Below are 57,671 nucleotides of genomic sequence, written 5' to 3' on the forward strand. Positions count from 1 at the left end.
CACTTTACAAATTTATAACTTTGTCCCCCTGCATCTTTGAACCTTTGCCACTTTGAACCTTTGAAGGATTAAAAAAGTCGGGAGTCGGAAGACAGAATGCAGTGTTCAGTATGCGTACATTTTCAATCAAGAGTCAAGAATGTAAAAAAAAAATGTATTCTTATTCTTTTGAAAATCTTGTAAACTACAAACCATAAACAATAAACCAAAAACCTACTGCTTATTGAAAGATTGAAGAATTTCATTACTTTGCCTCTTTGCCTCTTTGTCACTTTGAACCTTTGTCCCTTTGAGTTAAAAGTTATGCTGTTATGTTGTTACGATGTTACAAAGGAAAAAGTTAAGAAGTTATCGAGTTATGTTGTTAGGATGCTTTAGGAAAGTTTTTTACCTTCTGCATCCTGTCTCCCGACTTCGGACTTCCGTCTTCATTTCATTTCCACTTTACAAATTTATAACTTTGTCCCTCTGCATCTTTGAACCTTTGCCACTTTGAACCTTTGAACCTTTGAAGGATTGAAGAATTCGGGAGTCGGAAGACAGAATGCAGTGTTCAGTATGCGTGCATTTTCAATCAAGAGTCAAGAATGTAAAAAAAATGTATTCTTATTCTTTTGAAAATCTTGTAAACTACAAACCATAAACAATAAACCAAAAACCTACTGCTTATTGAAAGATTGAAGAATTTCATTACTTTGCCTCTTTGCCTCTTTGCCTCTTTGCCTCTTTGTCTCTTTGTCTCTTTGTCTCTTTGTCTCTTTGTCCCTTTGAGTTAAAAAGTTAAGAAGTTATCGAGTTACGATGTTTCAGGAAAGTTTTTTTATCTTCTGCATCCTGTCTTCTGAACACTGCCTACTGCAAATTCAGCTTTCAAAACGGGCTTTAAGAAAAGTTTGTAAGGAATTACAGAAAATCATAACAAATCTCTATGATTGGATATAATATAATAATGCGAATAAGTATGGTAAATCGTGCCGAATATCTTATTTTTGTAAACTATTTTGAAAGAACAGTTTTATTATGATAAAAGTTTCTGAAACAGCGAAAAAGAAAATATCAGAGTTAATGTCGGACGATGGTTTCGATGTGGCTCAGGATTATGTGCGCGTAGGAGTGAAGAGTGGTGGTTGTAGCGGATTATCATACGACTTAAAATTTGATAAAAGTAAAGCCGAAGAAGATAAAATGTTTGAAGACAATGATGTAAAAATCATTGTAGACAAAAAAAGCTTTTTATACTTAATCGGAACCGTTTTGGAATATTCTGGCGGTTTAAACGGAAAAGGTTTTGTTTTTAACAATCCAAATGCACAAAGAACCTGCGGTTGTGGGGAGAGTTTTTCGTTGTAGAATAAGTTAATGAGTTAATGAGTGAAAGTAAAAAAATAGGAAATATAACTTTTGAAGATTTAGAAGTTTATAAACTAACTCTTGCATTTACCATTAAAATCTTTGACTTGCTAAACGAAAAACAATTTGAGAGGGAGTTTTCTTTCAAAGATCAATTAAAAAGAGCTACACTTTCAATTTCCAATAATATTGCAGAAGGATTTGAAAGAGAAACAGACAAAGAATATATACGTTTTCTATATTTCTCCAAAGGATCTGCGGGCGAAGTGAGAAATATTTTAAACATATTAAAAGAAACGAATTATATAAATGAAGATAAATGGTTACTATAAAGGGTGAAGTTACCATAATATCAAAACAGCTTTCAAATTACATTAGGTATATTAAAAAGCGAAGTGATATTGTTTAACTCTTTAACTTTTATCTTATTTACTTACTATAGAATATGGCATATACCGAAGAAGAATTAAAAAAAGAGCTCGAAACGAAGGAATATGAGTACGGGTTTTATACCGATATAGAATCGGATACATTGCCTGTTGGGTTAAACGAAGATATCGTTAGAGCAATTTCGTTAAAAAAGAATGAGCCAGCATGGATGACAGAGTGGCGTTTAGAAGCTTATAGAGCTTGGACACAAATGGAAGAACCTGCATGGGCAAATGTGACTTATGAAAAACCAGATTTTCAAGCTATTTCCTATTATTCGGCACCTATGAAAAAGCCGAAATATGAAAGCTTGGATGAAGTGGATCCAGAGTTACTAGATACTTTTAAAAAATTAGGAATTTCTGTAGACGAGCAGAAAAAACTAGCTGGAGTTGCAGTAGATATTGTAATGGATTCTGTTTCTGTAGCTACAACGTTTAAAAAGACGCTAGCTGAAAAAGGAATTATATTTTGTTCCATTTCTGAAGCAATTCAAGAGCATCCAGAATTAGTTAAGAAATATATCGGAACAGTAGTTCCAGAGAAAGATAATTTCTATGCTGCATTAAACTCAGCAGTATTTTCTGATGGTTCATTTTGTTACATTCCAAAAGGTGTTCGTTGCCCAATGGAATTGTCAACTTACTTCCGTATCAATCAAGCGGGAACTGGTCAGTTTGAAAGAACCTTAGTAATTGCAGATGAAGGAAGTTATGTAAGTTACTTAGAAGGATGTACAGCACCAACAAGAGATGAAAACCAATTGCATGCTGCGGTTGTAGAATTAATAGCATTGGATGATGCTGAAATAAAATATTCTACAGTACAAAACTGGTATCCAGGAAATAAAGAAGGTAAAGGAGGAGTTTTCAACTTTGTTACCAAAAGAGGCTTGTGTGAGAAAAATGCAAAAATTAGCTGGACACAAGTAGAAACTGGATCTGCAGTAACATGGAAATACCCTTCTTGTATTTTAAAAGGAGATAATTCTGTTGGAGAGTTTTATTCTATTGCTGTAACTAATAATTATCAGCAGGCAGATACAGGTACGAAAATGATTCATCTTGGAAAAAACACAAAAAGTACCATTATTTCAAAAGGTATTTCTGCTGGGAAATCTCAAAATAGCTACCGTGGTTTAGTACAGGTAAATAGTAGAGCGGATAATGCTCGTAATTTCTCTCAGTGTGATTCCCTATTAATGGGGAACGAGTGTGGCGCACACACATTTCCGTACATAGAAACTAAAAATAAAACAGCTCAGATAGAGCACGAAGCCACTACAAGTAAAATTGGAGAAGACCAAATATTTTACTGTAACCAACGTGGTATAGATACCGAAAAGGCAATTGCACTTATTGTAAATGGTTTCAGTAAAGAGGTATTAAATAAGCTTCCTATGGAGTTTGCCGTAGAAGCACAAAAATTATTGGAAATTTCATTAGAAGGTTCCGTAGGATAAACAGTAGTTAAAGGTTGGTAGTTTATAGTTGTTCGTAGTTCTTTTTGAGACGCTATAACAACACAACATCATAACAATATAACAAAAGACAAATGTTAAAGATTGAAAATTTACACGCTAGTATAGACGATAAAGAAATTTTGAGAGGGATTAACCTTGAAGTTAAACCAGGAGAAGTACATGCTATAATGGGGCCAAATGGTTCTGGTAAAAGTACATTATCGTCGGTGATTGCAGGGAATGAAGATTTTGAAGTAACCGATGGGAAAATTAGTTTTTTAGAAGAAGATATTGCTGAATTAGCACCAGAAGAAAGAGCCCATAAAGGCATTTTCTTATCATTTCAATATCCTGTTGAAATTCCAGGAGTTTCCGTTACTAACTTTATGAAAACGGCTATCAATGAAAGTCGCAGAGCACAAGGACTAGAAGATATGCCAGCAAATGAGATGCTGAAGAAAATTCGTGAGAAATCGGAATTATTAGAAATCGACCGTAAGTTTCTTTCTCGTTCTTTAAATCAAGGGTTTTCTGGAGGAGAGAAAAAGCGTAACGAAATTTTCCAAATGGCAATGCTAGAGCCTAAATTGGCTATTTTAGATGAAACCGATTCTGGATTAGATATCGATGCGTTGCGTATTGTTTCTGATGGGGTAAACAGATTAAAATCTAAAGACAATGCGGTAGTGGTAATTACACATTACCAACGTTTGTTAGAGTATATTGTTCCAGATTATGTGCACGTATTATTAAACGGAAGAATTGTAAAATCTGGTGGGAAAGAATTGGCCTTAGAATTAGAAGAAAAAGGTTACGATTGGATTAAGCAGGAAGTGGCTGTTTAAAGCCATTTGTGCTTTTTATTCTCAAAAGAGCTGTCACCCTGAGCCTGTCGAAGGGTATTTTAGATGACTCTTGTATTAATGAAAGTGCTTCGACAAGCTCAGCATGACAAGAAAAATTAAATTATAGAACTGAGGTTTTTTAGAGAATTTAGTGTTAATCTAACTCTCAAAACCCAGAAACCAGAATATAGAATGGAATTAAAAGATAAATTAATATCATCGTTTATGGCTTTTGAAAATCGTGTGGATGTAGAACATCCAGTACACAATATTCGTACCGAAGCTATAAAGTTTTTCGAAGAAAAAGGATTTCCAACAAAGAAGGATGAAGCGTGGAAGTATACTTCGCTTAAAACATTATTGAAAAACGATTATAGTGTTTTCCCAAAGGAAGAATCTGCCTTAGAATTTAAAGATGTAAAAAAATATTTTATACACGATATTGATAGCTATAAAATAGTTTTTATTGATGGTATCTACAGTTCTCACTTGTCACAAACATCACACGAAGGATTAGATGTATGTTTAATGAGTTCTGCACTTTCGAAACCTAAATATCAATTGATTATTGAAAACTATTTCAATAAAATTGCTAAAACCGATGATAGTCTTACCTCTTTAAACACTGCTTTCTCTCGTGAAGGAGCTTTTATTAATATTCCGAAGGGAAAAGTGGTAGATAAGCCTATTCAAATCATTCATTTAGCAACAGGGAAAGAGTCTTCTATAATGTTGCAGCCAAGAAGTCTGGTGGTAGTAGGAGAAAATGCGCACGTTCAAATTATTGAGCGTCATCAAAGCCTTACCGATAACCCAGTACTTACAAATGCGGTTACAGAAATATTTACTCACAAACGAGGAATCGTAGATTACTATAAAATTCAGAATGACAATCCGAATGCATCGTTGATAGATAATACATACATTTCTCAGCAACAAAATAGTCATGCATCCGTTCATACATTCTCTTTTGGAGGGAAAATTACACGTAATAATCTTCAATTTGTTCATAAAGGAGAGCATATCAATTCTACTTTAAAGGGGATTACAATTACGGAAGATAAGCAACATGTAGACCATAGTACTTTGGTGCATCATGCTACTCCAAATTGTGAGAGTCACCAAGACTATAAAGGAATTTATTCCGATAGTAGTACAGGAGTTTTTAACGGGCGTATTATTGTTGAAAAGGAGGCGCAAAAAACTAATGGTTTTCAGCAAAGTAATAATATTTTAATTGACGATAAAGCAACAATCAATGCTAAACCTCAGTTAGAAATTTTTGCTGATGATGTAAAATGTTCACATGGTTGTACTATCGGACAATTAGATGAAGAAGCGTTGTTTTACCTTCAATCAAGAGGGATTCCAAAAAAGGAAGCGCGTGCATTATTAATGTATGCTTTTGCTAATAATGTTTTAGAAAGCGTTAAAATACCAGAAGTTAAAACACGTATTAATAAATTAATAGCAATGAAATTGGGTGTTAAAGTCGGCTTTGATTTATAACAAGCAATTAACTATATACAGGCCCGAATATTCTTTATGAGTATTCGGGTTCTTTGTTTTATGGAGTCTATTTGTTGGCTATTTATTCTTCAAAAATCTTCTTAAACCTTTCTGGTAAAGCATCTTTTAAATGAAGTTTTTCTTTTGTAAAAGGATGAATAAATTTCAAAGAATATGCATGGAGGTACAAGCCTTTTCCGTTAAGAATTAAACCTTCTTTACCATATTCTCTATCTCCTAAAATTGGATTTCCAATACTTGCCAAATGGATCCTTAATTGATGCCTTCTTCCTGTTTTAGGACTTAATTTTACTAAATTGAGACTTCCAAATCGCTCCGACGGCACAGAATTGAGAACGTTATATTTCGATTTAGATTTTTTGCTATCTACACTAGAAATAACCTTCCCTTTAGTTTCCATTTTTCCTATGGTAATTGCATAATAGGTTTTATGGATTTCTTTGTCTTCAAAAAGTTTATTTAATATTCTAATGCTGCTATTTGTTTTTCCAACAAGTAAGATTCCTGTTGTAGGATAATCTAATCGGTGAACTGGCTGAGGAATAGAGGCGTCTGTAAGCGTACTCTTTTTTAGGTTTTGAGGTAAAGCATTTGCAATGGTTTTAAAGCTATTTCCGCTTACTAATATCCCTGCAGGTTTATGAATTACGGCAAGATATTCGTCCTCAAATAATACTTCTAAAGGAAATATAAGCTGTTTTTTAGGAGTTTTTGTTTCCTGATAAGCGAGTTCAATGGTCTCTCCTCCCTTTATAAAAGTAGCTGTAGTTGCTACTGTTTTATCAACGGTAATAAGTTGTTTCTTTAGTGCCTTTTTTAAAGCAGATTTGGTTGGGATAATATTAAAAATACCAACACCATACTCTTGGAGTCGGATAGGAGCCAATAGTTTAGGGACAATATGAGTTTCTATATTTTTTATTTAAGTAGCTATTATTTGTTTTTTCAAAGTTAATGATTACTTCCTCAGCTTCTATTAACTTATTTATGGCATTCTAATAATACATCCTTGTGGAAAGTAACTTTTTTAGTCCTTAAGTTTATTATTTATCTTTTAAAAAGTATATTTAACCTTTTATTTTTAATAACCTAAGTAAATGAAAAAATTAATCGCCACCCTCATCCTAGTTATTATTTCTTATTGGACAGCTATTAGTCAAGAAAATGTTAGACAAGTAATAACATTAAAAAACGATTGGAAATTTATTAATGAAGATCTTCCAAATGCGCAAGATCCATCATTGTCTGTTAAAAATTGGGAGAGTGTAAGTGTACCTCACGACTGGGCAATTAAAGGACCTTTTGATAAAGAAGTAGATAAACAGGTGGTTGCCATTAAGCAAGACGGAGAGAAAATTCCAACAGAAAAGACAGGAAGAACAGGAGCTTTACCACATATAGGCGTGGGTTGGTATAGAAAGAGTCTTGATGTTTCTGAGGTTAAATCTGATAGTAAAGTAATTTTACTTTTTGAAGGAGCCATGAGCGATGCTCAAGTTTTTATTAATGGTAAAAAAGTTGGAGGTTGGCCTTATGGATATAATTACTTCTATTTTGATATATCGTCATTTTTATCTTCTGATCAAGAAAATATCTTGGCAGTTCGAATGGAAAACTTACCGCAATCATCTCGTTGGTATCCAGGAGCAGGTTTATACCGAAAGGTACAGCTTATTGTAAAAGATAAAATAAGTTTTAATCAATGGGGGCAATACATAACTACTCCTTATGTGACTCCTGAATTAGCAAAAGTTAAAATTAGTTCTAAAGTTTCTTCAGAAAATACAAAGGTAGAAGCTGTAATTAAAGACGAAAATGGAGTTGTTGTAGCTAAGAAAACTACAGCCCAAGCCTATGGAAATGAGTTTGAATTAGAAATCCCTATTGAGAATCCTAAAATATGGGATATAGATACACCGCATCTGTATACTGCTAAAATGAATTTATACCAAGATGATGAACTAAAAGATAGTGAAGAAGTAAAATTTGGAATCCGAAGTATTGAATATAATGCTGATAAAGGCGGATTTTTATTGAACGGAGAAGTGACCAAATTTAAAGGGGTGTGTTTACACCATGATCTTGGGCCTTTGGGAGCAGCTGTAAATAAAGCCGCTTTAAGAAGACAACTTACTGTTTTAAAGGATATGGGGTGTAATGCTATTAGATCGGCTCATAATATGCCATCCATTGAACAATTGGAACTTTGTGATGAAATGGGTTTTTTGTTTTTAGCTGAAAGTTTTGATGAATGGGAAAAACCAAAGGTTAAAAATGGCTACAATCGACTTTTTAAAGAATGGGCAGAAAAAGATATCGTTAATTTAGTGCATGCCACAAGAAATCATCCGAGTATTGTAATGTGGAGTTCTGGCAATGAGGTTCCAGACCAATTTGGCTCTGATGGAGTAAAATTAGCTAAATGGCTTCAAGATATTTTTCATAGAGAAGACCCAACGCGACCAGTTACGGTAGGAATGGATAGAGTAAAGGAAGTTATGGAAAGTGGTTTTGGCGCAATTATAGATATTCCAGGACTAAATTATAGAACTCATCTTTATAAAGAGGCTTATGAAAAGTTTCCGCAGCGACTTTTATTAGGTTCGGAAACAGCTTCTACAATAAGTTCTAGAGGGATATATAAATTTCCAGTTGTTAAAACCATAGGAAAAGAATATGAAGACGGACAGACGTCTTCTTATGATCTCGGAATTACAAGTTGGTCTAATGTGCCAGAAGACGATTTTATTTTACAAGATGATAATCCGTGGGTTATTGGGCAGTTTGTTTGGACAGGTTTTGATTATTTAGGAGAACCAACGCCTTATAATACGTATTGGCCATCTAGAAGTTCTTACTTCGGAATGATAGATTTAGCAGGAATTCCGAAGGATAGATATTATTTATATAGAAGTATCTGGAATACGGAAGAAGAGACTTTACATATATTACCGCATTGGAATTGGGAAGGTAGAGAAGGGCAAGAAACACCAGTTTTTGTTTATACCAATTATGCTAGTGCCGAATTGTTTGTAAATGGAAAAAGTCAAGGGGTGCAAAAGAAAACAAAGAATGGTACAAAATTAGAGCGTTATAGATTGATGTGGATGGATGTAAAATATGAGCCTGGGGAACTAAAAGTAGTAGCCTTTGATGATAATGGAAATCCAGTTGCTGAAAATAAAATAGTTACGGCTGGAGCGCCACATCATTTAAAACTTGAAGCAGATAGAACTACTCTTAAAGCAAATGGTGAAGATTTAAGTTATATAACTGTTTCTGTAGTTGATAAAGATGGAAATATTTGTCCTACCGCTACCAACGAACTTTCTTGTAAGGTTAAAGGAGCTGGTGAGTTTAAAGTTATTTGTAATGGAGATGCTACTTCGCTTGATGTTTTTCATGAACCTGTAATGAAAACATTTTCAGGAAAGTTAGTTGTTACAGTACAGGCATCAAATAAGCCAGGAGATATAGTATTAGAGGTAAAAGGAAGGAAATTGCAAACTGCAAAAATGATTCTTACTACCGAATAAAAAGCTTCTTTACTTCTTTTAGATCCCTCATTAGGGGCTTTATTCCCCAGAACCTGTTGTTCTGAGTATATCGAAGTGTTCTATGTCTAAATGGATTAAATTATTTTCCTTTGAATACCTCGTAGGCTTGCCTCGAGGTAGTTAATTTAAGGTTTTCATTTATCTGATAGAAATAAGCAAGTTGCCATTTTTGAGATCGTTCTGCTTGCTTGTTTTGTGGATTATCCCAAGGAGGGTATACTCGAAAAGCTCTTTTTCCTTCTTTATTTTCAGTAGAAATAATTCCTTTCTGAATTAAAACAGACTTTGGAAAAACAAATTGGCCTAGTTTGTTTGCTGTTTTTACAGTTACCACATAAAAATTAAAAGGATCATTTATACAATATGGAGCTATTGGTCCTTTTTCTGTGCGTTTCCAAAAAGTAACAAATTGTCCTGCTTTTTTAGGAGTAACTTTTGCCTCTCTGTAAATAATAGCAAATTCGTTTAGCCTAAAAGTACATGCAAAATATTCTTTACTTTCTATTTCTGTTTTGAAATTAGAAATCTCGAGTTTACATTCAGCATAAACGTTCGTAATGATATTACTTAAAGTAGGATTCATTTTATGAGCTAATGTTATTGTGTTACTCGCTTTTTTGCTCATTTGCCTTTTGAATAATAGCTTTTAACCGTTCTTTATTCTGAACTTTCTGTTTCTTTTGTTTGTTGATTTTCTGATTCATCAACTTGGTATGTTTGGCTTTATTGACGGTGTTTTTTGCTTTTCCTTTTTTTGCCATTTTTCTCTAATTTATTACCTCAGATGGGTAAAAAAATATAAATTACTCAATAATCAAAATTTAAATGCTTTAAAACTTGTGCTGAAATATTTCTAGAATTTCCTTTTGACGCCTCGTGAGCTTGCTTCATTCTGTTGATAGGGTTACATTTTTGCAACCACAGCTTCAGCACAGCGTTCTCCGTCCATAGCGGCAGAAATTATACCTCCAGCATAACCTCCACCTTCACCACAAGGAAATAAACCTTCAATTTGCGGATGTTCTAAATCTTCATTTCTTGGAATATTTACTGGAGATGAGGTTCTAGATTCAACCCCTACAATATTAGCTTCATTAGTATAATATCCGTGCATTTTTTCTCCGAATGCTGCAAACCCTTTTCGTAATCTACTGCCTATCAATTTAGGTAAAAGAGAATGTAAAGGAGCCGATTTTAACCCGGGCTGATAGGAAGTTTCATTTAAAGAAGGAGAAATTTTACCTTCAACAAAATCAGCTAAACGTTGAGCAGGAGCAACTTGACTCCTTCCACCTGCATTAAAAGCTAATTTTTCTAAGTCTTTTTGAAATTCTAATCCTTTTAAAGGACCAAATGGATCATATTTAGGGAGGTCTTTATCAATGTTTATTTCGACTACAATTCCAGAGTTAGCAAATTTATTATTTCGTTTGCTAGGAGACATCCCATTTACTACAACTTCCCCATTGCTAGTTGCTGCAGGAACAATAAATCCGCCAGGGCACATACAGAAAGAATAAACCCCACGCTCGTTTACTTGTTGTACCAAACTATAAGCTGCAGCAGGTAATAATTCGTCTCTACTGTTTGAGCAATGATATTGAATAGAATCAATTATTTCCTGTGGGTGCTCCACACGAACCCCCATTGCAAAAGATTTTGCTTTTAAAGCAATATTTTTTTGATGCAATAAATTATAGATATCTCTAGATGAATGTCCTGTTGCTAAAATTACTGCATTTATAGAAAGTTCTTTTCCATTTTGCAATTGTACCGCTGTTAGCTTATTGCTTTTAATGATAAAATCTACTACGCGATTTTCAAAATGAACTTCTCCGCCATACTTTATAATATTCTCCCTGATGTTCTGAATAATTTTAGGGAGCTTATTTGTTCCAATATGAGGATGCGCATCTATTAATATTTGTTCCGTAGCACCATGGAAAACTAAATTTTCAAAAATTCGTCTAACATCACCACGTTTTAAACTTCTGGTATATAACTTTCCATCGGAATAGGTGCCAGCACCGCCTTCTCCAAAACAATAGTTAGAATCTTCATTTACAAAGTGGTCTTGATTAATAGCTTTTAAATCGCGTCTTCTCTCTTGCACATTTTTGCCACGTTCTAGAACAATAGGTTTATATCCTAGTTCTATACAGCGTAATGCGGCATACATTCCTGCAGGACCGAAACCAATAATGTGTACTTCTTTGGCTTTGGAAACATCTTTATAGTCAAAAAAATAAGCTGGTTTTTCAGAGACTTTTTCATTGATGTAAATAGCTACTTTGTAATTAAAAATAATTTCCTTTTTACGAGCATCAATAGATTTACGTAAAATTTTTATAGCTGAAATTTCATCTTTAGCAACTCCTAATTGCTCGGATGCTTTTTGAAGTAAAGTAATACCTTGCTTTTCTTCGGTTAAACTTACACGGAGTTGAATCTCTTTTATCATTCGGTAAAATTACGCAAATGAAATTAGTTATTTTTATTTGATTTAATACTTTAGTATAAGCAAATTGGAAATGCTGTTCCTTGTAATTTAGGAAAAGAAATAGGGTATTCAATTATAAATTTTTTAAATGAATATTATTTAAAGTCAAAATAAATCTGAAGCTTCAATTTCTTTAGCCAAAGCTTTATAGCCTTGTTCAAAGAAATATTCTGTAATGACTTCCAAAAGCTTGATTTCTTCCATTTTTAAATTTAACAATTAATTTATGCTGATTCTTATTACTTTATAAATCAGCACTTTGTGGGTTAGGTAATTTACTCAATCCCTTTAGAAATTCCACCTAGAAACCAATCAAAGTCGAACGCATCTCCAGAGGCTAATCCCATCCTAACAACTACTAAATCTTTAGAAGGAACTATGTAAACTCGTTGCCCTTGAAAACCATCTGCGTAATAAGTATCCATTGGAGCGGAGGGCATTTTTTCTGGAGTATTTAGCCAAAAATGTCCTCCATACAAATCGTCAGAATTTGGAGCAGGAGTGGATACGTATTCAGCCCAATTCTTATCAAAGAGTTGATCTCCAGCCCAATTTCCATTATGTAAATAAAGTAAGCCAAACTTTCCCCAATCGCGGGTTGTTGCCCATGCGTAGGAAGACCCTACAAAAGTACCACTAGCATCTGTTTCTATAACCATACTTTTCATACCGATTCTATCGATAAGTTTTTGATAGGGAAAATTGAGATATTCGGGATACGATTTAAATTCTTTCCGAAGTAAACCAGATAATAAGTTAGTTGTTCCAGAAGAATAATTCCATTGTTTATTTGGGGTAGCCTCAGCCTCTTTTTCTGCTTGTACTTTTGCCATATCATCGGTTAAAAAAAGCATTTTAGTTACATCAGAAATGGTGGCGTAGTCTTCCTCCCAAGCTAGGCCACTATTCATATGTAGTAAATTGTTATACGTAATATTTTTACGTTTGTCATGTTGCCATGCTTCAACTTTTGCGGGCTCATTTATATTCAGTTTTCCTTCATATTGAAGTATTCCATAAAGAGTAGCCATTACACTTTTAGTCATAGACCAACCTAGCAGTTTAGAATCTTTATTTAGAGAATCGGCATATTTTTCAGCAATAATTTGGTCTTTATATATAACCAAAACTGAGCGAGTTTTCTGAATTTCATTGTTATTAAAAGAAGCATTTACAATTTGATTGATTTGCTCATAATCTACATTTGGAAAAAAACTATCTTTTTGTTGTAAATCGCCATAAGGATACGGGCTATTATTAGCTTTAATATTTCGAACAGGAGATTCTGCATTTTTAATTTTATCTATATCTGCATCCACAGGTAGAAGCACACATCCTAATCCTTTTCTGTAAAGAGCTGTACGAGATTTTAATCCGTAAACACTTGCAATAGCAGTATTGTTTTCTGTATTAATTTTATTTTTAGCTAGGTTAACAGGCGCAAAATTATTGTCGTTATTTCTTGTGAATTGTGGATTTCTTCCATCGTTAAAAACACAAGAACACATGTTTTTTGCTGAAAACCCGCTAATGATGTTTAGTTTGGGGTAGTTATAATAAACAGTCGTAATAAATATTAGGCAAATAAGAACAATGGTAAAGAGCGCAAAGCGTTTAAAATTTTTCACAGGTATATTATTGTGGTTATTGAGAATAAAGATACAGAGAAAATTAGTGACAATAATGCCAAAAAGTTAAAACTGATAATGAGTTAAGAGGTAGATTCTAACTATTAATTTTCAGTCTACAACTTTAATAGGCTTTACCTTTATACTTTACAAACTGTTGCCTACTTTTGTAGCAAAGAATAGTTATGATTGAGATACATAAAATCCGAGAAGATTTCCCGATTCTAAAAAGAAAGGTAAACGGATATCCTTTGGTTTATTTAGACAATGCGGCTACCTCGCAAACACCACAACCGGTAATAGATTGTATTGTAGATTACTATTCTAATTACAATGCCAATATACATCGTGGGGTACATACATTATCTCAAGAGGCAACAGATTTGTATGAGCAGGCTAGAATGAAAATTCAAGAACATTTTAATGCCAAAAAAGCCCATGAAATTATCTTTACCTCTGGAACTACCCATAGTATAAATTTAGTAGCCAACGGCTTTTCAACGTTGTTAAATGAAGGAGACGAATTGATAGTTTCTGCTTTAGAGCATCATTCAAACATTGTGCCTTGGCAAATGCTTTGTGAGCGTACGGGAGCAATTCTTAAGGTAATTCCAATGAATGAAGAAGGAGAATTGAACTTGGAAGCGTATGCTAAATTACTTTCAGAAAAAACAAAACTCGTTTTTTGTAATCATATATCAAACGCGCTTGGAGTTATAAATCCTATTGAAGAGATTATTGCCAAAGCGCATGAGGTTGGAGCAGCAGTATTGATAGATGGAGCACAAGCTTGCCCACATATGAAACCAGATGTACAGGCATTGGATGTAGATTTTTATGTGGCTTCTGCTCATAAAATGTGTGGGCCAACAGGAGTTGGAATGCTTTATGGAAAAGAAGAGTGGTTAACCAAATTACCGCCATACCAAGGTGGAGGAGAAATGATTGCGGAGGTTACTTTTGAAAAAACTACCTATGCCGATTTACCTCATAAGTTTGAAGCTGGAACTCCTAACATTTGTGGGGGAATTGCTTTTGGTGCTGCTATTGATTATATGAATAGTATTGGGTTTGACAATATCCTGGCTTATGAAAATGAATTATTGGCTTATGGAACCGATAAGTTGAGTCAGATTTTAGGCTTAAAAATATATGGTAATTCTGATAAAAAAGCTTCGGTTATTTCTTTTAATATTGAAGGAATTCATCCGTATGATATTGGAACCATTGTGGATAAGTTGGGGATTGCAGTTAGAACCGGACATCATTGTGCGCAACCAATTATGGATTTCTTTAAAATTCCAGGAACTGTACGTGCTAGTTTTGCATTTTATAATACCAAAGAAGAAGTTGATGCTTTGGTAGAAGCAGTGAAAAAGGCTAAAATGATGTTGTCTTAGAATTACTAATAATAGAAGAAGGGATAAATACTTTTATATTTCGTTTTTGTGTCAAGACAAAATGAAAGAAGTTTTAAGTATTAGAAAAGCATGTAGTTAAGTCTATTTTGTGTTTAGATTTATATCGAACTCACGTTAGTATATATCTTTTCGCCCCTATCCTAATAACAGAGCCCTCTATCAACATTCATTATACAACCATATAGAAAAACAGTTGAATAGCCGATTTTCTTGTTGTATTTTTGTTGAAAATTAAGTTTATGACAATTCAAGAAATTCAAAATGATATTGTTGATGAATTTTCTATGTTCGACGATTGGATGCAACGTTACGAATACATGATAGAACTTGGAAAATCGTTACCACTTATTGACGATACTTATAAAACCGACGATAATATTATTAAAGGTTGCCAAAGTAAAGTGTGGGTTCATGCCGAGCTTGTAGACGATAAATTAGTGTTTACGGCAGACAGCGATGCTATTATTACTAAAGGAATTATTGCTATTTTAGTAAGAGCTTTCTCTAATCAACGACCAAAAGATATTATGGAAGCTAATACCGATTTTATAGATGAAATTGGTCTGAAAGAACATTTATCGCCAACAAGAGCTAATGGCTTAGTAAGTATGATAAAGCAGTTAAAAATGTATGCAATTGCATACCAAACACAATTAAATTAAAAGATTATGAGCGATACTATAGATACAACTGCATTAGGGGAAAAAATAGTTACTGTTTTAAAAACTATTTACGACCCTGAAATTCCTGTTGATATATATGAACTTGGATTAATTTACGATGTTTTTGTAAATGAAGATTCTGAAGTTAAAATTTTAATGACTTTAACAACGCCTAATTGTCCTGTAGCAGAAACGCTTCCGGTTGAAGTAGAAGAAAAAATTAAAACAATTGACGATGTGAAGGATGCTGAGGTAGAAATAACCTTTGATCCACCTTGGAGTCAAGATTTGATGAGCGAAGAAGCCAAATTAGAATTAGGATTGCTTTAAGGAAACTTCAAAAGAGCTAAGAAGGTAGCTTTTAAAGCTAAAATTTTGAGTAATGCAGGAAGAAATAATAAATAGAGTAGCACAAAGTAAACTGGAAACTTTTAATCTTGAAGATTATTATCCAGCTGGACAGCGTGTACTTTTTGATATAAAAGATTGGCTATTAGAAGGTTTTATCCTGAAGGAAAAAGACTTTAGAGAATTAGCTAAAAATCATAATTGGGAACAATATCAAGGCAGTTATGTGGCATTAACATGTTCTACAGATGCTATTGTTCCAGGATGGGCTTATATGTTGCTTACAACATATTTATCGCCTTACGCCAATAAAATCCTTGTGGGTTCGTTAGAACAATTAGAAACTGTTATTTATCAAGATATTATTCAGAATTTAGAACTTTCAGAATACAAAGATAAACCAGTTATTATAAAAGGATGCTCAAAAAAACCAGTACCACAAAATGCTTATATAATGATTACGGAGAAGCTTTTGCCAATTGCAAAAAGTATAATGTATGGCGAGGCTTGCTCTTCTGTTCCATTATTTAAGAGAAAATAAATCATATTTCACCCTAAACTATCTACAATAAGTATTAATTTTGCACGAATTTTAAAAACTAGTTAACTTAAAATTAAAATCAATGAGAAAACTATTAGTAATAGGGGCGCTAATATTTGGAATGTCTTTTACGTATGCTCAGGATGCTGATGCAGAAGAAACTCCAAAACAAGGGTGGACTAAAGGAGGAACTTTCACTTTTTTAATCAATCAATCTGCTTTTAGTAATTGGGTTGCTGGAGGACAGAATAATATTTCTGGAACAGCGGGTATTAATTACGACTTTAATTATTTAAGAGGGGAATGGTCTTGGGATAATAAAGTAATAGCTTCTTATGGTCTTACAAATAACGATGACCAAGGAACACGTAAAACAGACGACCGTTTTGAGTACAACTCATTAGTGGGGAAAGAAGCTTTTGGAAATTGGAATTATTCTTTTTTCTTAAACTTTAGAACTCAATTTACAGACGGTTATGATTACGATAATGACGCTGATGGAGATTTTCGAACTTCAGGATTATTTAAACCAGCTTATTTAACTTTTGGTCCTGGTTTAGAATGGAAGAAAAACGAAAACCTTAAGTTTAATTTAGCACCAGCTACTTCTAAAATGACCTTTATTAGTGATGATCTTTATATTTATGATGATGATATTGATGATTTCGTTGCACATTCTGGTCCATCAAATATTAATGCTTTACAAGCATACGGAATTGATCCAGGAGATACTTTTCGTTACGAGTTAGGTTTTTATGCTTCAGGGTATTACAAGTTTACAGCTATGGAAAATGTAACTATTGAAAATACACTTAATATGTATTCTAATTATTTAGAAGATCCACAAAATGTAGATTTTGATTATACATTAAACGCCATATTAAAGATCAATGAATATCTTTCTACAAATTTTACACTTCAATTAGTGTATGATGATAATGCTGTTACAGCATTACAGTTAAGAGAAGTATTTGGTTTAGGAGTAAACTTCGGATTCTAAGAAATATTTAAACAAGTTTATAAAAAAATACCTCGACTATTTTGTCGAGGTATTTTTTTGCCTAAAGCCTAAAGCCTAAAGCCTAAAGCCTAAAGCCTAAAGCCTAAAGCCTAAAGCCTAAAGCCTAAAGCCTAAAGCCTAAAGCCTAAAGCCTAAAGCCCTTCCTCATATTCAGGATACAAAAAGCTGTTATACGGAAAACGTGTTACGTGTATTTCCCTAACAGAGTCGTATACCTTCTTTCTAAATTCTTCTAGATTTTCTTTGTTTAAAGCTGAAATAAAGAGCACATCCTTACTATCTAATCTGCTCATCCAAGTTTGTTCCCATTCTTTTAAAGTGAAGTGTTTTGTAGTTTTCTCGGTAACTAAATCATCTTCATCAATGGTTTCATGCTCGTAATTGTCAATTTTATTGAAAACCATGATTGTTGGTTTGTCAGCACTTTTTATTTCATCTAAAATCTGATTAACAGAGGCTATATGTTCTTCAAAATTAGGATGAGAAATGTCTACTACATGTAGTAATAAATCAGCTTCACGAACTTCGTCTAGCGTACTTTTAAAAGATTCCACCAATTGTGTTGGTAGTTTTCTAATAAATCCTACCGTATCACTCAATAAAAACGGAAGGTTCCCAATAACAACCTTTCTAACAGTGGTATCTAGGGTTGCAAAAAGTTTATTCTCTGCAAAAACATCACTTTTACTAATAACATTCATCAAAGTAGATTTTCCAACATTGGTGTAACCAATTAAAGCTACACGAACTAAAGCCCCACGATTACCGCGTTGCGTTTCCATTTGTTTATCTATCTTTTCGAGTTTCTTTTTTAGTAAGGCAATCCTATCTCTTACAATACGTCTATCCGTTTCAATTTCTGTTTCTCCAGGTCCACGCATTCCAATCCCCCCTCGTTGTCGTTCTAAGTGGGTCCATAAACCTGTAAGTCGTGGTAATAAATATTGGTATTGAGCTAATTCTACCTGAGTTCTTGCATAACTAGTTTGTGCACGTTGTGCAAAAATATCTAGTATTAAACTAGTTCGATCTAAAATCTTAGCTTTTAAGATTTTCTCAATATTTTTTTGTTGTGCGGGCGTTAATTCGTCATCAAAAATTACAGTTCCTATATCATTCTCGGATACATATTCTCTAATTTGTTCCATTTTCCCAGTTCCAATAAAGGTCTTTGGATTTGGAATGTCTACTTTTTGGGTGAATCTAGTAGCTACTTCCCCACCGGCAGTATATGCCAAGAACTCTAATTCATCTAAATATTCTCTAGACTTTTCTTCATCCTGCTCTTGGTTAATAATACCAATGAGCACCACTTTCTCATAATCTATTGTTTTCTTTTCCAGCATAAATAATAGTGTAAAGTACAAAGGTACACAATTGATTTTTTTATTTTTACACCATGAGCGATAACAATTTATATACGGTAGCATTTTATAATTTAGAAAACCTGTTTGATACCATTAACGATCCCAATATTTTAGATCAAGACTATACTGAAGATGGACGGTTGCAGTGGGATGATGACCGATATGAAAACAAAATTTATAAATTAAGTAAAGCAATTGCTCATATTGGTGCTAAAACGATAAGCGCTCCTCCTACATTGTTAGGTGTTGCTGAAGTTGAAAATAAAAAGGTCCTCAACGATTTGATTGCTACTGAGGCTTTAGCTGATGCCAATTATAACTATATTCATTATAATTCTCCAGATGAACGTGGCATCGATACTGCACTTTTGTATCAAGCAGATACTTTTGAGGTTGTTCGGAGTAAGGCTATTCCTCTTTTAGTGTATAATGAAGAAGGAATCCGAGATTATACTAGAGATATTCTACATGTTTTTGGAAAGTTATATGGCGAAGAAATTCATGTTTTTGTAAATCATTGGCCTTCTCGGAGACAAGGAGCTGGAGAGACAGATTATAAGAGAATTGCGGCTGCAAAAACATTGCATACCGTTATTGACCAGATTAGAGTTCAAGAAGAGAATCCGAAGTTTATTATTATGGGAGATTTTAACGATGATCCTCACTCTCCTAGTGTAAAAGAACATTTGGTAACGTCCAATTTCTATAACCCAATGGAAAAGTTGTTTATTCCAGATGAAAGAGGAAGTCTTACGCATAATTTTAGTTGGAATGTTTTTGATCAAATCATTATTTCAACCAATTTCTTTGATGCATATCGCAGTAAACTTACTTTTTTGAATGCTGATATTTTAGATGAACATTTTTTAACTGAATGGGAGGAGAAATACAAAGGTTTTCCCTTTAGAACATATGTTGGCACAAAATATCTTGGCGGTTATAGTGATCATTTTCCTGTTTTTATTCAGCTAAAAAAATCTTAGGAATCTGTTTTCTTACTTGTATGCTGTTTTTGGATGATTTTTAGGCTCTAAAACATCAAAATATCTATTAAAGGTAAAAATCATCGATGAAATACACTTTACTATACAGAAAAATACTACACATAAATTATTTATAATCTTACATTTTTTGCTATTTCATGTAATTCATCGAAAATCACAATGCATTTCATCGAATAAATCGTGCAGTTTATCGATAAGGTTTGGTTTAACTCCTACTTTAGTTATGCCAAATCACAAGAACTATGAAATCAATCCTACAAAAGACAGTTTTGTCTATCGCAATTACAGGAATTTTTCTTTTTAATGTCTCAGAAGTTGAAGCGCAACAGAAGTTTCAAAAAGCTACACATGTTCAAGATTTTCAAAGTAAGAATCTAAAATCGATTTCAGCTAAATTTAGAAGTAAAGCTTTATTGAATAAAGAAAAAGCACATAGTTTAGCACGTTCTAAAGGTTGGGAAGTGTCTAAAAAGCTTCCAAATGGTGGCTATATGGAATTAGAAAAAGTGGGTCCAGATGGGGCGCCTATTTATTTTACAACATTTAATGATAATGTGGTACATGCATCTAGATCAAATTCACTTTATAGAACTGGAGATTTGCATTTAGATGTAGATGGAATTGGCATGCATGTAGGAGTTTGGGATAGTGGAAATGCTTTAATGTCTCATCAAGAGTTTACAGGGAGAGTTAAGTCTGGAGATGATTCAAAAAGAACAAGTGGACACGCAACGCATGTTTTAGGAACAATTATGGCAGCAGGGGTTGATAAAAAAGCAAAAGGTGTTGCTTTCAATGCAGAGGGAGTTACTTTTGATTGGACTAATGACGAGGCGGAAGTGGCAGAAGCAGCGGCAAACGGATTATTACTTTCAAATCATTCTTATGGAATTAGTGGAAAAACAATTCCAGATTGGTATTTCGGAGCATATATTTACCAAGCGCAAGAATGGGACGAGATTATGTACAATGCTCCTTATTATTTAATGGTTACAGCTGCAGGAAATACACAGCAATATCAATATAATGAAACTCCAAATGTAGGAACTCCAGCAGATGCAAACGATCTTTTACTTGGGTATGCAGTGTCTAAGAATGGATTGACAGTAGCCGCGGCAGATAATGTTGTTTTAGATGAAAATGAAAACCTTATTAGTGCAGATATTGCTTCTTTTAGTAATTTCGGTCCTACAGATGATGGTAGAATTAAACCAGATATTACAGGCGAAGGGGTAGATGTATATTCGGCTTATAGTGATACAGAAACTAGTTATGTTAGTCAATCTGGAACCTCAATGGCGGCTCCTGGTGTTACGGGATCTTTATTGTTACTTCAGCAATATTACAGAGAAACACACGGAACTTTTATGAGAGCGGCAACGCTTAAAGGATTAACATTGCATACCGCAGATGAGGCAGGTGCTTTTCCAGGGCCAGATTATAAATTTGGATGGGGAATTATAAATGCTAGAAAGGCTGCAGAAACAATTTCAAAAGCGGGATTCGAATCGGAAATTATTGAAGAGACTTTAAATGAAGGACAAACATATAGTTTTACTGTTGATGCGGAAGAAGGACAAACATTAATGGCTTCAATTTCTTGGACAGACCTTGCAAATGCATCAAAAAATGAAGGGAAGTTAAACGATCCAACATCAGTTTTAGTAAACAACCTTGATATAATTATTACTAAAGAAGGAGAAGAGACTGCTTATTATCCTTGGAAACTTTCTGTTAGTAAAGGAAATAGTGCTGCGGAAAAAGGAATTAATAATGTGGATCCGTTTGAAAAAGTTGAAATTCCTAATGCTTCAGGAACCTATAAAATTACGGTTACTCACAAAGGGCAATTAGCAACTTCTTCACAGGATTTTTCAATAGTTCTTACAGGAGTTAAAAAAAGCGCTTGTACATTGGACACTCCAAAAGAATTGTCTTCATCAGAAATTAAAGAAACAGAGGCAACACTAGAATGGGAAGTTGTGGCAGATGCAATTTATGAAGTTGCTTATAGAGCGCAAGGAAGTAATAAAAATACAAGTGGTTCTTGGAATACAGTTCTAGCTACTAAAAATAATAATAAATTAAGCTCATTATCGCAAAATACCATTTATGAGTGGAAAGTGAGAACTTTATGTTCTGAGTTAGCAGAATCTGAATATAGCGAGGTAAAAGTATTTAAAACTAAATTTATAGATACAGAAGCTCCAAATAGTGTTAAACATATTTCGGTTTCTGGTTTGTCTCAAACTCAATTAGAGTTAAGTTGGAAACAGGCAACAGATAATGTTGCAACGGTTGCTTATGAAGTTTTTATGGACGGAATTAAAATAGATGAGCTTGCTGAAAATAAATTAACAGTAACCGGATTACAGGCAAATACAGCGTATACTTTTACAATTGTAGCTAAAGACGAAGCTAAAAATACTTCTGAAATAAGCGATGCATATTCAGTAAGAACATTATCTAAAGAAAGTCTAACTGATATAATTGCTTTCAATGATTTTGAAAATGGAATAGGAGAGTGGAGTGCATCAGGAATTTGGGGAGCAAGTAAAGGAAAATATACTTTGGATAACTCTATAGCTGCAAGTAGTAGAGAAACAGGTTTGGCTTCAATCGTAACGCCAAAAATGAATATATTACCATATGAAAAAATAGCGTTAGACTTCTATGTTTTAGCAACAGCTATTAAAAATAATGATAAAATATCTGTATCTGTAAATAATGGTAATGGTTGGGATTTATTAGAGACCTATGTTATAAATGATGAAGTAGCGAATGGATATTTCTATCAAGCTACATTAACTCTTACAAACAAAGAGCTTAAATTTTCTGAAAACACTCAATTTAAAATAGAAACACAAATTTATAATGAGACTACTAGCATTTACATTGATAATGTTACTGTTAGAGGTTTTGCAAATAGTGCAAGTAAAGAAAGCTCTTTAGATAGATTGGCAGCAATGGATGCTAGTGAACTTCTAAAGACTCAAGATGATATAAAGAGAATAAGTGTATATCCAAATCCAACAGTAAATAATATTACTATTAACGGACTTTCTGCTACTAACGATGCTTACCAAATTTATAATTCGGCAGGAAATATTGTAGCTACAGGAAATGGTTACAATAAAAGTATTGATGTATCTCGTTTTCCATCTGGACTTTATGTAGTTGCAGTTCAAGAAAATGGAAAAATGACTGGAGCCAAGTTTTTAAAGAATTAGAACAGTGCCCAGTAGGCAGTCTGTAGTTGAGAGTTTAAGGCTTATAGTTGATAATTGAAAAATCTTTCTCTTGATTCAAAGATTGAAAGTTTTTCGAATTGACTTCTCTATTTTATAGTCAAAAAACATCATAACAACGTAACTTCATAACTATTTAACTTTTTACTTTCAACCTTAAACTCTCAACTAAAAATTACACATGTTTAATTTCTGAATCGTCTAAAATATCCTGTCCTCTTAAGCGAAGAAAAATTTGAGCTACGGCAATGACATCTTTTTCGCAATAAGTTACAATCTTATCGATATCTTTTTCTATGTAAAACACATGGCAAACCATACTTCCATCAATATCGTCTTTTGGCGATGAGATGTCTAAAATATTAGTAAGTAGCTTAAGAGAAGTATAATGCTTATAATCGCCAAACTTCCAGAGTTCCATGGTGTCTAAATGAGGGATTTCCCAAGGTTTTTTTCCAAATAAATTAAGTTTTGTAGGTAATCTTATTCCATGAATAATCATTCTTCTTGCAATAAAAGGGAAGTCAAATTCCTTAGCATTATGTCCGCAAAGTAATTTATAAGGTTCGTTATAATGAGTCTCTAAAAGGTTTTTAAATTCGTTCAAAAGATCTTTTTCTTCTCCGTGAATTGAGGTAACTCTAAAGCTTCTTGTATTACCTTTAAAGGTAAAATATCCTACAGAGATACAAACAATCATTCCAAATTCCGCCCAAATACCAGCACGATCATAAAATTCTTCTGGTGAAAAATCTTCCTTTCGCTGATATTGTGTTTTATGTGCCCAGAGTTCTTTTTTTGTAGGGTCTAAAGCATCAAAATTATCATGCTCTGGAACTGTTTCAATATCGAGGAATAAAATATTTTCTAGACTAATTTTAGTTAGCATCGTTTATTATTTTATAGGATTCATCAATATATTCATAAATGTCTTTACTGAAAGAATTTATTTGTTCTGATGAGGTCTGGTCTCCTAAGCGAACTATAATTAAGTTATCCTCTGGTTGAACAATTACATACTGACCTAAATGACCTCGGAGCATAAAAAAGTCTCTTCCATTGTAATTATTTAGTAACCATAAACCATAGCCATACATTTGTCCGTCTTTAAATCTAGGTTTTGTAGCTTTTTCAACAAAAGTTGAATCCAAAAGTTGTACACCGTTCCATTTACCATTGTCTTTATAGAGCTTGCCAAAGCGAGCAAAACCTCTTGCAGTGGCAGCAATACAGCAATAAGCCTTTGCGAGTCCGGATTCTTTACTATCTAATTGCCAAAGTCCCATTTCTGTGGCGCCCATGGGTTGCCAAAAACTAGCGGATAAATAATTTGCTAAACTTTGTTTAGTACTTTTCTGGATAATCATTGCCAGTAATTGTGTATTACCACTTAGGTATTTATAAGATTCTCCTGGGGTGTCAACTACTTTTAATCCGAGAATTATTTTTGTTAGGTCATCATCAAAGTAGGCACGGGTAGTGATGGAAAATGGACTGTAATAAGCTTCATCCCAATTGAGACCACTGCCCATTGAAGCTAGATCTCCAACAGTCATTTTTCTACCAATTGGAGTATCAAATTCTTTATAAAAATCTGCTACAGGTTGATCTAAACTTTTTATATACCCCTCTTGAATTGCCTTTTGTAATAGGGTTACAACTAGGGTTTTTGCCATTGAAAATGAGTTTGTACGACTCATCTCGTTGTATTCATTATAATATTTTTCTCTAAAAATAGAATCGTTTTTTATAATGAGAAAAGCAGCTGTTCCATATTTTTGATTGAGTTTGTCAAGATTTTCAGATACTATATTTTGATAGAATGGGGCTTTTGGCCATGGTTGAGGATTAACTCCTTTCTGAATAATTTCATTGTCGAAATACTTAAAATCATCTATAAAAGCAGTGGAATGCCCTGTTAAATAGGTTACACGAACGGCTTTTATCAAGTAATCATATCCGAAGATATATAGAGCAATCCATGTTATTCCTATAATAAATAGGAAGGCTCTGAAAATTTTACGTATCATTTTCATAGAGAGTTTGATGAAATTAAACTAAATATAGGAATTAATCTGTTTAAAAAAGCTTTTGTTGAGGAGATGGACTTTCGTGTTCTAAAAGCCATTTTTTGCGCCATAAGCCACCTGCATAGCCTGTAAGAGAGCCATTGGTGCCAATAACACGGTGGCAGGGAACAACAATCCAAAGTGGATTTTTACCATTGGCAGAGGCAACAGCTCTAATAGCTTTTACATCGCCTAATGTTTTTGATAGTTCTAAGTAAGAAGTTGTTTTTCCGAAGGGAATATTTAGTAATTCTTTCCAAACACGTTTTTGGAAATCTGTTCCTTGCGGGTTTATTTTGAAATTAAACTGCACTAGATTTCCTGTAAAATATGCCTGCAGTTGTTGGGTTGCTTCTTTTAAATCATCAGGAATGTTTGTAGAAATAGTAGTTTCTTCATCTAAAACAGTAATAGAAGTAATTCCATTTTTATCTCCAACAATTTTTGTACTTCCAAGGGGAGTTTTAATTACTGCTTGTTCCATCATTCTCTTCAATTGGCTTTTCAAAAATACCCATTCTTTCTGCTCTAATTTGCCAATTTCTACGTGCTAATAATTGTAAATCTTCTACATTATCACTTTCATCAACAATTTCGAGTCCTAGCATGGTTTCTATAATATCTTCCATTGTTACGAGTCCGCTTATAGAACCGTATTCGTCAACAACCAAAGCAATATGATCTTGATTTCCTATAAATTTTTCAAAAAGTTCTGGTAGCGGAATACTTCGTTTAGAAATTAAAATATCTCTGCGGAGGGTACTTAATTTTTCATCACCTTCTCCATTAATCATAGCTTCCAGTACTTGATCTTTTAAAACAAAACCAGTAATATTATCAACATTATTTTTATAAATAGGAATTCTGGAGAATCGAAGTTTCGGATTTCTATTAAAGAATTCTTGGATTGTTAAATCTTCCGAAGCTGTTTTCATAACGGTACGTGGAGTCATAATATCTTTTGCCCAAATCTGATCGAAACGCATTAGGTTTTTAATCATGGTCGACTCAGATTCTTGGAAAACCCCTTCTTCTTGAGCGATATCTGCCATAGCTGTAAAATCTTCTCTACTGAAAACAGACCCATGTGCACTTTTCCCACCGATAAGTTTTGTTGTTAATTTTAAGAGCCAGATAATTCCTGTCCATTTTAAGGGAAAAATCATTATAGTCAATGTCTTAGCAGTAAAATTTCCTAATCGTCTCCAATAGGTTGCTCCAATAGTTTTAGGGATAATTTCTGAAACAACAAGAATTAAAACGGTCATAATAGCCGATACAATTCCGACAATATTAAAACCTAAAATATCAATTTTATATGGTAATTTTTCAGCTTGAACCCCCACTAAAATTGCGCCAACCGTATGTGCAACGGTATTGATAGTTAAAATAGCAATAAGCGGAGCATCTACATTTTGCTTTAACTTTTCAAGGGTAAAGGCATATGTCTTTCCTTCTTGTTTCTTTACGTTTATAAATGTTGGTGTAACGCTCAAAAAAACAGCCTCGAGTACAGAACATAAAAACGAGAAGAAAATTGAAACGAGGGCAAATAAAATTAATAATCCCATATAATTGATTTGTAGCTAAAATACGTATATAAATACTAAGAAGCAAAAGAAGGGTTTATCCCTAATGATTGTCTAAATGTAAGAATACTCTTAAAATTACCATCCTACATATTTAGGAGGTTTGATATTGTTTAGATTTAAATAAACTATTAATTGTCCGCGGTGATGTGTTACATGGTCTTGTAATAAATTGAGGATTTGCAATTTGGTTTTTTTGCCTGCAAAGAAATCTACTTTATCTACTAGTGTTGAGTCTGGAGTTTTTATAACTGCATTTTTAACTGCATCAAAAGAAGTGGAAATTGATTTTAATAGGGCTTCTTTGTTACTGTTTTCTACTTTTTCATCCTTAATATCAGCCTCAAAATAAGTTTTACCGAGCCAATTCATGTTTTGTTGAATATGTAGGAGTTGTTCTTTAAAACTCATTTCGCGCTCGGTAGGCTTGTAGTCGTACTTTTCTTCGGGCATTGATTGTGCTATTTGTAGTAAATAGCTTTTAGAGTTTTCCCATTTTTCGCTAAAGGTGGCAACCGAAAAATCTTGAGCAGATAACGTAGTTATTGTCAGGATAAAAATAATAGAGAATAGATTTTTCATCAATTTAAGAAATTAGTTTAACTACATCTTTTGCAAAATAGCTAGCAATAATATCGGCACCAGCTCTTTTAATTGCAAGAGTTTGTTCTAAAATAACTGCATCATGGTCGAGCCATCCTCTTTCAGAAGCGGCTTTTATCATTGCATATTCACCACTTACTTGATACACGGCTACTGGTACTTCAAAATTATTCTTAAGGTCTCGAACAATGTCTAAGTAGCAAAGTCCAGGTTTTACCATAACAATATCGGCACCTTCGTCTATATCCATTTGTGTTTCTTTTAAAGCTTCGGTACGGTTGGCAGGATCCATTTGGTAGGTTCTTTTATCCTTAGGAATATCTTTTGCATCTACAGGAGCAGAATCTAAGGCATCTCGAAAAGGGCCATAAAAAGCAGAAGCATATTTGGCGCTATAACTCATTATTCCAGTATTTATAAAACCTTCGTTTTCTAATGTTTCACGCATTTTTAAAATTCTACCGTCCATCATATCACTTGGTGCTACAAAATTGGCTCCTGCTTGTGCGTGGGATAGAGCCATTTTGGCCAATACTTCTGCGGAAGGATCGTTTAATATTTGTCCGTTTTCTACAATTCCATCATGACCATAAGCCGAATATGGATCTAGCGCTACGTCGGTCATAACCAACATTTCTGGAACTGCATTTTTTACAGTTTTTATTGCACGTTGCATTAATCCATCTGGGTTGAGTGCTTCGGTACCTTTATTATCTTTTAAATTGTCTGGTACTTTTACAAAAAGTAAAACCGATTTTAGTCCCATGCCCCATAATTCTTTTACTTCTTTTTCAAGTAGATCTAAACTGAAACGGAAGTAATTTGGCATGGAAGCAATTTCTTCTTTTATGTTTTTACCTTCTACTACAAATAAAGGAACCAAAAAATCGTTTGGAGTTATAATGGTTTCTTGTACCAAACTACGAATAGCTTCATTGGTTCTTAAGCGTCTGTTTCTTCTTAATGGATACATATTTTTGTTTTTTAATTTTATAATTCTGAATGAGGTTCAAAGGTTCAGAGGTTCAGAGGGGCAAAGGTTTTAATAGTATTTTCTTTACTTTTAAATTTCCTCATTTCCTCATTTCTTACTTTTACACGCTTCAATCTTCTTCAATCTTAAAAGTATCATTTATTTTATCGGCGGTTTTGGTTAGTATTTTTGGCGCTTTAAATCGGTAGCCTATATAAATATCTATATAAGCAATATTGTCGTCTAATTGGATATGGTTATGACCGTGGTATTTCAGTTTAGAAAAATCGGCATGAATCCCACCAAAATAGCGATTCAAATTAAATCCGAATACTCCATTTGCCGACATACTAAATAAGGTTGTAAAAATACCAGTACCCCCAAAATTATTATAATTAAGTCCTACACCTACAGAAGCACCTGCAGAAATAAACATATGGTCATTAATTACATAACTGTATTGATACCCAGGAACTAATCCTATGTTTGCCGATTGCAAATTTTGGTCAAAACCGCTGGATTCCATCACAAAATTAGTATAATCGTATGCTATTTTCGGTATCAAACTTCCAGCGCTTTTTGCTTGCCATTCCCGTTGTCCTACTGTTGCCCGATATGAAAACTTATCATTTAAAGAAAATGCAGTGGAGCCTTGTATTTTATTAGTTTCTAAGAGCGGAGCATCAAAATTTTCAGCATTACTTTTTACCTTAAACCCTCGTTGATGATAAAAACTTAAAGTTTGAATCAATCCTTTATAAATCCCTCTAAAATTTAGATTGTAAATATCAGAATCGGTATCATCGCCGTTGTTTCCTGGTAAGAAAGAAGGTGAAAATCCGAATCCAAATTCAATAAATCTATATTGGAAACCTAAAGCTAGGCGCTGTTTTTTATTAGGGATGATATCATACGTAGTTTTATTTTCACCTTGATAATAATCAAAACTATTAGAAACATCTATAAAAGAAAACCGGAGTCCTATTAAACTATTGAATCTTTTAATATAGCCATCATCAGATACGGTGTCTTTTTTAACCGTTTGTTCCTGAGAAAAACAGTTAAAAGAGAGAAAGAATAAAGATATATATATACTTATCCGACCCATTCTTTTGGAGCTTCCAATACTTTGATTAATTTTTCTTCTTCGCTTCCTTGTTCAGGATGATGGTTGTAAACCCATTGTACATGCGGCGGCAAACTCATTAAAATACTTTCAATACGACCATTAGTTTTTAGTCCGAAGAGAGTACCTTTATCGTGCACCAAATTAAATTCTACATAGCGTCCACGACGGATTTCCTGCCAATTTCTATTTGCTTTGGAATAAGGAAGTTTTTTTCTTTTTTCCACAATTGGGACATAAGCCTCTAAAAAGCTATTTCCAACTTCAGTAACAAAGTTATACCAATCTTCCATGTTTTTTTCTTCGGAAGCTTTACAGTAGTCAAAAAAGAGACCACCTATACCACGAGCTTCATTTCGGTGTGCATTCCAAAAATACTCGTCGCATTTCTTTTTAAAATCAGGATAGAAATTAGCATCATGTTTATTGCAAGCTGTTTTGCAGGTTTGATGAAAATGTTTGGCATCTTCTTCAAATAAATAATAAGGCGTTAAATCTTGACCACCCCCAAACCAACTATCTATAATTTCTCCTTGCTTATTGTACATTTCAAAATAGCGCCAATTTGCATGTACGGTGGGAACCATTGGGTTTTTAGGATGTAGTACCAAGCTTAATCCGCAAGCAAAAAAATTGCAATCTTCTACTTTAAAATATGCCTGCATGGTTGGAGGTAAAGGCCCATGAACTGCCGAAATATTTACGCCTCCTTTTTCAAAAACATCTCCGTTTTCTATTACTCGTGTGCGTCCACCACCGCCTTCTGGGCGTTCCCATAAATCTTGTTGAAATGTTGCCTTCCCATCTATTTCTTCTAATTTAGAAGTGATGGTATCTTGAAGCTGTTGTATATATTGGTAGAATTTATTTTTCATCTGTTTACTTTCCTTTATATGAAATTAATTTTCCTTCTATTATTGCGAGTATGCTGTAATATAAAATACCTAAGCATAAACCAGTTTGCGGAGCATCTAAAAATAAGCCGCCCGAACCTCCTAAGTTGTTTTTTAATTTATTGTAGCCTGATAAGTTTAAGAACTCATTGGTAAGTCCAAAAGGGGGAAGTATTTCCGAGCTAAAAGCTACTACAAAAATTAATATAAAATAAACAATAAGAGCTATAATAGAAAAAAGAATGGTTCGATCTTTAAATTTTTTATCGACATTAAAAAAGGCAAAACGCATTCTGTTTAAAACTACAAACATATACGTAATTAAAATTACGTTGTTGGGCATTGACTTGTTGAAGGCATAAGCAAAGAGTCCATAAAAAGGAACAAAGATGATGAGCGACCATTTTTTTGGCATTAATGCCATAAAAACACCAGAATGTACCAAAACAAATTCAAAAGCCATTAAGGATGACATTGAATAAATTTTTTCTGCTTGTGTTGGTTGCGGAAACACCCACAATTGTAATAATTGATAAACAATAAACACATTCATTAAAATGCCTGCATACTCAAATTGTCGGTCGTATTTTTCAATAATGCTGATGGACATGTTTTTTATGGTCTTGAAGATGTTTTTCGTTCAATTGTTTTTGCATGCCTAAATTTTAAATCATCCGTAAGAATGGCGAAAGTCGCTTTTGAAGCATTTTTTACAATGAATTTCATGGTGTACAAAATATCCCTTTTGCCGGGCACTTGCTCAATAAATTTTTGAGTGAATGCTTCGCCGTTTGTAGCTAAGTTTTCGTTCATGTTATTAATGATCCATTTGGCATCCAATTCTTTTCCATCTTTATCAAAAAACCGGAATGATTGATAATCAATGTTCATGTACTTTTTGAAGTTCAAGCTTACCGTACTGTCGGCAATTTTAAGATCGTAATCGGTGTTGCTCATGTTGGAATTTAGCGCTACTGTTTTTCTTTTGGTGGGTTTAAATGTAGTAATGTCTATTTCGACCTTTTCTATTTTTGGGACGGGTTGATATAAACCGGAATGATAAGGACCAAAATACATCGGGGTATAGTACGGAACATTCTTGTCGGGTTTTAAGTTGATGGTTTTTCCATTTTTATCATAAAATTGAATGCTGTTCACCTTTGAATAGGCGCCGGCCAAAAGGGAATCCATAACACTTTCGCTGTTGTTGAGGTAACCACTTAGATAGTACGAATTTTCCCGCCCAGGATAGGTATCGATTACAAGGCTGTCCAAGCTTTGTGCTATTGTTTTTTCAAGCTTTTCCCTGTCTGTTATTAATGGGGGCTTTTGGTATTCGTATTCAATTGATGAATTATCAAAGTTGCTGTATTTCATATAGCTGCTGTAGTACAGGTCGGGTTCTATTGTCATAAACTCTTCAAACATATCTGGGGCATGATAATTTTTTACCTTGTTTATCATAAAAACGCTGACATCATCATTTTCATGCGATACAAATTTGGTGTAAAGCGGTATTCCGGTTTTTTTGTCCAAAACATATTTCACCGCAATATTTGTGGTATCGTATTCTTTTTCCATAACACTCTTTCCATAAAGGATCACTTCTTTTCTTGTGATGTTTTTTACCGTATAATCATATGTTACGACTTGGCTCTTGACATTAAGGAATTCGCTGGAGATGGAATCGGTAACGCTCCAAGAGTATCCTTTTTTTAATACAATGCCTTCGTATAATTTATTGTTGCTAGGGTTGTGATACTTGCCAAATTCTTTTAAGGCCTCTTGTATCTTGTCAAAATCGTCGATGCCTGTATGGCTTACCAATTTTAAGGTTCCTTCTTCCGGTATAAAAATGAAAGGCTTGGAAATGATCTCCCTTACCTTTGTACTGTCTTGTCCCAAGCTTTCTGGGTTGTCGCTGTCCACCGTAAATATAGGAGACTTTACCTGAAACCGATCCACCTTCATGCGATACCCTTTGTTTTTTAAGAAAGTGGTCCCAATGATTGTTTTAAGGGCAAGGTCAATGCGTGAGGTGTTGAAAACAACCAATTCGGTCTCAAAAGGATACTGGTGATCTTTTTTTGGGTTGAATTCTAGTTTTTGACCAAAACCTTTAACTACGGCTAAGAATATTATATAAAAGATGAGTTTTTGCATACTGAAATAAATCTTGATGAATTAGTCTTTTGGAAATCGTTTTTTTACTTCTTCGTTGTAATCGTCCACAAATTTTTCAAACCATTCGGTAGATTGTTTTTGTAGTTTTCTCATTATTTCAACATAATCAACAAAAGAGTCTTTATGAATTCCGCCTTCACAGGCTGTAGCATGTTTAATATTTGGAAATATAGGGTCTGGAGTTATTTCTATTGTTTTTAAACGAATATTATGTTTTACATTTTTTTCTTTGAAGAGGATCTCATCGGGTTGTTCAGTAACGATTTGTGCAAGACTAACAACGTCATTTTCAAAAAGCGGATCTGCAAATTCCGATAATGGAATAAATCCGTCCTTATCCATCTTAAACTTATAATTTTCAAAATTGAATAAACTCATTTTTTAAATTTAGTGTTAACTTAAATCCCTCATGGAGGGTTTTATTTCTCTTGAATAGTTATAACCTGTAGGATTGCGCTTTTTGTATTTTCTGAATTAAATCAAAAGAAAAAGTTTTACTTTCCAATTGAGCGTATTCATAAATAGCGATTGTTTTTTCTGCTAGTTCTGATTGATTTTCTTTGGATTCAACTTCAATAATTTTCAATAGTAAATCTCCTAATTGTTCGTAATTTTCAAAGGATAAATTTTGAGTATGAAGTTTTTCTAACAATATATCAACATTGGTTTCTATAATAAATTTTATGGATAATAAGTAGGCAGTTTCTAATTGTTTATCTACTTCCTGCCTTTGTTCTTTTTTCCATAAATCTGGAACAAATTCAATGTTTAATAAACTTTCTAAAATGCGACTTAATCGTTCGTTTTCTTCATCTTTTAACCCTTTGCTTAGCATGATGTTCAGCGTTTATATTTTTGTCTATGTATCAATAAAAACAAGCTTGTTATTTGCTAATTTTATTTCATCTAAATTTGTTATTTGAATTGCTTCATTGGTGTTGTCTAACAAACTAGTAATAGACATTTCAAGATTTTTATTAGACGAATATTGTTTTTCAGCAAAACAAATTCCAACAGTATTATTATGAATATCCATAGCCCTTTCAAGCGGATTGTTTATAAAAGTATCTTCGTGCCAATCGGTTATAAATTTTGCCCATGAGGTGCTTTTTTTAATATTTTTCCCCGCTTTTAAACTAAAGTTAATAATTAAAAAAGTCCATAGTGCATGCCTGAAGGCATTAGCAATATTATTTTTATGGTGTGTATTTCCAAAGTGTGTTGTGGTAATAGAAATACATTTTTTAGTTGCTTTTATAAAACAATAAAACAAAATTGGGCGAGAAATAGCAATGCCTAAAAGTCGGATTAACTGACTCCAAGAAAGCGATTTTATAATTCGCCCAACATTCATTTTATTTATGCTCATATTCTTTAACCGCCTCAATAAATGCTTTGGCGTGGTCAACAGGGATATGTGGTAAAATACCGTGCCCTAAATTGACAACATATTTATCTTTTCCAAACTCATCAATCATTTCATGAACCATTTTTTTGATGGTAGGGATAGGAGATAGCAATCTTGACGGGTCGAAATTACCTTGTAAAGTAATATTTCCACCAGTTAAATAGCGTGCATTTTTAGGAGAACATGTCCAATCTACTCCTAATGCAGAAGCTTTACTTTTGGCCATATCTCCAAGTGCAAACCAACACCCTTTTCCAAAAACAATTACTTCGGTTTCGTCTGCCAAGGCTTCTACAATCTGATTAATGTATTTCCAAGAAAACTCTTGATAATCTTTAGGAGAAAGCATTCCTCCCCAAGAATCAAAAACCTGTACTGCATTGACACCATTTTTAACTTTTTCTTTTAGGTAAAGAATGGTAGTATCTGTTATTTTTTGAAGTAAAGCATGTGCAGCTTCTGGTTGTGAAAAGCAGAAACCTTTGGCTTTGTCAAAACTTTTAGAGCCCTGACCTTCTACAGCATAGCATAAAATAGTCCATGGAGAACCAGCAAAACCTATTAGCGGAACTTCATTGTTCAACATTTCTTTGGTAAGCTTAATAGCATCCATAACATAGCCTAATTCTTCATTAATGTCTGGAACAATAACTTGCTCTACATCTTTAGCAGAACGAATAGGGTTTGGAAGCCATGGGCCAACACCAGGTTTCATTTCTACCTCAATATTCATTGCCTGTGGAATAACCAAAATGTCGGAAAAAAGAATAGCAGCATCTGGTTTTACAATACGAATTGGTTGTACAGTAATTTCTGCTGCTAACTCTGGTGTACGGCAACGGGTAAAGAAATCGTATTTTTCTTTGAGTGCCATAAATTCTGGTAAATACCTTCCAGCTTGACGCATCATCCATACTGGTGGTCTGCTTACAGATTCTCCTTTGAGGGCTTTTAAAAATAAATCGTTTTTTATCATGTCTTTTTTATAATCCAATTATGCGCTAAGCAATTTTTTTTCGATAACCGAGATTTGAATGCTCCAATATTTAGCGTTAAATTTTTTTTAGTTTACTTATAATGTTTTATAACCTGAATAATAACGTTCTCAATAGTACTTCTATTTGCTGTTATAATGTTATTGGTGTGTTTTCTAGCTTCAGCCTCGGTGGTTTTACCGATGCAAAAAACTGTGGTTTCTTCAAATAAATTTCGTTGCGCAAAACTTTCTACTGCACTGGGGCTAAAAAAGAGGACACCATCATAAGTACGAATCATATTTTTTGAAGTTAAGGCTGTTTTATAAACTTCAATTTCTGATAGTTTTATCTGATTCTTTTTTAACAATTTTGGCAATTCTTCTCTACGGATGTTTCCACAGAATAAGGTAAATTCTTTTTCTGAATGCTTTTTTACAATCTGCTCTGCCAATGCCTGTGCTTGATATGATTTTTCTGTTACAGAAAAGCCTTTTTTCTTTAAGTAGGCCTCCGTTTTATCTCCTACACAAAAACAATTTTTTATTGTAATTTCACGATTAAGAATTGATTTAACTGCATTTTTGCTTGCGAAAATTGCATTTTCTATAACAGTCGGACTTTCAAATTCTATGGGTGATATTTTAATGAAATCTTCATCAAAGCAATTTATATTTTCTTTTAATAATAGTTCTTTTTGAGGGTTGGTTAATTTTTTGGTGCTCAATATTTCTATCATATATCAAAAAATTAGTTAGTCATTGCGTCTCCAAAGGTTGCAATATCTTCATTCCTACCAAAAACAATTAGCAGGTCGTCCTTTTTTATTTTAGTATCATTAGCAGGAAGTCCAATTACTTCTTTTTTCTTTAACTGATTTCCTAAAAAGTTCTTTTTATTGCAAGGGCGAATAATGGTAACAACATTTAAATTATACTGTTTTCTAAAATCTAAATCTTGAAGCGATTTATCCTGAAAAGAGTCATTTACCTTTACTTCAGAAATCGAATATTCATCATCTAAATTAAAATTATCGAGTACATTTCTTAAGTTTATTTTTCCTGTAAGATTTGCAGCAGCTTCTTGTTCTGGGTGGATAATATGCTCAATTCCCATAGCTTTAAGTACGGTGTCATGCACAGGAGATAGGGACCTACTGATAATTTTAGCTGAAAATTTTTCTTTTAAAATTGCAGTGGTAATAATAGCAGCTCCTTCATGTTCTCCAATAGCAACTACTGCAATATGTGTGTCTTTTAGCGGAAGAGAATCGTATGCCAATTCGTTGGTTGCATCTAAGCAAATGGTGTGGGCAATTTTATCTTTTAATAGATTTACCTTCTCCATTTTTAGATCTACTCCAATTACTTCATTTCCCGATTCGGTAAGCTTTAAAGCTAAAGAACTTCCAAAATTTCCTAAACCAAAGATGATAATCTTCACGCGAATAAATTTAAGTTAAACATTCAGTTTTCAATACTTTCAATAATTATGCAAGCAATTTTTACTTTTTAAAATGCTTTTAGCACAGGTCTTGGTTATACTTAATCCCTTTGTGGGGAGGTCATAATTAGTTAATTAATATATTTTCCTTTGGATATTCATAAAACTGATTATTCATCTGTCTTAAAAATCCAATAAGAATATTAAGCATTCCTATACGCCCTATAAACATTACAACAATAATAACCGTTTTGCTTGGATAGCTTAAATGAGGCGTTAAATTTAAGCTTAGTCCAACTGTACTGTATGCAGAAAACGATTCAAAAGCAACAGAAATCAAATCTCTTTCTGGTTCAAAAAACAGTAACAATAAAATAGCAATACCAATAGTTATTAACGAAATAGAAACAATAGCAAAAGCTCTGTTCAACGTGGCATTGCTAATACATCTGGTTCCAATTTCTATTCTTTTTTTATTTCTAGCAATGGCAAAAATATTTAAAGTTGCTAATGCAAAGGTAGTAGTTTTAATACCTCCTGCCGTAGATGCTGGCGAACCTCCAATCCACATTAATAATATTACAAATAGTAATGATGGCATTGTTAAATGTGAATAATCTATGGTATTAAAGCCCGCAGTTCTTGGGGTTACAGCTTGAAATGCCGTAGCTGTTATTTTTCCAAAAGCAGTATGGTGTTCTCCAAGTGTATTGGTTCCTTCAGAAAAATGGAAAAAAGTAAACCCAGCTAAAAGCAACAGTAGCGTTGTAGCCATTACTATTTTAGAATTTAGTGTAAGGAGTCTTACTAAATATTTTTTGTGCTCTTTGGTAAAGAGATTTAAGATATATAGTTTGATGTAATTATAAAAATTGAAAACAATATTGTAGCCTAAACCTCCAAATATAATGAGGAACATAATTACCCATTGGAATGGATAATCAAAACGTAAATTTTCATTAAATAGTCCATCTGGGGCATTAGAAAATCCTGCGTTACAAAATGCTGAGATAGAGTGAAAGATGCTAAAAAATATAGGATGTTCTAAATTTGATAAATCATCAATAGAAAAATAGATAAAAATAGCTCCAATCCCTTCTAAGGAAAAAGTAAAAAGCACAATATTCATTGCAAATTTTAAAGTGTCTTTTAGCGTTTCCGAAGCTACGTAGTCTTTTACATACAGCGTTTCTTTAAAAGAAGATCCCCCTTTAAAAAAGTAAGCAAAAAAGGAAGTAAAAGTTAAGATTCCTAATCCGCCTAATTGAATTAAAAATAGGATAACTCCCTGTCCAAAAAGTGTAAAATCTGTTGAGGTATCCATAACTGCCAATCCTGTTACACAAACGGCACTTGTGGAGGTGAAAAAGGCATCAATAAAGTTAATTTCTCCAACTGTAGTTGCTTTTGGGAGCATTAATAAAAACGCTCCTAACAAATCAAATATAAAAAAGCTACCTACAAATAAGATAGCTGGGTTGAAATATACACTGTATAAATATCTGATTAAAATGGTAAGTCTTAATACTAAATAAAGTAGTAAAGCACCTTCTAAAAAGGGTTTTATTTTATATAAATAGTGTTCTAAAACATGGTGAGAAGCAAAAATATATACAAAAATGCTAAGTAACACAACAGAAGCAAAGATACTTACGTACGTAAGGCTTATGAGCTTTCTGGTTTTGTCTTTTTGGATAAAATAACGATATATATTAGTGCCTAAAAGAATTAAAATTAAAGCACTTATAATAATAAGTTTATGTGTTCTAAATTTTTCGTACACAAAGAAGCCAAAATCGAAAATTAGAAAGCTAATCACGATAAAGTCAATTATTAAGAAAAACAGTCTTTGTGGACTTAATTTTTTCACACGAGTAAATTTAATTTTTTATATAATTAAGTAAAGAATCATTATCTATATAATCCCTTCGCTTTATTCAACTCCTCTTCTAAAGGCAACTATACTTTGACTCAGCTCAGTACGGAGCTTGGTTGTTATAAAACCTTCTGTGAGGGTTTTATAAGCTTAATTCTTTTTTAAGTTTTATCATAATTTCTTCACCACCTTCTTTAAGGATTTCTTGAGCGCATAAGGCACCAAGGCCTTCGCAATTCTCTATGAGAATCCTTTTTTCTACGGTTACTTTATGTTTTCCATCTAAAGAGAACAAACCACCAATAAAAGTTACATAATCAATATCTATTACTGCAAGCGCCCCAATTGGTGCCGTGCAGCCACCCTCTAAAGTACTTAAAAATTCTCTCTCTATAGTGGTGCAGATGTCAGTTTCGTAATCGTTTAATGTTTCTATAGCCTTGCGTGTGGATTTATCGTTTTCCATGGCCACCACTAGCATTGCTCCTTGTGCCGGAGCAGGAATCATCCAATCTAGTACCATATGATTTTGTGGTTTTAAATTAATTCTTTCCAATCCTGCGGCTGCAAATATGGCTCCACTCCAGTCGTTGTTTTGTAGTTTCTCTAATCGGGTATTTACATTCCCACGTAAATCTACAATAGTGTGCTTTGGGTATCTATTAAGCCATTGCGCTTTTCTACGTAAACTTCCTGTTGCAATTGTAGCATGTTTGGCAAACTCTTTTGGTTTGTCTTTATGTAATAATATGTCAAAAGTATTTGCTCTAGGCAACACAGCTGCTTTTACAATGTTTTTAGGGAGTTTTGTAGGAACATCTTTCATACTATGAACGGCTATATCTACAGTCCCATTTAACATAGCTACGTCTAATGTTTTTGTAAAAACCCCTGTAATTCCTAATTCGTGTAATGGTTTATCTAAAATAAGATCTCCATCGGATTTCACAGGAACAATAACAGACTCAAATCCGTTTTTTGCTAATAAATCTTTTACATGGTTAGCCTGCCATAGTGCTAATTCACTATCGCGAGTTCCAATTCTAATTACGTTATTCATTTTGAAGTCTCTAATTGAAACACTTTTTTAATTAGTTCAATGCTTTCGTCGGAGGTGTTCGAACTGTCTTTTAAATGGTTGGCGAAGTGTGTTGTAATTTTCTGAATAATTCGATTGCTGATAATTTCTGCCTGTTCATCATTAAAATCGTTGATTTTTTTACGTTGAAAGTCAATTTCAGCATCTTTCATTGTTTTTAACTTCTTCTTTAAAGCTTTAATTGTGGGGGCAAATTTTCTTGTTTCTAACCAATGTTTAAAATCAGTTTCTACCTCTTCAATAATACTTTCTGCTTTTGGAATAAATTGCTCTCTTCTTTTTAGCGTATCATCTGTAATTTTTGATAACTGATCCAAATGTACCAAAGTAATATTTTCTAACTCTTCTACATTTGTATCTACATTTTGGGGGATAGACAAGTCCAAAATTAATAAATCTTTTGAAGTATGTATAAGTTCTTTTGCAATGGTAGGCTTCTGTGCTCCCGTTGCCACAATAAGGACATCACTTTTTCTTATTTCTTCCTGTAAATCACTGTATTCTTTTACAATAAGATTAAACTTCCCAGCAATTTTTTCGGCTTTATTTTTTGTTCTATTAATTAAAACAATATGATCGTTCTTGGTGTGTTTTACTAAATTCTCACAGGTATTGCGACCTATTTTTCCCGTTCCGAATAATAAAATATTCTTTTCTGAAATGTTTGGAATTTTGGCCAAAATATATTGTACCGAAGCAAAAGCCACAGAGGTAGCCCCCGAAGAAATTTCTGTTTCATTTTTAATACGTTTACTTGCTTGAATTACACAATTACACAAACGTTCTAAAAAATGATTGGTAAGATTCCGTGCTTTTGAAGCAATAAAACTTTGTTTAATCTGACTGATAATTTCAAAATCTCCCAGAATCTGACTATCAAGTCCTGTTCCAACTCTAAACAAATGCGAAATAGCTTCGTTGTTTTTATACACATAACCTATTTGCTGAAATTCATCTACAGTTCCGTTAGAATTTCCGCACAACAATTGTATTAATTGAAAAGGATGTTGAGCAAATCCGTAAATTTCGGTTCGATTGCAAGTAGACGTTACCAAAATACCATCTATACCAGCAGATTGAGCTTGATCCAAAAGCGCATTCTTTGCAGTTTCGTCCAAACTAAATTTTCCTCTCAATCCGGCATCAGCTTTTTTGTAGCTAATTCCGATGATGTAAAAAGATCTATGTTTTGAAATATTATAAGCTTCCATTCAGTTTTTTCTGAAGTCGGAGCAAAATTATATTTTAAAGATGTATAAAAATAACGCTAGAAGAACTTTTTATGTCGCTTTAGGAAAAACACTCGCCTTTTGATTTGATATACCGCAAAATACCGTATTTTTGAAGTGAATTAAGTGATTGACGAATTATTTGTTTAGAACAATTCTAAATAATATGATTTGTTTTTACTACAAATGTAGGTTTAAAAAATAACGCTATAAGTGCTATGGAGGAAATTATAATTGAAGATGGATTTACATTATTGAAGCTTCAAAATGAAGCTCATGATATTCAGCATATTACTAAGCAAATAGATAGTAGTTTTATTCAATTTCACTTCTGCTTAAAAGGGAGTGCTATCTTTCATTTTAATCAAGGAAATTATGCCTTGGACTTAAAAGAGGAGGAAGCATTGATACTTTATAATCCGCAACGGGATTTACCAATTAATCTAGAATTAAATTCTAAAACTTGGTTAATCTCAATATTGATTCCCATAAAAAAGTTTCATTCTTTGTTTTCTTCTGAAGCAAATTATATTCATTTTCTGGATGATGACAATATTGATAAAAAGTATTACAACACCTCTCCAATTACACCTGTAATGTCTGTGGTGTTGAGTCAGATGATGAATTATAACCTCCATCAGTCTATAAAAAGTTTGTATTTAAAAGGGAAAGTATACGAGTTGTTAGGTCTTTATTTTAACAAACCTGAAGATGCAGATATAGAACAGTGCCCTTTTTTAATAGACGAAGATAACGTACGCCGTATTAGAAAAGCAAAAGATATAGTTATTGCCCGAATGGCAGAACCGCCTTCATTACAAGAACTATCGGATGAGATAGGACTTAATTTAAAACGATTAAAAGAAGGTTTTAAACAAGTTTATGGAGATTCTGTTTATAGTTTTTTATTTGATTATAAAATGGAATATGCTCGTAAAATGCTTGAAACAGGCGATTCTAATGTAAATGAAGTAGGTTTAAAAGTAGGATATAGTACGGCTAGTCATTTTATTGCTGCTTTTAAAAAGAAGTATGGAACTACGCCTAAAAAATATATTATGGCATTAAATCAATAAATTAGAACACAAAACCAACACCAAGAATGAAACACTTACTATTCAGTTTCATCCTACTTATTTTTATAGGATGTAAAGAAAATTCATCAGCAAATAATAAAAGTGAAACTGATTTTGCAATTGAAAAAGAAGAAGTTGCTTCAGAAGAGCATGTTTTAGTATTTACAAAAACAGCAGGCTTTAGACATAAATCTATTGAAGCAGGAGTAGCATTAATTAAAAAATTAGGAAAAGAAAATCATTTTTATGTAGACCATACCGAAGACTCATTGCAGTTTTCTACAGAGAATTTAAAAAAATATGATATGGTCATGTTTTTGTCTACAACTTTAGATGTTTTAGGCGATGCAGAGCAAGATGCTTTTAAAAAATATATTCAACAGGGAGGAAGTTTTATGGGGATTCATGCGGCCTCAGACACCGAATATACATGGCCTTGGTATGGTAAACTAGTAGGCGCTTACTTTGAAAACCATCCAAGTGGTACGCCAGAGGCAACAATCAAGGTTTTAGATAGAAGTCATATCTCCACAAAAATGCTTCCCGAGTCTTGGGTTAGAAAAGATGAATGGTATAATTTTAAAAATATCAATCCAGCTATTCATGTGTTGATGAATTTAGAGGAATCTTCTTATAAAGGAGGAACCAATGGAGAAAACCATCCAATTGCTTGGTATCATGAGTTTGATGGAGGGCGCTCTTTTTATACTGGTGGCGGACATTCCATCGAATCTTTTTCTGAGCCATTATTTGTGGAGCACGTATTAGGTGGGATTTTTTATTGTTTAAATAGGAAAAGTTAAGACGAATTTCGTAAAATATGAATCGATAATTTCTATGATACTATAAAAATCTAAACGGGGAAACAGGCATTATAAAAACATCAAAAAGAGTACTTTTGCAAAGTAAATTACCTCGGAATAAGTTGACGAGGTATCAAAAGGAAAAATTAAAAAACATTCCGAAGCAAGTCCTTCGTTAAACTAAGGGCAGACTTTGGAGCATTCAAATCTCGATTATCGGGTAAATATAGATAGTAGCATTCATGAAGGGAGTTTTATTAGTGAATTTGGGTTCTCCAGATTCTACAGATCCAAAAGATGTAAAGAAATATTTAGAAGAATTTCTAATGGACGAACGCGTAATAGATATGCCTTTATGGTTGCGTACGTTTATTGTAAAAGGCATTATTTTAAATACGCGACCGAAAAAATCGGCTGCTGCATACCAAAAGATTTGGTGGGAAGAAGGTTCGCCATTAATTGTGCTTTCCGAACGCTTACAAAATAAAGTAGATGCGCTTACGAGTGTGCCGGTAGCTTTGGCTATGCGTTACGGAAACCCTTCTATACATAGTGGTTTGGAGGCTTTAAAAAATGAAGGAGTAGATGAGGTGTTGCTAATTCCTCTCTATCCGCAGTTTGCTATGGCTACTACGGAAACTATTTTGGTGTTGGCAGAAGAAATTCGTCAAAATCATTTCCCAGAAATGCAGTTTACCAATGTGCCTGCTTTTTATAATCATCCAGATTATATCCGTGTTTTAGCAGAGTCTATTCAGGAGAACTTACAAGATAAAGATTGGGAACATGTGTTGTTTTCATACCATGGAGTTCCAGAGCGACACATAAAAAAATCGGATATTACAAAATCTCATTGTAAAATAGATGGACAATGTTGTCAAACGGCATCACCTGCACATCAATTTTGTTATCGTCATCAATGTTACGAAACTACAAGACAAGTTGCCGAATATTTAGAATTAAAAGAAGGAAGTTATACCACTTCTTTTCAATCGCGTTTAGGAATCGATCCTTGGTTACAACCTTTTACAGATAAAACTATTAATAGTTTTCCTGAAAAAGGAATTAAAAAACTTGCTGTAATTACCCCTGCTTTTGTTTCTGATTGTTTAGAAACATTAGAAGAAATTGGAATGGAAGCACGTCATGAATTTAAAGAAAATGGGGGAGAGGAGTTCCATCTAGTTCCTTGTTTAAATGATGATGAGGCATGGATAAAAGTGCTTTCTCGTTGGATTGATGAGTGGGCACACAATACGGTAACCGCATAGCATAAAATGGCAAAAACAACATCTAAAGAATTAGGGACAGATTCCATTGGAAGGCTGTTGGTAAAACAGGCTGTTCCAGCGTCTATAGGGATTCTGGTAATGTCTCTAAATATATTAGTTGACACTATTTTTGTAGGAAATTGGATTGGCTCTGTGGCCATAGCCGCCATCAATGTAGTGTTGCCTGTTTCTTTTTTTATTGCCGCTTTAGGAATGGCTATTGGAATTGGGGGTTCGTCTATTATTTCAAGGGCATTAGGAGCGGAAGACAGTTCAAAAGCGTTGAAAACCTTTGGGAATCAAATTACATTAACGCTTTTGCTTACCAGTATTTTTGTTGTGGGAGGCTTATATTTTATTGATGGTATTATTCCAAGTTTTGGAGGAAAGGGAGCTATTTTTGAGCCTGCTAAAATCTATTATAAAATTGTATTGTATGGGGTTCCATTTTTAGCACTTTCCATGCTTGGTAATAATGTAATTAGAGCTGAAGGAAAGCCTAAGTTTGCTATGGTGGCAATGATTATTCCATCCTTAGGAAATTTAATTTTTGATTACCTTTTTATCAATGTTTTGGATTACGGAATGGAAGGGGCTGCATGGGCTACTTCGGGGTCGTATATTTGTTGTTTTGTATATATTTTGTGGTTCTTTTTATCGAAAAATTCAGAACTGAAAATTAAATTTACTCACTTCGGATTGAATAAAAATATTGTTACTGAAATAGCTTCTTTGGGAGGCGTTACGCTTGCACGACAAGCAGTGGTAAGTGTTACATATCTGTTTTTGAATAATATTTTATTTGAACTTGGCGGCGCTTCTTCGGTTACCGTTTATGCCATTATTGGACGGATGCTTATGTTTGCATTATTTCCAGTTTTAGGAATTACGCAAGGTTTCTTACCAATTGCAGGGTTTAATTATGGAGCCGAAAAATACCAACGCGTTCGAGAATCTATAAATACAGCCATTAAATACGCTATGATTTTGGGGTTTTTAATTTTTATTTTGATAATGATTTTTCCTGAAACCATTACCAGTATTTTTACCAATGACGGAGAGGTTCTTTCAAAAGCACCAGGAGCAATGCGATGGGTTTTTATGGCTACACCAATTGTGGTTATTCAGCTAATAGGTTCTGCATATTTTCAGGCTATTGGAAAAGCAACTCCAGCCTTGTTACTTACGTTAACAAGACAGGGTTTTTTCTTTATTCCGCTTATATTGATTTTACCAAAATTTTATGGAGAATTAGGAGTTTGGATTTCATTTCCTATTGCAGATACATTGGCTACTATTGTAACGGGGTATTTTTTAAATAGAGAAATTAAACGGACTTTAAAGGTTACTCCAACCGTAGAGGCTTAGTTATTTGTTAGTACATTTGTTTATAGAAAAGGATATAAAATGGTAGATTATTACAATTACATAAAATCTTTACATTTAATTTTTGTAATCACTTGGTTTGCTGGACTATTTTATATTCCACGTCTTTTTGTATATCAAATAGAAGCTTTTTATAAGCCTTCACCAGAGAAAGAAATTCTAGGAAAGCAACTTAAATTAATGGCAAAACGTTTGTGGTTTATTATTACTTGGCCTTCTGCTATTCTCGCAGTAATTTTTGCTATTTGGTTGCTTATTTTAGCTCCAGCATTTCTACAGCAAAGCTGGATGCATGTAAAACTACTGTTTGTTTTTTTACTGATTTTATATCATCTAAAAACACATCAAATATTTAAACAACTGCAAGTGGATAATGTAAAATACACCTCTCGTTTTATGCGTATTTGGAATGAAGGTGCAACAATTATCCTTTTTTCAGTAGTTTTTTTAGTGATTCTTAAAAATAGTATTAATTGGATTTTTGGGGTAATAGGAATCTTTTTATTAGCTATATTATTGATGCTTGGGATTAAACTTTACAAAAGAATTCAAGATAAAAATCCGGAGGCATAATAATTTTATAAGGAGTGTTATTGTTCTACAGAAACATCTTCAATAGTATTTTCTCCTTCTACATCGTCAACATGAAGTAGCGCCCGCAACATTGGATCGCTATCTTTTAAGATTTGTTGTTGAGCATTTTCTCCGTATAATTGCTCGGCTAAGGTAGCTTTTATATGCAGTTTTAAATTCTCTCGATATGGGTTTAGATCTATTTGTAGACCTCTATCTTCAGCGTAATAAAGAAAAGCATCTACAGTTTCTTCATCTATGTTTACATTATTTATAAAATCTTCTTCAGAAGTTTCTGCATAAATATCTCGGTTTCTATCAAGGTATTCGAAAACGTAAAAAGACATAAATCCAGAATCGAGCATGGTATTAACCCAAGCCTCTTCCTGACTCCCTTCTATTGGCACAAAAACATCAGGAATAATTCCACCACCCCCGTATACAATTTTTCCTTTAGGAGTTTTAAAAATAAGAGAATCTGCTACTTTAATGCTGTCTGCCGAACGAAGTTCTCCATTTTCGTACCTTTTATAAAACTGTTGGTAGTAATCTTTAGTTCCGTTTTCATAAGAGCGTTGAATAGATCTTCCAGTAGGAGTGTAATAGCGAGAAACAGTAAGGCGGACAGACGAACCGTCTCCTAGTCCCATCTCTCGTTGTACGAGTCCCTTTCCAAAAGAACGGCGACCAATAATTGTTCCGCGGTCGTTATCCTGAATCGCTCCAGCAACAATTTCACTAGCAGAAGCAGATTTTTCATTTATCAAAATATATATTTCGCCTTCTTCAAAGTCTCCTTTTTTTGAAGCATATGCTTTTTGAATTGCACCACTTTTATTTTTGGTGAATAAAATTAATTTATCGTCCTCCAAAAACTCATCTGCAATTTGCTCTGCAATGCCTAGATAGCCTCCAGGGTTATTTCTTAAATCTAAGGCTAGTTTATCAATCCCTTTTTCTTGAAGTGAATTGAGGGCTTCTTTAAATTCTTTGTAGGTGCTTTCTGCAAAACGATTAATTTTTATGTATCCAAAATTCTCGTTAATCATGTAAAAAGCATCCACACTTTTTAAAGGAACTTCAGACCTTTTTATAGTTAGCGTTACTATTTTATCTTCTGAGGGTCTGTAAATAGTAAGTTTTACATTGGTTTTATTATCCCCTTTTAAAGTGTTTACAATTTCTTGGCTGCTAAGTTTTTTTCCATACAAGGTATCGGTATCTGCTACTAAAATTCTATCGCCTGCTTTTACACCTGCTTTTATGCTTGGACCATTTTTTATTGGTTTAATAACGGCTAGCGTGTCTTTGTACATATAAAAGCTTATTCCAACACCAACAAAATCCCCTTTCATACTTTCGGCCACTTTTTCAACTTGTGCCTTTGGAATATATACGGAATGTGGGTCTAGTTTATCCAGAATATTATTAACGGTAACATCTACAATGCTATCGGTATTAACATCGTCTACATATTCGTAGTCAATGTAATCTATTAGCCGATTTAGTTTGTCTTTTTTGGAATTTGTAGAGAAAAGTCTTTCAGGACTATCGTTAAAGTTTAATTTTCCGCCAATAAAAATACCTGCTGCCAAGGCTGCACATATAAATAGTGGCAATAAATAGCTTTTGTTTTTTAACATATGCTCACTCAGTGAGGGTTTATGTTCGAACACATGCCTAATGTTATGAGCAGGTGCGAACGAATTTTATTAATAATTAAAGGCTTTAAAAAAACTTATTCTTCTTCTAAATTTTCAAGATGAACCAATTCTACTCCTGCTCTTTCTAAAAATAACAAGCCTTCATCATCTTTATAAGCACGAGTATAAACTACCCTTTTAATTCCAGCTTGATGCACTAATTTGCTACATTCTTTACAAGGAGAAAGTGTTATATATAACGTAGCTCCTTTACAAGATTGTGTAGACGAGGCTACTTTTAAAATAGCATTGGCTTCTGCATGTAAAACGTACCATTTTGTAAAATGTTCTTCATTTTCGCATTCATTTTCAAATCCTGTTGGTGTTCCGTTATAGCCATCAGAAATTATCATTCTATCCTTTACAATAATTGCGCCAACTTGTTTTCGTTTACAATGAGATAGTTTTCCCCATTCTTGAGCCATTCTTAAGTAGGCACGGTCATATCTTGCTTGCTTTTTTTGAGCCATTCTTTTGCAGTCATTACCTCTATTTTAAGAGGGATAAATAATTCAAGATTAAGGTATATACATAGTGCCAACCATTATGAGCAACTTAATGTATTAATATAGTACATTTCTATTAAATTAAGCGCTAATAGTTATGAGTTAATAGGAAACTACTTTTTTATATAGCCTTTTATTTCGAAACGAAGATAAAGGCTTTGTTGTTTAATTACAATAACAAAGAAGTTAATTTTATCCTATAAAATAGATGTGAAGTTTCTTTAACTGAAAGCACATGAGTTTATTAGCATCGGAATAACAAACCCAACAACGATAGAAGAAATTACCATAATCCAATCTCGTTTATTGAATCTGAAGATAGACTGACAGATAAATCCTAATATCAATACAATTAAAACTACAATAATTTGAGAAGCTTCAATTCCTAAAGCAAATTCCAAAAGCGGAATCATTTTATTAGAAGAACTGGCTACAATTTGTTTAAAATAAGTAGAAAATCCTAATCCGTGAATCAACCCGAAGAATAATGTAGTAAAAAAAGTAAGACCAAATTTTTCTTTTCTTGCTCCCTTCCCAGCAGTAAAAATATTAAATACTGCTGTTACAAATATAGTTACAGGAATTAAACATTCTACTAAATTAGAACTTACAGATACTACGCCATAGGTTGCTAGGATTAGCGAAACGGTATGACCTACAGTAAACATTGTTACTAACCATAATATTTTTTTCCAATTGGAAAAGGTATAAGGCACTGTTAAGGCTATAAAAAACAGGATATGATCGTATGCGTTTATATCCAGTACATGGTTAAGTCCAAGTTTAAAATAGAACCAAAATTGATCCATAGATTGTAATTAAAGGGTTTTTCAAATTTACTATTATTTTATAAATGGAATTCATTTTTTAAAAATTCCTTTAATATAATATCCTTTTAAGTGTTATAAATTTCTACATACTAAAGCTTTTCAGTTAGATAAAATAATTTATTTAAATTTAGTCTAAATAAAATTTCAGATGATATACTATGATTTTATATTTGCTTTTTATTTAGGATAATTCCTTTTTAATAGGACTCATATTTTTAGCTTGTTTAGCGACTTTGTAAATGAAAGTTTATAAGGTCGCTTTCTAAGTTATTACTCATAAAAGAAATAAAATGGCAAAAAAGAAAACTTACGGCTTTAGAAAGTTTATAAACGATGTACATCTTTGGTTAGGGATAGGAAGTGGAATTGTACTTTTTTTGGTATGCTTTAGCGGAACTTTTTTAGCTTTTGAGCATGAAATCAAAGATTTATTTACTGAAAAAATGGTAGTTACTCCTACCGAAAATGTAAAATCTATTACCGAGTTAACTTCTTTAGTAAAAAATAATGTAGATGGAGAACTTAGTCGTGTTACACTTCCTTCTAATGCTAAGGAACCATATATTTTTACCATAAAAACAAGTCCAAAAGATCGAAGAGGAACTGCATTTTATGTAAATCCTTATACCGCTGAAATTCTAAAAGCACCAAAATCTAGTGCCGATGGTTTTATGATGTTTATGTTTAGAATGCATCGTTGGATTATGCTCGATGTACCCATTGGAAGACCTATTGTTGGAATTGCTACCATTATATTTTTAATACTTTCTGTTACTGGAATTGTGCTTTGGTTTCCTAAAAAAGTAAAATGGAAAAACATGAAAAGTGGTTTTAAAATTAAAATGAATGCGAATTGGAAACGTGTCAACCATGATTTACACAATACATTAGGGTTTTACGCTTGTATTTTTATAGTAATTATGGGGCTAACAGGACTTTGTTGGTGGTTTGAAGGGTATCGAGAAGGCTTAGGAAATTTAATTGGAGCCAAGATTTTTAATCGTGGGGGAGGACCAAAATTAGAAGCAAAAGCCAGTGATGGAGCAACTATTTCCTTAGAAGAAGCAATTGCTATTTCTCAACAAGAGTTTGACTATGAAGGGGACACCCGTATTTCTTTTCCGAATGAAAGAAGTGAGTTTTACAATATAAGTAAAAACAATGCAGCATCTTTTTCTCCTGTTACTTCAGATGTTTTAACATTAGATGTGTACGGTAATGTGTTGAACAAAGAATATTTTAACAACAAGCCTTTAAATGTTAGAATAGCCAGCCTAATTAAGCCACTGCATACAGGAGAAATTTTTGGGATGTTTTCTAAAATAATCTATTTTTTAGCCTGTTTAATAGCCACAAGCTTACCCATTACAGGAACTTTAATATGGATTAATAAAATGAAGAAAAAGAAAAAGTAATTAATACCAATACAAAGCTACCAGTACTAGCCATCGGTTTTATTTTTTTTTAATGAGTTTATCAATTCGTCTTTTATTTTCTTGTTGTAATAATGAAGGGTATAAATTCATTAAAAGATTCACAAGCATAATGATTAGTCCTAATAAGAAACTTTGGGTAAAGCCTTTATAAATGGCAATAATTGAAACAAAAATAAATGCTATTAAGTGACTTATTTCTGCTATAGTCATTTCTTTACGGACTTCTCTTAAATTCATTTTTTTATTTTTCAATGTAATTTTCTGATTGAAGAACTTAAAAAAGGTGTTTTTTACAATCCATTTGAAATATGATAGTCCAATGTTATTATTCAGAGTTTCACTTTCAATAAAATTGAAATTTGATATTTTTTTATAGAATTCAGTTTTTACCAGGATGCTATTAAATAGCATTCCAACTATCCATGATATAAATGATATTGATATTCCAAATACTAAATACTTTATCATGAGTTTTTATGAGTTAATTATAACTTAGATTAATTTCCATTTTTTACTTGCATTTTAATTTCATCTATCAATTCATCATTATAACCATCCCATTTTTCTACAACTGTTCCATTCTGATCAAATAAATAGTATGTTGGTGTTCCATAAACATGATATTTTGTATAGACATTACTATACCTCCCATTTTTGGCATATAAGCTATTCCATGTTAGGTTATTAGATTTGTATTTATCAATCCAATCCTTTTTGTCATTATCAATGTTTACCGTTATAATTTCTAAACTATCACTTTGTTCTTTTGAAAGTTTTTTGATTTCTGGGAGCGCTTTGAAGCACCAGCCGCAATAATTAGAAGAGAATTCTAAAAGAACATATTTATTTTTGAAAAAATCTGAAAAAGGAACTTGTTTTCCATTCTGATTCTCTGCAGTGAAATCATAAAATTTATCTCCTTTTTCTAACGGTTTGTTTTCTAAATAGGTTTTTAAGACTTTGACATATTTTGAGTTTTTATAATCAGAAGTAAGTTTTGCGATTTGATTTTCTATAAATTTTTTAGAATAATAAGTCTTATAAGTAATAAGCTCTGTAAGAGCATAATCTGAATTTATATTATCCTCGATAAATTTCTTCCTTATTTGATCTGTTTGGTTGTCAATTTTGGTAATAATCCCGTTTTCTCTCGACCAATATGCATTTTGTAAACTATCATTCCATTTTCCTTCTTGTCTTAAGGTAAACATTTTTTGTAATTTTTTGTTTCGCTCTTTATTCAAAGCCCGAGTTTGACTATCAAGGATAGATTTATATTTTTGATATTTTGAACCAGTTATAGTTAAGGCATCTGGAAAATCTTTCTTACTACCAGAAATTTTCACATCTTCATTACCAATAAAAATAAAGGTGCTGCTAAAGTCGTTTGAATTTGACTTAATTTGAATATTGATAGTAGTAGGGGATTCTGCTATAAATCCTATAGAAGTAAACTGATTTTCTCTTAATGTTGTTGAGTCTAGAACCTTACCTGTACTTGTATCTGTGATTTTTACTTTTGAATTTTCTGGAAAACCTTCAAGCTTAGCTGAAATTTTAAAACTATCGTTAGATTTTTGGCAAGATGTAAAGAAAATTATGAGGCTTGAAATTGTTAAGAAAAGAATTTTTTTCATTTTAAATCGGATGGTTTTTTGTATTGTGAATTTTTCAAATAAAACAGTAATATTCCGTGGAACTTGAATTACTTATCAAATCAGAAAAAATCTAAAAGAGGAAATTACATATAATTTCTTTCTCAATTAAGTGTTTTTAAAGATATTAAAATTGAAGAAGAACAATAACTTATGAGAAACTAAGCTTAGTCTTTATATAGTATCTTGTTCACGCTGGCTACGGTTGTTATTTTGCAATTTCTTCTTTTACTATTTGATCTATCCAGTCCGATTTGTTGTCTAATTCAAAATTGGGTTTTATTCCAATATTTTCATATCTGCCATACTTACCAGAACGTTTTGTAGATAACACAACGTTATATTTTAAACAATTTGTTTTAGCTGAAAATGAATTATTTCCATATCCATATGCAACCATTCCTCTTGAATTTTCTCCTGCTATAATAGTTCTTTTGTCTTCTTTTAAAGCCAAGGTGGCTAATTCTGCAGAGCTCCCAGTTTTGAAATTTATTAAAACGTATATTTTTCGGATTGTTTTGTTTCTTTTTAAGGATTTAATTAATGGTTTTAGTTGATTTATAGAGCCGCCACCATTGTTTCTTAAATCAATTATAAGATTTTCTCTAGTTAATTTTTCTAAGTTATTTTCGTAAAAAGTAGCAGCTTCTTTCATTAAACTACTAGTTCTTCTTAAAGTCTTGATTCCAACGTAATCAAAGGAAGAGTTTATTGATTTATAGGTAAAATTATCTTTAAAATTCTTGTTGAAAAAGTAATTATTACTCTTGTTCCAAAACGTTGAATGAATTCTGCCATTTAAGATTTCAATGTTTTTTTGATAGAATAACAAGCCATTTTGAAAATATTCGAAAATCTCGAAATTATTATTGGCTGTTTTTTCAATTCGGAGTCTTATTTTTCCTTTTTTCCACTCCTTTGAATCCGACTTTAGTGTAATTCCATACCAAATAGTATCATTTTCTTTTTGCACTAAAACTTTATCACTTCCAGCATAATAAATCCCCGAAACTTGATCTGTACTTTTTAGTGTAGTATCGATTTCTTTTGAATACGTAGGTACATTTTCAGTAATATTATCTGGGATGAAATAAACCTGATTATGTTTGTCCTCAATAAAGGAAATATACTTTTGTAAATAGCCAACACAAAAGAACTTACTCAAACTATCGTTTGCTATTTCGCGTTTAATTTCTTCTTTCCATACATTGAAATCCGATTCTCTAGCTTCTTTTTTAATTTGTGTTTTATAACTTTTGGAGTTTTTAATAAGCTTGGACATGGTGTCAAGTTCATCAATGCAATTACAATCTTGCCCTTGACTGTAAACTAGACTTATTATAAGGAATAATAAAAGTGGTAAATTCTTTTTAATCATATAAGTGTTTTCAAAATTTTTCTGATAGGGGTTAACATTTAAGAGCAGACTTAATTACGAGTTTAAGCATCTAATTTAGCAAATAGTTATAGAATAGAAAATTAGAGTTATGAATGAAGGTATGAGAGAAGAGGTAGCAGAGAAAAGATAACAGATAAAAGATTTTAAAGTAGTTTGTAAGGTTGAAAGTTTGTAAAGTAGAAAGGATAAGGAGTGCGAAGTCTGTAGTAAAAAGTTATGCTGTTATAAAGAAAAAAACTACTAATTGAGCACATCCGACTCCCGACTTCGGTCTTCTGACTTTTTCACATCATCAAATTGACAGATTCATAACTTTGCGCCTCTGTCCCTCTGCCACTTTGCCCCTTTGCATCTTTGAGCTTAAAGTTTGTAAAGTAAAAAGTTAATGAGTTAAGAAAAATAAATTTTTCAACAATTAACTACCTAAATCCCCCTTTCTTTCTGAATCTGCTCATAAGCACGTTGTACTTCTTTGAACTTTTCTTCGGCACCTTTTTTAATAGCTTGGTCGTTGCTTCGAACTTTGTCTGGATGGTATTTTTTTACCATTTGTCGGTAGGCAGATTTTACATCTGCATCGCTAGCATTTGGACTAACTTCTAGGATTTTATAGGCATTATCTGCCGCTTCTATAAACATTGCCATAATACTTTCAAAATCGCGATAATGGACTTTTAAATAACCAGCAATTTCTCTAATTTTTAAAGTTTCAGATTGCGTTACTGCACCGTCTGCTTTAGCAATTCCGAAGAGAAAATGAATTAATTGTACGCGAGTTTCGTAACGAGTACGTTGGTTGAGGTATGCACAAATACGTTCCGCAGAAATCTCTTTTTTTTTAACTACTTCATTAAAAGTTCTAAAAACAGCATTGGCTTTATCTTTTCCGTAGGTGGTAACAAAATAAGAACGCACATATTGCAGTTCATTTTCATTTACTTTGCCATCGGCTTTAATTACAATAGAACACAGCGAGAGTAAATTAAGTTCAAAATCGGCCGGAGAAACTTCTTTTCTATCATTAAAAACAGTTTCTACATTAATGCCTCCATTTTTAAAACTGTCAATTACACTTCCTATAATAAAACCAATAATAGCTCCAGGGAATCTCAAAAAAAAGTATCCGCCAAAGGCAAGAATCCATTTAAACATATGTTGTTTTTTGTCTTAATTATCAATAAATACACAGAGGTATTTAATAGAAAGTTCAAATATAAGTTTAATTTGTTTTTAAGTAAAGAATCGGCTTTGTAGTTTGAAGAATTAAGCAGTTTCCTTCGAATTTTTTAAGTGGATACCTCAAGATAGTAGATTGTAATTGTAAGTAAATTCCTTTTTTACTGAATGGGGCGCAAAGTGTATGTTTTTATTTATCTTTGCGACAAAGAATTATAACTGAAATAAAAATTTAAAAATATAGCGATTATGTATCCAGCAGAATTAGTAAAACCAATGAAAGAAGACCTAGTTGTAGCAGGTTTTGAAGAGTTGCACACTCCTGCAGATGTAGATGCTGCCATGGACAAAAAGGGGACTACACTTGTTGTAGTAAATTCGGTTTGTGGTTGTGCGGCTGCCAATGCAAGACCAGGTGCTAAAATGAGTTTGAAAAATGCTAAAACTCCAGATAATTTATATACTGTTTTTGCAGGTTTTGATAAAGAAGCAACAGATCAAGCAAGAGGTTATATGTTACCATTTCCTCCGTCTTCACCATGTATGGCGTTGTTTAAAGATGGAGAATTAGTGCATATGTTAGAAAGACACCATATTGAAGGGCGTCCTGCAGAAATTATTGCAGACAATCTTACAGAAGCGTATAATGAGCACTGCTAAATTATAGCAAATGTTTTAAGTAATTTAAGACTTTAAAAGACCACGTTTATGCGTGGTTTTTTTATTTTTGCTGAACACTTTAAGCCTAATGTTGTGGAAAAAAGAATACTGTTTCTATGTACAGGAAATTACTATCGGAGTAGGTTTGCAGAAATTCTATTTAACTATTTAGCGGAAAAACAAGAATTGCCTTACAAAGCGTTCTCTAAAGGCTTACGTTTATCAAAACGAAATAAAGGGCCACTTTCTGTGTATACTGAAGATTATTTAACTACTCTTGATATAAATATATCGGGATATCTTAAAATGCCAATTCCAGTTTCAAGTGATGATTTTGAGTATTACCACCAAATTATTGCAATGGATGAAAAAGAACATCGTGCTTTAATGAAAACGTATTTTCCGGCAGCGGAGGATAACATAGAGTATTGGTCGTTTGCCGACGATTATATAGAAGCTCCAGCGCAAGTATTGCCAAAATTAGAAGGAAAAGTTCGTAATTTTGTAGCGCATTTAAAAAAAGAATAGTTGAGGTTTTACAACTCGGATAGCGTATAATTAATTTAAGACTGTATTGAAGTTGTAACATAGTATATCAAGCAAAATTTTATAATATATTCTCGAGATTCTTCGGGAACTTAGTGAAAGAATAATTATTTCTGAAAATTAGAATGAGAAAGATTTTAGCATATCCACTTACAGTTATCTATTTTATTTTCTTCGGACTTATATTGGTGATTTTTCATCCAATCCAATGGTTTTGTTTTAATGTTTTTGGATACCAAGCCCATAAAAAAAGCGTTGATGCCCTCAATTTCTGTTTAACATATTCGCTCTTGCTTTTAGGAAATAGAGTGAGCTTTAGAAATAAGTATAAAATAGCTACCGATAAACCTTGTATTGTTGTTGCCAATCATCAAAGTATGTACGATATATCTCCTATTATTTGGAATATGCGTAATCATCACCCAAAGTTTATCAGTAAAAAAGAACTAGGGAAAGGGATTCCTAGTATTTCATATAATTTGAGACATGGTGGTTCTGCTTTAATCGACAGAAAAGATAGAGATCAAGCCTTAAAAGCCATTATTAACCTTGCTAATTACGCAAAGGAGAATAACCGTTCGGTAGTTATATTTCCTGAAGGAACCCGTAGTAGAGATGGGAAGCCTAAGCCTTTTCAAACGGGCGGATTAAAAATATTATTGAAAAAACTACCCGATGCTCAAGTCGTGCCTATTTCTATAAATAATTCATGGAAAACCCTTCGTTATGGAAAATTCCCAATGGGGATAGGGGCGCATTTAACTTTTGATGTGCATGAGCCAATGGGAGCTAGAGACCTTCCGTTGGAAGAACTTATCGCTAAAATAGAAACCACAATTAGTAGTAATATTAATTATTAATTAGGAACTCGTTTAATGAAAAATACCGATGTAATAGAGCAGACTATTGCTTTTGTAAAAGAAACCTTGAAAGATGCTGAAGGCGGACACGATTGGTTTCATATTCAAAGAGTTTTTAAAAATTCACTTTTAATAGCTAAAGATGAGACTAAGGCAGATCCTCTAGTGGTGGGGCTTGGTGCTTTATTGCACGACATTGCCGATGCTAAATTTTACAATGGGGATGAAACAGTAGGGCCTAAAATAGCAAGTACATTCTTGAAAAGTATTAATGTGGAGGAAGCTATAATTGAACATGTAATTAATATTATCGAAAATATATCTTTTAAGGGAGGTAATTTTGAGCAGAAATTTAACTCTTTGGAGTTAGATATTGTCCAAGATGCAGATAGATTGGATGCTATAGGTGCTATTGGTATTGCCAGATGTTTTAACTATGGAGGATTTAAAAACCGTAAACTATATGATCCTGCCATTCCTCCAAAGCTGAATATGACTAGAGAGGAGTACAAAAAAAATGACGCTCCAACGATTAACCATTTCTATGAAAAGCTTTTATTGCTAAAGGATAAAATGAATACCAAATCGGGAAAAAAATTAGCTCAAAAGCGCCATGACTACATGGAAACGTTTTTAAAGCAATTTTACGATGAAGTAAATGGTGTTGTTTAGTCTAGCTCCTTCAAAAAGTCGTGTAAATTTTCCTCTGTGTTAAGGTTTAATTTTTTTCGTAGTCTATAGCGCAAGGTTTCTACCCCTCGAATGGAGATGTTAAGCAGCGGAGAAATTTCTTTGTTGGTTAAATCCATTTTTATAAAAGCACATAAACGTTGGTCTTTTTTTGATAACTTCGGATTTATATCTTTTAGCTTTTCAAAAAACTGATGGTGTATTTTTTCAAAGTTAACATCGAAAACTTCCATGTATTCTTCCCCAATTTTATGTTGATGTAATTTTCTAAATATATCAGAAATCTTATCTTTTGAGAGTTGTGTTTTTACAAGTTGGCGTAGTTCTTTTAAATCGCTTTGAAGCTCTTGAACAATGTCTTTTTTGTTTACTAATTGCATTGTATAATTAACCAATTCTTTGCTTTTGGTAATTACATCTTTTTCTAATATTTTTTTGTCTTCTTCTACTCTTTCTTTGTCGTGCTTTAATTTTAATCGCTCTATTTCTAGTTCAAGTAATTTTTTTGCTTTTAAGTTTTCTGCTTGAATCTTCAAATTCTCTTTTTCAAGATTCTTTTTAATTAATAAATAACCTATCCAAAGTGTAACTATAAGAGAAAGTATAATTAAAATTTTAAAAAATGCAGTTTGATACCATTTTGGAGTTACTACAAATGCAAAAGATGCAATTTTTCCTTTTACACCTTTTAAATCTCTGCTTCTAACATTAAAATTATACTT

56 protein-coding genes (1 of these 56 running past the window's edge) are annotated in these 57,671 nt (G+C 32.9%); 23 read left to right on the plus strand and 33 right to left on the minus strand.

Going from position 1 to position 57,671, the window contains the following annotated elements; all coding sequences use genetic code 11:
• The first annotated feature begins 1,020 nt into the window (after positions 1-1,020).
• From AC13CQ_RS16060 to sufD, 5 genes are all read left to right on the plus strand, one after another.
• On the plus strand, positions 1,021-1,350 hold the full coding sequence (locus AC13CQ_RS16060; RefSeq protein WP_008611622.1) for a HesB/IscA family protein: 330 nt from the start codon (positions 1,021-1,023) through the stop codon (positions 1,348-1,350).
• Positions 1,351-1,367: 17 nt separating this feature from the next.
• Entirely contained in the window at positions 1,368-1,682 is a 315-nt protein-coding gene (locus AC13CQ_RS16065; RefSeq protein WP_008611623.1) for a four helix bundle protein, read from the plus strand.
• A gap of 113 nt (positions 1,683-1,795) precedes the next feature.
• Positions 1,796-3,241: a Fe-S cluster assembly protein SufB gene (sufB, locus tag AC13CQ_RS16070; RefSeq protein WP_337901847.1), complete on the plus strand. Its 1,446-nt coding sequence runs from the start codon at positions 1,796-1,798 to the stop codon at positions 3,239-3,241.
• 92 nt (positions 3,242-3,333) lie between these two features.
• Complete coding sequence (gene sufC / locus AC13CQ_RS16075) at positions 3,334-4,086, plus strand: Fe-S cluster assembly ATPase SufC (protein WP_008611626.1); 753 nt, start codon at positions 3,334-3,336, stop codon at positions 4,084-4,086.
• 192 nt (positions 4,087-4,278) lie between these two features.
• Positions 4,279-5,595 (plus strand): Fe-S cluster assembly protein SufD, encoded by a 1,317-nt coding sequence (gene sufD / locus AC13CQ_RS16080; protein WP_474507353.1) that lies wholly within the window; start codon positions 4,279-4,281, stop codon positions 5,593-5,595.
• A gap of 82 nt (positions 5,596-5,677) precedes the next feature.
• On the opposite strand, the gene AC13CQ_RS16085 is transcribed toward sufD, so the two are convergent.
• A complete protein-coding gene (locus tag AC13CQ_RS16085) occupies positions 5,678-6,502 on the minus strand; it encodes an RluA family pseudouridine synthase (protein ID WP_456868121.1) in 825 nt (274 codons plus the stop codon).
• A 211-nt stretch (positions 6,503-6,713) separates the two neighbouring features.
• On the opposite strand from AC13CQ_RS16085, the gene AC13CQ_RS16090 reads away from it, so the two are divergent.
• On the plus strand, positions 6,714-9,152 hold the full coding sequence (locus tag AC13CQ_RS16090; protein ID WP_456868122.1) for a DUF4982 domain-containing protein: 2,439 nt from the start codon (positions 6,714-6,716) through the stop codon (positions 9,150-9,152).
• A gap of 100 nt (positions 9,153-9,252) precedes the next feature.
• Here the strand turns inward: AC13CQ_RS16090 and AC13CQ_RS16095 are convergent, their stop codons facing one another.
• The 4 genes from AC13CQ_RS16095 to AC13CQ_RS16110 form a co-directional block, all read right to left on the minus strand.
• The gene (locus tag AC13CQ_RS16095) at positions 9,253-9,756 is read right to left on the minus strand and encodes a MepB family protein (protein WP_040879920.1); all 504 of its coding nucleotides are present in this window, start codon (positions 9,754-9,756) and stop codon (positions 9,253-9,255) included.
• Positions 9,757-9,778: 22 nt separating this feature from the next.
• Positions 9,779-9,934, minus strand: a complete 156-nt coding sequence (locus AC13CQ_RS16100; RefSeq protein ID WP_008611631.1) for a hypothetical protein — start codon at positions 9,932-9,934, stop codon at positions 9,779-9,781.
• A gap of 143 nt (positions 9,935-10,077) precedes the next feature.
• Positions 10,078-11,634 carry an NAD(P)/FAD-dependent oxidoreductase gene (locus AC13CQ_RS16105; protein WP_456868123.1) on the minus strand — a complete coding sequence of 519 codons (1,557 nt, stop codon included), beginning with the start codon at positions 11,632-11,634 and terminating at the stop codon, positions 10,078-10,080.
• A 314-nt stretch (positions 11,635-11,948) separates the two neighbouring features.
• Positions 11,949-13,301, minus strand: a complete 1,353-nt coding sequence (locus AC13CQ_RS16110) for a serine hydrolase domain-containing protein (protein WP_456868124.1) — start codon at positions 13,299-13,301, stop codon at positions 11,949-11,951.
• 185 nt (positions 13,302-13,486) lie between these two features.
• On the opposite strand from AC13CQ_RS16110, the gene AC13CQ_RS16115 reads away from it, so the two are divergent.
• The 5 genes from AC13CQ_RS16115 to AC13CQ_RS16135 all read left to right on the plus strand — a co-directional run bounded on the left by AC13CQ_RS16115 (position 13,487) and on the right by AC13CQ_RS16135 (position 17,273).
• Positions 13,487-14,701 (plus strand): aminotransferase class V-fold PLP-dependent enzyme, encoded by a 1,215-nt coding sequence (locus tag AC13CQ_RS16115; RefSeq protein ID WP_456868125.1) that lies wholly within the window; start codon positions 13,487-13,489, stop codon positions 14,699-14,701.
• A gap of 260 nt (positions 14,702-14,961) precedes the next feature.
• Positions 14,962-15,384: a SufE family protein gene (locus AC13CQ_RS16120; protein WP_008611638.1), complete on the plus strand. Its 423-nt coding sequence runs from the start codon at positions 14,962-14,964 to the stop codon at positions 15,382-15,384.
• Positions 15,385-15,390: 6 nt separating this feature from the next.
• Entirely contained in the window at positions 15,391-15,714 is a 324-nt protein-coding gene (locus AC13CQ_RS16125; protein ID WP_008611639.1) for an SUF system Fe-S cluster assembly protein, read from the plus strand.
• Between the two features lie 52 nt (positions 15,715-15,766).
• Entirely contained in the window at positions 15,767-16,273 is a 507-nt protein-coding gene (locus AC13CQ_RS16130) for a DUF2480 family protein (protein WP_008611640.1), read from the plus strand.
• A gap of 82 nt (positions 16,274-16,355) precedes the next feature.
• The gene (locus AC13CQ_RS16135; RefSeq protein ID WP_335587050.1) at positions 16,356-17,273 is read left to right on the plus strand and encodes a DUF3078 domain-containing protein; all 918 of its coding nucleotides are present in this window, start codon (positions 16,356-16,358) and stop codon (positions 17,271-17,273) included.
• Between the two features lie 152 nt (positions 17,274-17,425).
• On the opposite strand, the gene hflX is transcribed toward AC13CQ_RS16135, so the two are convergent.
• Positions 17,426-18,640 carry a GTPase HflX gene (hflX, locus tag AC13CQ_RS16140; RefSeq protein ID WP_008611642.1) on the minus strand — a complete coding sequence of 405 codons (1,215 nt, stop codon included), beginning with the start codon at positions 18,638-18,640 and terminating at the stop codon, positions 17,426-17,428.
• 53 nt (positions 18,641-18,693) lie between these two features.
• Between hflX and AC13CQ_RS16145 the strand changes: the two genes are divergently transcribed.
• Complete coding sequence (locus AC13CQ_RS16145) at positions 18,694-19,644, plus strand: endonuclease/exonuclease/phosphatase family protein (RefSeq protein WP_474507444.1); 951 nt, start codon at positions 18,694-18,696, stop codon at positions 19,642-19,644.
• 263 nt (positions 19,645-19,907) lie between these two features.
• The gene (locus AC13CQ_RS16150) at positions 19,908-22,895 is read left to right on the plus strand and encodes a S8 family serine peptidase (protein WP_474507445.1); all 2,988 of its coding nucleotides are present in this window, start codon (positions 19,908-19,910) and stop codon (positions 22,893-22,895) included.
• Between the two features lie 193 nt (positions 22,896-23,088).
• Here the strand turns inward: AC13CQ_RS16150 and AC13CQ_RS16155 are convergent, their stop codons facing one another.
• The 19 genes from AC13CQ_RS16155 to hemA all read right to left on the minus strand — a co-directional run bounded on the left by AC13CQ_RS16155 (position 23,089) and on the right by hemA (position 40,361).
• Complete coding sequence (locus AC13CQ_RS16155; RefSeq protein ID WP_474507446.1) at positions 23,089-23,802, minus strand: 3'-5' exonuclease; 714 nt, start codon at positions 23,800-23,802, stop codon at positions 23,089-23,091.
• Positions 23,792-24,949 carry a serine hydrolase domain-containing protein gene (locus tag AC13CQ_RS16160; protein WP_474507447.1) on the minus strand — a complete coding sequence of 386 codons (1,158 nt, stop codon included), beginning with the start codon at positions 24,947-24,949 and terminating at the stop codon, positions 23,792-23,794. The genes AC13CQ_RS16155 and AC13CQ_RS16160 overlap by 11 nt, the downstream gene beginning before the upstream one ends.
• A gap of 43 nt (positions 24,950-24,992) precedes the next feature.
• Positions 24,993-25,466, minus strand: a complete 474-nt coding sequence (locus AC13CQ_RS16165; RefSeq protein ID WP_335587083.1) for a methylated-DNA--[protein]-cysteine S-methyltransferase — start codon at positions 25,464-25,466, stop codon at positions 24,993-24,995.
• Positions 25,447-26,553 (minus strand): CNNM domain-containing protein, encoded by a 1,107-nt coding sequence (locus AC13CQ_RS16170; protein WP_008611651.1) that lies wholly within the window; start codon positions 26,551-26,553, stop codon positions 25,447-25,449. The genes AC13CQ_RS16165 and AC13CQ_RS16170 overlap by 20 nt, the downstream gene beginning before the upstream one ends.
• 96 nt (positions 26,554-26,649) lie before the next feature.
• Positions 26,650-27,153, minus strand: coding sequence for a DinB family protein (locus AC13CQ_RS16175; protein WP_008611654.1), 504 nt, complete (start codon positions 27,151-27,153; stop codon positions 26,650-26,652).
• A 4-nt stretch (positions 27,154-27,157) separates the two neighbouring features.
• Positions 27,158-28,147 (minus strand): porphobilinogen synthase, encoded by a 990-nt coding sequence (gene hemB, locus AC13CQ_RS16180; protein ID WP_008611655.1) that lies wholly within the window; start codon positions 28,145-28,147, stop codon positions 27,158-27,160.
• Positions 28,148-28,277: 130 nt separating this feature from the next.
• Positions 28,278-29,255, minus strand: coding sequence for a DUF4421 family protein (locus tag AC13CQ_RS16185; protein WP_474507448.1), 978 nt, complete (start codon positions 29,253-29,255; stop codon positions 28,278-28,280).
• Positions 29,243-30,148 (minus strand): oxygen-dependent coproporphyrinogen oxidase, encoded by a 906-nt coding sequence (gene hemF / locus AC13CQ_RS16190; RefSeq protein WP_474507449.1) that lies wholly within the window; start codon positions 30,146-30,148, stop codon positions 29,243-29,245. Before hemF ends, AC13CQ_RS16185 begins: the two co-directional genes overlap by 13 nt.
• 4 nt (positions 30,149-30,152) lie before the next feature.
• Entirely contained in the window at positions 30,153-30,776 is a 624-nt protein-coding gene (locus tag AC13CQ_RS16195; protein ID WP_008611658.1) for a hypothetical protein, read from the minus strand.
• 5 nt (positions 30,777-30,781) lie between these two features.
• The gene (locus AC13CQ_RS16200) at positions 30,782-32,329 is read right to left on the minus strand and encodes a hypothetical protein (protein ID WP_474507627.1); all 1,548 of its coding nucleotides are present in this window, start codon (positions 32,327-32,329) and stop codon (positions 30,782-30,784) included.
• 21 nt (positions 32,330-32,350) lie between these two features.
• Positions 32,351-32,728: a hypothetical protein gene (locus AC13CQ_RS16205; protein ID WP_474507325.1), complete on the minus strand. Its 378-nt coding sequence runs from the start codon at positions 32,726-32,728 to the stop codon at positions 32,351-32,353.
• A 58-nt stretch (positions 32,729-32,786) separates the two neighbouring features.
• Complete coding sequence (locus tag AC13CQ_RS16210; protein ID WP_335587056.1) at positions 32,787-33,185, minus strand: hypothetical protein; 399 nt, start codon at positions 33,183-33,185, stop codon at positions 32,787-32,789.
• A 24-nt stretch (positions 33,186-33,209) separates the two neighbouring features.
• Positions 33,210-33,719: a DUF6973 domain-containing protein gene (locus tag AC13CQ_RS16215; RefSeq protein WP_474507628.1), complete on the minus strand. Its 510-nt coding sequence runs from the start codon at positions 33,717-33,719 to the stop codon at positions 33,210-33,212.
• Positions 33,706-34,734, minus strand: coding sequence for a uroporphyrinogen decarboxylase (gene hemE / locus AC13CQ_RS16220; RefSeq protein ID WP_474507327.1), 1,029 nt, complete (start codon positions 34,732-34,734; stop codon positions 33,706-33,708). The genes AC13CQ_RS16215 and hemE overlap by 14 nt, the downstream gene beginning before the upstream one ends.
• A gap of 92 nt (positions 34,735-34,826) precedes the next feature.
• A complete protein-coding gene (locus AC13CQ_RS16225; protein ID WP_474507328.1) occupies positions 34,827-35,471 on the minus strand; it encodes a uroporphyrinogen-III synthase in 645 nt (214 codons plus the stop codon).
• Positions 35,472-35,482: 11 nt separating this feature from the next.
• The gene (locus tag AC13CQ_RS16230; RefSeq protein ID WP_008611667.1) at positions 35,483-36,175 is read right to left on the minus strand and encodes a potassium channel family protein; all 693 of its coding nucleotides are present in this window, start codon (positions 36,173-36,175) and stop codon (positions 35,483-35,485) included.
• A gap of 127 nt (positions 36,176-36,302) precedes the next feature.
• Entirely contained in the window at positions 36,303-38,045 is a 1,743-nt protein-coding gene (locus tag AC13CQ_RS16235) for a TrkH family potassium uptake protein (RefSeq protein WP_474507329.1), read from the minus strand.
• Positions 38,046-38,193: 148 nt separating this feature from the next.
• Positions 38,194-39,111, minus strand: a complete 918-nt coding sequence (gene hemC / locus AC13CQ_RS16240) for a hydroxymethylbilane synthase (protein ID WP_474507330.1) — start codon at positions 39,109-39,111, stop codon at positions 38,194-38,196.
• Positions 39,108-40,361: a glutamyl-tRNA reductase gene (gene hemA / locus AC13CQ_RS16245; RefSeq protein ID WP_008611670.1), complete on the minus strand. Its 1,254-nt coding sequence runs from the start codon at positions 40,359-40,361 to the stop codon at positions 39,108-39,110. The genes hemC and hemA overlap by 4 nt, the downstream gene beginning before the upstream one ends.
• 236 nt (positions 40,362-40,597) lie before the next feature.
• On the opposite strand from hemA, the gene AC13CQ_RS16250 reads away from it, so the two are divergent.
• From AC13CQ_RS16250 to AC13CQ_RS16270, 5 genes are all read left to right on the plus strand, one after another.
• Positions 40,598-41,455, plus strand: a complete 858-nt coding sequence (locus AC13CQ_RS16250) for an AraC family transcriptional regulator (RefSeq protein ID WP_008611671.1) — start codon at positions 40,598-40,600, stop codon at positions 41,453-41,455.
• Between the two features lie 26 nt (positions 41,456-41,481).
• Complete coding sequence (locus tag AC13CQ_RS16255) at positions 41,482-42,258, plus strand: ThuA domain-containing protein (protein WP_474507331.1); 777 nt, start codon at positions 41,482-41,484, stop codon at positions 42,256-42,258.
• Positions 42,259-42,500: 242 nt separating this feature from the next.
• Positions 42,501-43,529, plus strand: a complete 1,029-nt coding sequence (gene hemH, locus AC13CQ_RS16260; protein ID WP_474507332.1) for a ferrochelatase — start codon at positions 42,501-42,503, stop codon at positions 43,527-43,529.
• 6 nt (positions 43,530-43,535) lie between these two features.
• Positions 43,536-44,897, plus strand: a complete 1,362-nt coding sequence (locus AC13CQ_RS16265) for an MATE family efflux transporter (RefSeq protein ID WP_335587062.1) — start codon at positions 43,536-43,538, stop codon at positions 44,895-44,897.
• A 39-nt stretch (positions 44,898-44,936) separates the two neighbouring features.
• Positions 44,937-45,488: a CopD family protein gene (locus tag AC13CQ_RS16270; RefSeq protein ID WP_008611679.1), complete on the plus strand. Its 552-nt coding sequence runs from the start codon at positions 44,937-44,939 to the stop codon at positions 45,486-45,488.
• A 17-nt stretch (positions 45,489-45,505) separates the two neighbouring features.
• On the opposite strand, the gene AC13CQ_RS16275 is transcribed toward AC13CQ_RS16270, so the two are convergent.
• The 3 genes from AC13CQ_RS16275 to AC13CQ_RS16285 form a co-directional block, all read right to left on the minus strand.
• The gene (locus tag AC13CQ_RS16275) at positions 45,506-47,131 is read right to left on the minus strand and encodes a S41 family peptidase (RefSeq protein ID WP_337901823.1); all 1,626 of its coding nucleotides are present in this window, start codon (positions 47,129-47,131) and stop codon (positions 45,506-45,508) included.
• A 95-nt stretch (positions 47,132-47,226) separates the two neighbouring features.
• Positions 47,227-47,661, minus strand: a complete 435-nt coding sequence (locus AC13CQ_RS16280) for a deoxycytidylate deaminase (protein ID WP_008611682.1) — start codon at positions 47,659-47,661, stop codon at positions 47,227-47,229.
• A gap of 257 nt (positions 47,662-47,918) precedes the next feature.
• Positions 47,919-48,506 carry a HupE/UreJ family protein gene (locus AC13CQ_RS16285; RefSeq protein WP_474507333.1) on the minus strand — a complete coding sequence of 196 codons (588 nt, stop codon included), beginning with the start codon at positions 48,504-48,506 and terminating at the stop codon, positions 47,919-47,921.
• A gap of 311 nt (positions 48,507-48,817) precedes the next feature.
• On the opposite strand from AC13CQ_RS16285, the gene AC13CQ_RS16290 reads away from it, so the two are divergent.
• A complete protein-coding gene (locus tag AC13CQ_RS16290) occupies positions 48,818-49,942 on the plus strand; it encodes a PepSY-associated TM helix domain-containing protein (protein WP_474507334.1) in 1,125 nt (374 codons plus the stop codon).
• A gap of 39 nt (positions 49,943-49,981) precedes the next feature.
• On the opposite strand, the gene AC13CQ_RS16295 is transcribed toward AC13CQ_RS16290, so the two are convergent.
• The 4 genes from AC13CQ_RS16295 to AC13CQ_RS16310 all read right to left on the minus strand — a co-directional run bounded on the left by AC13CQ_RS16295 (position 49,982) and on the right by AC13CQ_RS16310 (position 54,169).
• Positions 49,982-50,431, minus strand: a complete 450-nt coding sequence (locus AC13CQ_RS16295) for a glycosyl-4,4'-diaponeurosporenoate acyltransferase CrtO family protein (RefSeq protein ID WP_474507629.1) — start codon at positions 50,429-50,431, stop codon at positions 49,982-49,984.
• Positions 50,432-50,460: 29 nt separating this feature from the next.
• The gene (locus AC13CQ_RS16300) at positions 50,461-51,600 is read right to left on the minus strand and encodes a redoxin domain-containing protein (protein WP_474507335.1); all 1,140 of its coding nucleotides are present in this window, start codon (positions 51,598-51,600) and stop codon (positions 50,461-50,463) included.
• Between the two features lie 226 nt (positions 51,601-51,826).
• Positions 51,827-52,996 (minus strand): S41 family peptidase, encoded by a 1,170-nt coding sequence (locus AC13CQ_RS16305; protein WP_008611690.1) that lies wholly within the window; start codon positions 52,994-52,996, stop codon positions 51,827-51,829.
• A 444-nt stretch (positions 52,997-53,440) separates the two neighbouring features.
• On the minus strand, positions 53,441-54,169 hold the full coding sequence (locus AC13CQ_RS16310) for a TerB family tellurite resistance protein (RefSeq protein ID WP_474507062.1): 729 nt from the start codon (positions 54,167-54,169) through the stop codon (positions 53,441-53,443).
• 273 nt (positions 54,170-54,442) lie between these two features.
• On the opposite strand from AC13CQ_RS16310, the gene AC13CQ_RS16315 reads away from it, so the two are divergent.
• The 4 genes from AC13CQ_RS16315 to AC13CQ_RS16330 all read left to right on the plus strand — a co-directional run bounded on the left by AC13CQ_RS16315 (position 54,443) and on the right by AC13CQ_RS16330 (position 56,931).
• Entirely contained in the window at positions 54,443-54,853 is a 411-nt protein-coding gene (locus AC13CQ_RS16315; protein WP_008611692.1) for a BrxA/BrxB family bacilliredoxin, read from the plus strand.
• 48 nt (positions 54,854-54,901) lie between these two features.
• Complete coding sequence (locus tag AC13CQ_RS16320; RefSeq protein WP_474507630.1) at positions 54,902-55,381, plus strand: arsenate-mycothiol transferase ArsC; 480 nt, start codon at positions 54,902-54,904, stop codon at positions 55,379-55,381.
• 143 nt (positions 55,382-55,524) lie between these two features.
• Positions 55,525-56,259 carry a lysophospholipid acyltransferase family protein gene (locus tag AC13CQ_RS16325; protein WP_474507060.1) on the plus strand — a complete coding sequence of 245 codons (735 nt, stop codon included), beginning with the start codon at positions 55,525-55,527 and terminating at the stop codon, positions 56,257-56,259.
• Between the two features lie 15 nt (positions 56,260-56,274).
• The gene (locus AC13CQ_RS16330) at positions 56,275-56,931 is read left to right on the plus strand and encodes an HD domain-containing protein (RefSeq protein WP_008611695.1); all 657 of its coding nucleotides are present in this window, start codon (positions 56,275-56,277) and stop codon (positions 56,929-56,931) included.
• Here AC13CQ_RS16330 and AC13CQ_RS16335 read toward each other — a convergent pair.
• Positions 56,928-57,671, minus strand: partial view of a triple tyrosine motif-containing protein gene (locus tag AC13CQ_RS16335; protein ID WP_474507059.1) — the end only. Its footprint extends 2,145 nt past the window's final position; the window shows 744 of its 2,889 coding nt (coding positions 2,146-2,889); its start codon lies beyond the right edge, outside the window; it ends in the stop codon at positions 56,928-56,930. The two genes, AC13CQ_RS16330 and AC13CQ_RS16335, sit on opposite strands and share 4 nt — an antisense overlap.

This window comes from Galbibacter sp. L-19 (assembly GCF_056857615.1).

What these genes read in the sequence shown, in the direction of transcription:
- AC13CQ_RS16060 (WP_008611622.1), top strand. Translation starts at nt 1,021, where the DNA reads ATGATAAAAGTTTCTGAAACAGCGAAAAAGAAAATATCAGAGTTAATG.
- AC13CQ_RS16065 (WP_008611623.1), top strand. Translation starts at nt 1,368, where the DNA reads ATGAGTGAAAGTAAAAAAATAGGAAATATAACTTTTGAAGATTTAGAA.
- sufB (WP_337901847.1), top strand. Translation starts at nt 1,796, where the DNA reads ATGGCATATACCGAAGAAGAATTAAAAAAAGAGCTCGAAACGAAGGAA.
- sufC (WP_008611626.1), top strand. Translation starts at nt 3,334, where the DNA reads ATGTTAAAGATTGAAAATTTACACGCTAGTATAGACGATAAAGAAATT.
- sufD (WP_474507353.1), top strand. Translation starts at nt 4,279, where the DNA reads ATGGAATTAAAAGATAAATTAATATCATCGTTTATGGCTTTTGAAAAT.
- AC13CQ_RS16090 (WP_456868122.1), top strand. Translation starts at nt 6,714, where the DNA reads ATGAAAAAATTAATCGCCACCCTCATCCTAGTTATTATTTCTTATTGG.
- AC13CQ_RS16095 (WP_040879920.1), bottom strand. Translation starts at nt 9,756, where the DNA reads ATGAATCCTACTTTAAGTAATATCATTACGAACGTTTATGCTGAATGT.
- AC13CQ_RS16100 (WP_008611631.1), bottom strand. Translation starts at nt 9,934, where the DNA reads ATGGCAAAAAAAGGAAAAGCAAAAAACACCGTCAATAAAGCCAAACAT.
- AC13CQ_RS16105 (WP_456868123.1), bottom strand. Translation starts at nt 11,634, where the DNA reads ATGATAAAAGAGATTCAACTCCGTGTAAGTTTAACCGAAGAAAAGCAA.
- AC13CQ_RS16115 (WP_456868125.1), top strand. Translation starts at nt 13,487, where the DNA reads ATGATTGAGATACATAAAATCCGAGAAGATTTCCCGATTCTAAAAAGA.
- AC13CQ_RS16120 (WP_008611638.1), top strand. Translation starts at nt 14,962, where the DNA reads ATGACAATTCAAGAAATTCAAAATGATATTGTTGATGAATTTTCTATG.
- AC13CQ_RS16125 (WP_008611639.1), top strand. Translation starts at nt 15,391, where the DNA reads ATGAGCGATACTATAGATACAACTGCATTAGGGGAAAAAATAGTTACT.
- AC13CQ_RS16130 (WP_008611640.1), top strand. Translation starts at nt 15,767, where the DNA reads ATGCAGGAAGAAATAATAAATAGAGTAGCACAAAGTAAACTGGAAACT.
- AC13CQ_RS16135 (WP_335587050.1), top strand. Translation starts at nt 16,356, where the DNA reads ATGAGAAAACTATTAGTAATAGGGGCGCTAATATTTGGAATGTCTTTT.
- hflX (WP_008611642.1), bottom strand. Translation starts at nt 18,640, where the DNA reads ATGCTGGAAAAGAAAACAATAGATTATGAGAAAGTGGTGCTCATTGGT.
- AC13CQ_RS16145 (WP_474507444.1), top strand. Translation starts at nt 18,694, where the DNA reads ATGAGCGATAACAATTTATATACGGTAGCATTTTATAATTTAGAAAAC.
- AC13CQ_RS16150 (WP_474507445.1), top strand. Translation starts at nt 19,908, where the DNA reads ATGAAATCAATCCTACAAAAGACAGTTTTGTCTATCGCAATTACAGGA.
- AC13CQ_RS16155 (WP_474507446.1), bottom strand. Translation starts at nt 23,802, where the DNA reads ATGCTAACTAAAATTAGTCTAGAAAATATTTTATTCCTCGATATTGAA.
- AC13CQ_RS16160 (WP_474507447.1), bottom strand. Translation starts at nt 24,949, where the DNA reads ATGAAAATGATACGTAAAATTTTCAGAGCCTTCCTATTTATTATAGGA.
- AC13CQ_RS16165 (WP_335587083.1), bottom strand. Translation starts at nt 25,466, where the DNA reads ATGGAACAAGCAGTAATTAAAACTCCCCTTGGAAGTACAAAAATTGTT.
- AC13CQ_RS16170 (WP_008611651.1), bottom strand. Translation starts at nt 26,553, where the DNA reads ATGGGATTATTAATTTTATTTGCCCTCGTTTCAATTTTCTTCTCGTTT.
- AC13CQ_RS16175 (WP_008611654.1), bottom strand. Translation starts at nt 27,153, where the DNA reads ATGAAAAATCTATTCTCTATTATTTTTATCCTGACAATAACTACGTTA.
- hemB (WP_008611655.1), bottom strand. Translation starts at nt 28,147, where the DNA reads ATGTATCCATTAAGAAGAAACAGACGCTTAAGAACCAATGAAGCTATT.
- AC13CQ_RS16185 (WP_474507448.1), bottom strand. Translation starts at nt 29,255, where the DNA reads ATGGGTCGGATAAGTATATATATATCTTTATTCTTTCTCTCTTTTAAC.
- hemF (WP_474507449.1), bottom strand. Translation starts at nt 30,148, where the DNA reads ATGAAAAATAAATTCTACCAATATATACAACAGCTTCAAGATACCATC.
- AC13CQ_RS16195 (WP_008611658.1), bottom strand. Translation starts at nt 30,776, where the DNA reads ATGTCCATCAGCATTATTGAAAAATACGACCGACAATTTGAGTATGCA.
- AC13CQ_RS16200 (WP_474507627.1), bottom strand. Translation starts at nt 32,329, where the DNA reads ATGCAAAAACTCATCTTTTATATAATATTCTTAGCCGTAGTTAAAGGT.
- AC13CQ_RS16205 (WP_474507325.1), bottom strand. Translation starts at nt 32,728, where the DNA reads ATGAGTTTATTCAATTTTGAAAATTATAAGTTTAAGATGGATAAGGAC.
- AC13CQ_RS16210 (WP_335587056.1), bottom strand. Translation starts at nt 33,185, where the DNA reads ATGCTAAGCAAAGGGTTAAAAGATGAAGAAAACGAACGATTAAGTCGC.
- AC13CQ_RS16215 (WP_474507628.1), bottom strand. Translation starts at nt 33,719, where the DNA reads ATGAGCATAAATAAAATGAATGTTGGGCGAATTATAAAATCGCTTTCT.
- hemE (WP_474507327.1), bottom strand. Translation starts at nt 34,734, where the DNA reads ATGATAAAAAACGATTTATTTTTAAAAGCCCTCAAAGGAGAATCTGTA.
- AC13CQ_RS16225 (WP_474507328.1), bottom strand. Translation starts at nt 35,471, where the DNA reads ATGATAGAAATATTGAGCACCAAAAAATTAACCAACCCTCAAAAAGAA.
- hemC (WP_474507330.1), bottom strand. Translation starts at nt 39,111, where the DNA reads ATGAATAACGTAATTAGAATTGGAACTCGCGATAGTGAATTAGCACTA.
- hemA (WP_008611670.1), bottom strand. Translation starts at nt 40,361, where the DNA reads ATGGAAGCTTATAATATTTCAAAACATAGATCTTTTTACATCATCGGA.
- AC13CQ_RS16250 (WP_008611671.1), top strand. Translation starts at nt 40,598, where the DNA reads ATGGAGGAAATTATAATTGAAGATGGATTTACATTATTGAAGCTTCAA.
- AC13CQ_RS16255 (WP_474507331.1), top strand. Translation starts at nt 41,482, where the DNA reads ATGAAACACTTACTATTCAGTTTCATCCTACTTATTTTTATAGGATGT.
- hemH (WP_474507332.1), top strand. Translation starts at nt 42,501, where the DNA reads ATGAAGGGAGTTTTATTAGTGAATTTGGGTTCTCCAGATTCTACAGAT.
- AC13CQ_RS16265 (WP_335587062.1), top strand. Translation starts at nt 43,536, where the DNA reads ATGGCAAAAACAACATCTAAAGAATTAGGGACAGATTCCATTGGAAGG.
- AC13CQ_RS16270 (WP_008611679.1), top strand. Translation starts at nt 44,937, where the DNA reads ATGGTAGATTATTACAATTACATAAAATCTTTACATTTAATTTTTGTA.
- AC13CQ_RS16275 (WP_337901823.1), bottom strand. Translation starts at nt 47,131, where the DNA reads ATGTTAAAAAACAAAAGCTATTTATTGCCACTATTTATATGTGCAGCC.
- AC13CQ_RS16280 (WP_008611682.1), bottom strand. Translation starts at nt 47,661, where the DNA reads ATGGCTCAAAAAAAGCAAGCAAGATATGACCGTGCCTACTTAAGAATG.
- AC13CQ_RS16285 (WP_474507333.1), bottom strand. Translation starts at nt 48,506, where the DNA reads ATGGATCAATTTTGGTTCTATTTTAAACTTGGACTTAACCATGTACTG.
- AC13CQ_RS16290 (WP_474507334.1), top strand. Translation starts at nt 48,818, where the DNA reads ATGGCAAAAAAGAAAACTTACGGCTTTAGAAAGTTTATAAACGATGTA.
- AC13CQ_RS16295 (WP_474507629.1), bottom strand. Translation starts at nt 50,431, where the DNA reads ATGATAAAGTATTTAGTATTTGGAATATCAATATCATTTATATCATGG.
- AC13CQ_RS16300 (WP_474507335.1), bottom strand. Translation starts at nt 51,600, where the DNA reads ATGAAAAAAATTCTTTTCTTAACAATTTCAAGCCTCATAATTTTCTTT.
- AC13CQ_RS16305 (WP_008611690.1), bottom strand. Translation starts at nt 52,996, where the DNA reads ATGATTAAAAAGAATTTACCACTTTTATTATTCCTTATAATAAGTCTA.
- AC13CQ_RS16310 (WP_474507062.1), bottom strand. Translation starts at nt 54,169, where the DNA reads ATGTTTAAATGGATTCTTGCCTTTGGCGGATACTTTTTTTTGAGATTC.
- AC13CQ_RS16315 (WP_008611692.1), top strand. Translation starts at nt 54,443, where the DNA reads ATGTATCCAGCAGAATTAGTAAAACCAATGAAAGAAGACCTAGTTGTA.
- AC13CQ_RS16320 (WP_474507630.1), top strand. Translation starts at nt 54,902, where the DNA reads ATGCGTGGTTTTTTTATTTTTGCTGAACACTTTAAGCCTAATGTTGTG.
- AC13CQ_RS16325 (WP_474507060.1), top strand. Translation starts at nt 55,525, where the DNA reads ATGAGAAAGATTTTAGCATATCCACTTACAGTTATCTATTTTATTTTC.
- AC13CQ_RS16330 (WP_008611695.1), top strand. Translation starts at nt 56,275, where the DNA reads ATGAAAAATACCGATGTAATAGAGCAGACTATTGCTTTTGTAAAAGAA.